This is a genomic window from Acinetobacter sp. YH12043, assembly GCF_013419915.1.
Taxonomy (GTDB): Bacteria; Pseudomonadota; Gammaproteobacteria; order Pseudomonadales; family Moraxellaceae; genus Acinetobacter.
Genome location: NZ_VOZD01000005.1, coordinates 57,672 through 112,694 on the forward strand (window position 1 = coordinate 57,672; position 55,023 = coordinate 112,694).

73 protein-coding genes (2 of these 73 running past the window's edge) are annotated in these 55,023 nt (G+C 40.3%); 40 read left to right on the forward strand and 33 right to left on the reverse strand.

All coding sequences use genetic code 11. The annotated features are described in order from the left end of the window. Positions 1-710 carry the beginning of a threonine ammonia-lyase, biosynthetic gene (gene ilvA / locus FTU01_RS03895; protein WP_180053839.1) on the reverse strand. The gene continues 829 nt to the left of window position 1, outside the view, so the window shows 710 of its 1,539 coding nt (coding positions 1-710); the start codon lies at positions 708-710; its stop codon lies beyond the left edge, outside the window. Between the two features lie 104 nt (positions 711-814). On the opposite strand from ilvA, the gene rpiA reads away from it, so the two are divergent. From rpiA to FTU01_RS03930, 7 genes are all read left to right on the forward strand, one after another. After that, complete coding sequence (rpiA, locus tag FTU01_RS03900; RefSeq protein WP_159122734.1) at positions 815-1,486, forward strand: ribose-5-phosphate isomerase RpiA; 672 nt, start codon at positions 815-817, stop codon at positions 1,484-1,486. 144 nt (positions 1,487-1,630) lie between these two features. Next, positions 1,631-2,311 carry a M48 family metallopeptidase gene (locus tag FTU01_RS03905; protein WP_180138211.1) on the forward strand — a complete coding sequence of 227 codons (681 nt, stop codon included), beginning with the start codon at positions 1,631-1,633 and terminating at the stop codon, positions 2,309-2,311. A 199-nt stretch (positions 2,312-2,510) separates the two neighbouring features. Further along, positions 2,511-3,566 carry an N-acetyl-gamma-glutamyl-phosphate reductase gene (gene argC / locus FTU01_RS03910; protein ID WP_180003247.1) on the forward strand — a complete coding sequence of 352 codons (1,056 nt, stop codon included), beginning with the start codon at positions 2,511-2,513 and terminating at the stop codon, positions 3,564-3,566. A gap of 76 nt (positions 3,567-3,642) precedes the next feature. Continuing rightward, the gene (locus FTU01_RS03915) at positions 3,643-4,389 is read left to right on the forward strand and encodes a DUF6776 family protein (protein WP_180138213.1); all 747 of its coding nucleotides are present in this window, start codon (positions 3,643-3,645) and stop codon (positions 4,387-4,389) included. Between the two features lie 18 nt (positions 4,390-4,407). After that, positions 4,408-4,821 (forward strand): ATP-dependent Clp protease adapter ClpS, encoded by a 414-nt coding sequence (gene clpS, locus FTU01_RS03920; protein ID WP_034170359.1) that lies wholly within the window; start codon positions 4,408-4,410, stop codon positions 4,819-4,821. A 9-nt stretch (positions 4,822-4,830) separates the two neighbouring features. Continuing rightward, positions 4,831-7,107, forward strand: coding sequence for an ATP-dependent Clp protease ATP-binding subunit ClpA (clpA, locus tag FTU01_RS03925; protein ID WP_180138216.1), 2,277 nt, complete (start codon positions 4,831-4,833; stop codon positions 7,105-7,107). A 107-nt stretch (positions 7,108-7,214) separates the two neighbouring features. Then, positions 7,215-7,568 carry a YnfA family protein gene (locus FTU01_RS03930; protein ID WP_180015523.1) on the forward strand — a complete coding sequence of 118 codons (354 nt, stop codon included), beginning with the start codon at positions 7,215-7,217 and terminating at the stop codon, positions 7,566-7,568. Positions 7,569-7,649: 81 nt separating this feature from the next. Here FTU01_RS03930 and FTU01_RS03935 read toward each other — a convergent pair whose 3' ends face one another. The 3 genes from FTU01_RS03935 to FTU01_RS03945 all read right to left on the reverse strand — a co-directional run bounded on the left by FTU01_RS03935 (position 7,650) and on the right by FTU01_RS03945 (position 9,912). Beyond that, on the reverse strand, positions 7,650-8,123 hold the full coding sequence (locus FTU01_RS03935; protein WP_179992341.1) for a hypothetical protein: 474 nt from the start codon (positions 8,121-8,123) through the stop codon (positions 7,650-7,652). A gap of 103 nt (positions 8,124-8,226) precedes the next feature. Continuing rightward, positions 8,227-9,147, reverse strand: coding sequence for an ornithine carbamoyltransferase (argF, locus tag FTU01_RS03940; RefSeq protein ID WP_004786004.1), 921 nt, complete (start codon positions 9,145-9,147; stop codon positions 8,227-8,229). Positions 9,148-9,261: 114 nt separating this feature from the next. Beyond that, entirely contained in the window at positions 9,262-9,912 is a 651-nt protein-coding gene (locus FTU01_RS03945; protein WP_034702501.1) for a TetR/AcrR family transcriptional regulator, read from the reverse strand. 229 nt (positions 9,913-10,141) lie between these two features. Here FTU01_RS03945 and prpB point away from each other — a divergent pair, with 229 nt between their 5' ends. Continuing rightward, entirely contained in the window at positions 10,142-11,026 is an 885-nt protein-coding gene (prpB, locus tag FTU01_RS03950; protein ID WP_004785998.1) for a methylisocitrate lyase, read from the forward strand. Between the two features lie 4 nt (positions 11,027-11,030). After that, the gene (gene prpC, locus FTU01_RS03955) at positions 11,031-12,170 is read left to right on the forward strand and encodes a 2-methylcitrate synthase (RefSeq protein WP_034702497.1); all 1,140 of its coding nucleotides are present in this window, start codon (positions 11,031-11,033) and stop codon (positions 12,168-12,170) included. Positions 12,171-12,247: 77 nt separating this feature from the next. Here prpC and FTU01_RS03960 read toward each other — a convergent pair whose 3' ends face one another. Next, entirely contained in the window at positions 12,248-12,862 is a 615-nt protein-coding gene (locus FTU01_RS03960; RefSeq protein WP_034702494.1) for a hypothetical protein, read from the reverse strand. Between the two features lie 106 nt (positions 12,863-12,968). Further along, the gene (locus tag FTU01_RS03965; protein ID WP_180138218.1) at positions 12,969-13,442 is read right to left on the reverse strand and encodes a CinA family protein; all 474 of its coding nucleotides are present in this window, start codon (positions 13,440-13,442) and stop codon (positions 12,969-12,971) included. A 254-nt stretch (positions 13,443-13,696) separates the two neighbouring features. Here FTU01_RS03965 and FTU01_RS03970 point away from each other — a divergent pair, with 254 nt between their 5' ends. Next, a complete protein-coding gene (locus FTU01_RS03970; protein ID WP_034702487.1) occupies positions 13,697-13,927 on the forward strand; it encodes a hypothetical protein in 231 nt (76 codons plus the stop codon). A 644-nt stretch (positions 13,928-14,571) separates the two neighbouring features. Then, positions 14,572-14,814, forward strand: a complete 243-nt coding sequence (locus FTU01_RS03975) for a hypothetical protein (protein WP_034705379.1) — start codon at positions 14,572-14,574, stop codon at positions 14,812-14,814. Between the two features lie 94 nt (positions 14,815-14,908). Here FTU01_RS03975 and FTU01_RS03980 read toward each other — a convergent pair whose 3' ends face one another. Next, a complete protein-coding gene (locus FTU01_RS03980) occupies positions 14,909-15,250 on the reverse strand; it encodes a hypothetical protein (protein WP_159122951.1) in 342 nt (113 codons plus the stop codon). Positions 15,251-15,831: 581 nt separating this feature from the next. Between FTU01_RS03980 and FTU01_RS03985 the strand changes: the two genes are divergently transcribed. From FTU01_RS03985 to FTU01_RS04000, 4 genes are all read left to right on the forward strand, one after another. Next, on the forward strand, positions 15,832-15,978 hold the full coding sequence (locus FTU01_RS03985; protein WP_004785985.1) for a hypothetical protein: 147 nt from the start codon (positions 15,832-15,834) through the stop codon (positions 15,976-15,978). A gap of 551 nt (positions 15,979-16,529) precedes the next feature. Further along, positions 16,530-16,820, forward strand: coding sequence for a type II toxin-antitoxin system HigB family toxin (locus FTU01_RS03990; protein WP_125279810.1), 291 nt, complete (start codon positions 16,530-16,532; stop codon positions 16,818-16,820). A gap of 1 nt (position 16,821) precedes the next feature. Beyond that, complete coding sequence (locus FTU01_RS03995; protein ID WP_004785978.1) at positions 16,822-17,223, forward strand: type II toxin-antitoxin system HigA family antitoxin; 402 nt, start codon at positions 16,822-16,824, stop codon at positions 17,221-17,223. Between the two features lie 214 nt (positions 17,224-17,437). Then, complete coding sequence (locus FTU01_RS04000; protein ID WP_004785976.1) at positions 17,438-17,590, forward strand: hypothetical protein; 153 nt, start codon at positions 17,438-17,440, stop codon at positions 17,588-17,590. 97 nt (positions 17,591-17,687) lie between these two features. Here FTU01_RS04000 and FTU01_RS04005 read toward each other — a convergent pair whose 3' ends face one another. The 3 genes from FTU01_RS04005 to FTU01_RS04015 all read right to left on the reverse strand — a co-directional run bounded on the left by FTU01_RS04005 (position 17,688) and on the right by FTU01_RS04015 (position 20,295). Continuing rightward, positions 17,688-18,986, reverse strand: a complete 1,299-nt coding sequence (locus FTU01_RS04005) for a Y-family DNA polymerase (protein ID WP_180138220.1) — start codon at positions 18,984-18,986, stop codon at positions 17,688-17,690. Beyond that, positions 18,983-19,540, reverse strand: a complete 558-nt coding sequence (locus FTU01_RS04010) for a LexA family transcriptional regulator (RefSeq protein WP_180138222.1) — start codon at positions 19,538-19,540, stop codon at positions 18,983-18,985. Before FTU01_RS04010 ends, FTU01_RS04005 begins: the two co-directional genes overlap by 4 nt. A 119-nt stretch (positions 19,541-19,659) precedes the next feature. Continuing rightward, on the reverse strand, positions 19,660-20,295 hold the full coding sequence (locus FTU01_RS04015) for an SOS response-associated peptidase (RefSeq protein WP_180104332.1): 636 nt from the start codon (positions 20,293-20,295) through the stop codon (positions 19,660-19,662). A gap of 320 nt (positions 20,296-20,615) precedes the next feature. Between FTU01_RS04015 and FTU01_RS04020 the strand changes: the two genes are divergently transcribed. From FTU01_RS04020 to FTU01_RS04030, 3 genes are all read left to right on the forward strand, one after another. Further along, on the forward strand, positions 20,616-20,756 hold the full coding sequence (locus tag FTU01_RS04020) for a hypothetical protein (RefSeq protein WP_162835331.1): 141 nt from the start codon (positions 20,616-20,618) through the stop codon (positions 20,754-20,756). Between the two features lie 270 nt (positions 20,757-21,026). Continuing rightward, positions 21,027-21,368 carry a hypothetical protein gene (locus tag FTU01_RS04025; RefSeq protein WP_034170370.1) on the forward strand — a complete coding sequence of 114 codons (342 nt, stop codon included), beginning with the start codon at positions 21,027-21,029 and terminating at the stop codon, positions 21,366-21,368. 2,864 nt (positions 21,369-24,232) lie between these two features. Then, positions 24,233-25,399, forward strand: coding sequence for an MFS transporter (locus FTU01_RS04030; protein WP_180138224.1), 1,167 nt, complete (start codon positions 24,233-24,235; stop codon positions 25,397-25,399). 15 nt (positions 25,400-25,414) lie between these two features. Here FTU01_RS04030 and FTU01_RS04035 read toward each other — a convergent pair whose 3' ends face one another. Next, positions 25,415-26,905 (reverse strand): amidase, encoded by a 1,491-nt coding sequence (locus tag FTU01_RS04035; protein ID WP_180017983.1) that lies wholly within the window; start codon positions 26,903-26,905, stop codon positions 25,415-25,417. A 49-nt stretch (positions 26,906-26,954) separates the two neighbouring features. Beyond that, entirely contained in the window at positions 26,955-28,385 is a 1,431-nt protein-coding gene (locus tag FTU01_RS04040; protein WP_179992476.1) for a diguanylate cyclase, read from the reverse strand. A 343-nt stretch (positions 28,386-28,728) separates the two neighbouring features. Here FTU01_RS04040 and FTU01_RS04045 point away from each other — a divergent pair, with 343 nt between their 5' ends. Continuing rightward, complete coding sequence (locus FTU01_RS04045) at positions 28,729-29,157, forward strand: hypothetical protein (RefSeq protein WP_373686364.1); 429 nt, start codon at positions 28,729-28,731, stop codon at positions 29,155-29,157. A gap of 62 nt (positions 29,158-29,219) precedes the next feature. Here the strand turns inward: FTU01_RS04045 and accC are convergent, their stop codons facing one another. From accC to aroQ, 3 genes are read right to left on the reverse strand one after another with little or no spacing between them, the layout of a single operon-like run. Further along, positions 29,220-30,590, reverse strand: a complete 1,371-nt coding sequence (gene accC / locus FTU01_RS04050) for an acetyl-CoA carboxylase biotin carboxylase subunit (RefSeq protein ID WP_180053626.1) — start codon at positions 30,588-30,590, stop codon at positions 29,220-29,222. A gap of 18 nt (positions 30,591-30,608) precedes the next feature. Further along, positions 30,609-31,025 (reverse strand): acetyl-CoA carboxylase biotin carboxyl carrier protein, encoded by a 417-nt coding sequence (gene accB, locus FTU01_RS04055; protein WP_004785952.1) that lies wholly within the window; start codon positions 31,023-31,025, stop codon positions 30,609-30,611. Positions 31,026-31,041: 16 nt separating this feature from the next. Further along, positions 31,042-31,497: a type II 3-dehydroquinate dehydratase gene (gene aroQ, locus FTU01_RS04060; protein ID WP_004785950.1), complete on the reverse strand. Its 456-nt coding sequence runs from the start codon at positions 31,495-31,497 to the stop codon at positions 31,042-31,044. Positions 31,498-32,530: 1,033 nt separating this feature from the next. On the opposite strand from aroQ, the gene ybaK reads away from it, so the two are divergent. The 4 genes from ybaK to FTU01_RS15500 all read left to right on the forward strand — a co-directional run bounded on the left by ybaK (position 32,531) and on the right by FTU01_RS15500 (position 35,008). Next, positions 32,531-32,998: a Cys-tRNA(Pro) deacylase gene (gene ybaK, locus FTU01_RS04065; protein ID WP_159122961.1), complete on the forward strand. Its 468-nt coding sequence runs from the start codon at positions 32,531-32,533 to the stop codon at positions 32,996-32,998. Positions 32,999-33,207: 209 nt separating this feature from the next. Next, on the forward strand, positions 33,208-34,461 hold the full coding sequence (locus FTU01_RS04070) for a YncE family protein (RefSeq protein ID WP_180138228.1): 1,254 nt from the start codon (positions 33,208-33,210) through the stop codon (positions 34,459-34,461). A 64-nt stretch (positions 34,462-34,525) separates the two neighbouring features. Then, positions 34,526-34,843: a hypothetical protein gene (locus FTU01_RS04075; RefSeq protein ID WP_257233479.1), complete on the forward strand. Its 318-nt coding sequence runs from the start codon at positions 34,526-34,528 to the stop codon at positions 34,841-34,843. A gap of 15 nt (positions 34,844-34,858) precedes the next feature. Further along, entirely contained in the window at positions 34,859-35,008 is a 150-nt protein-coding gene (locus FTU01_RS15500; RefSeq protein WP_257233480.1) for a hypothetical protein, read from the forward strand. A gap of 109 nt (positions 35,009-35,117) precedes the next feature. Here FTU01_RS15500 and FTU01_RS04080 read toward each other — a convergent pair whose 3' ends face one another. The 4 genes from FTU01_RS04080 to tusD are packed head-to-tail and all read right to left on the reverse strand — an operon-like array spanning position 35,118 to position 36,509. After that, a complete protein-coding gene (locus tag FTU01_RS04080) occupies positions 35,118-35,429 on the reverse strand; it encodes a TusE/DsrC/DsvC family sulfur relay protein (protein ID WP_034705617.1) in 312 nt (103 codons plus the stop codon). 14 nt (positions 35,430-35,443) lie between these two features. Then, positions 35,444-35,728 carry a DsrH/TusB family sulfur metabolism protein gene (locus tag FTU01_RS04085; protein ID WP_004785940.1) on the reverse strand — a complete coding sequence of 95 codons (285 nt, stop codon included), beginning with the start codon at positions 35,726-35,728 and terminating at the stop codon, positions 35,444-35,446. Positions 35,729-35,745: 17 nt separating this feature from the next. Next, a complete protein-coding gene (locus tag FTU01_RS04090) occupies positions 35,746-36,096 on the reverse strand; it encodes a hypothetical protein (RefSeq protein ID WP_005235449.1) in 351 nt (116 codons plus the stop codon). A gap of 44 nt (positions 36,097-36,140) precedes the next feature. Next, positions 36,141-36,509 carry a sulfurtransferase complex subunit TusD gene (tusD, locus tag FTU01_RS04095; RefSeq protein ID WP_004785936.1) on the reverse strand — a complete coding sequence of 123 codons (369 nt, stop codon included), beginning with the start codon at positions 36,507-36,509 and terminating at the stop codon, positions 36,141-36,143. Between the two features lie 280 nt (positions 36,510-36,789). Between tusD and FTU01_RS04100 the strand changes: the two genes are divergently transcribed. Further along, complete coding sequence (locus FTU01_RS04100) at positions 36,790-37,809, forward strand: site-specific integrase (protein ID WP_034171182.1); 1,020 nt, start codon at positions 36,790-36,792, stop codon at positions 37,807-37,809. Here the strand turns inward: FTU01_RS04100 and FTU01_RS04105 are convergent. The 14 genes from FTU01_RS04105 to FTU01_RS04170 all read right to left on the reverse strand — a co-directional run bounded on the left by FTU01_RS04105 (position 37,806) and on the right by FTU01_RS04170 (position 45,871). After that, positions 37,806-38,084, reverse strand: coding sequence for a hypothetical protein (locus FTU01_RS04105; protein ID WP_034171181.1), 279 nt, complete (start codon positions 38,082-38,084; stop codon positions 37,806-37,808). The two genes, FTU01_RS04100 and FTU01_RS04105, sit on opposite strands and share 4 nt — an antisense overlap. Next, a complete protein-coding gene (locus FTU01_RS04110) occupies positions 38,084-38,236 on the reverse strand; it encodes a hypothetical protein (RefSeq protein ID WP_180138230.1) in 153 nt (50 codons plus the stop codon). The genes FTU01_RS04105 and FTU01_RS04110 overlap by 1 nt, the downstream gene beginning before the upstream one ends. Further along, a complete protein-coding gene (locus tag FTU01_RS04115; RefSeq protein WP_180138232.1) occupies positions 38,229-38,393 on the reverse strand; it encodes a hypothetical protein in 165 nt (54 codons plus the stop codon). The genes FTU01_RS04110 and FTU01_RS04115 overlap by 8 nt, the downstream gene beginning before the upstream one ends. After that, positions 38,393-38,677: a hypothetical protein gene (locus FTU01_RS04120; protein ID WP_228761266.1), complete on the reverse strand. Its 285-nt coding sequence runs from the start codon at positions 38,675-38,677 to the stop codon at positions 38,393-38,395. Before FTU01_RS04120 ends, FTU01_RS04115 begins: the two co-directional genes overlap by 1 nt. Beyond that, positions 38,674-39,354, reverse strand: a complete 681-nt coding sequence (locus FTU01_RS04125) for a putative quorum-sensing-regulated virulence factor (RefSeq protein ID WP_180138234.1) — start codon at positions 39,352-39,354, stop codon at positions 38,674-38,676. The genes FTU01_RS04120 and FTU01_RS04125 overlap by 4 nt, the downstream gene beginning before the upstream one ends. After that, positions 39,351-40,472: an ATP-binding protein gene (locus tag FTU01_RS04130; protein ID WP_180033913.1), complete on the reverse strand. Its 1,122-nt coding sequence runs from the start codon at positions 40,470-40,472 to the stop codon at positions 39,351-39,353. The genes FTU01_RS04125 and FTU01_RS04130 overlap by 4 nt, the downstream gene beginning before the upstream one ends. Position 40,473: 1 nt before the next feature. Continuing rightward, complete coding sequence (locus tag FTU01_RS04135) at positions 40,474-41,010, reverse strand: hypothetical protein (RefSeq protein WP_180138236.1); 537 nt, start codon at positions 41,008-41,010, stop codon at positions 40,474-40,476. Next, positions 41,007-41,441, reverse strand: a complete 435-nt coding sequence (locus FTU01_RS04140; protein WP_180138238.1) for a hypothetical protein — start codon at positions 41,439-41,441, stop codon at positions 41,007-41,009. Before FTU01_RS04140 ends, FTU01_RS04135 begins: the two co-directional genes overlap by 4 nt. Before the next feature lie 347 nt (positions 41,442-41,788). Next, complete coding sequence (locus tag FTU01_RS04145) at positions 41,789-42,028, reverse strand: hypothetical protein (protein ID WP_034171176.1); 240 nt, start codon at positions 42,026-42,028, stop codon at positions 41,789-41,791. Between the two features lie 46 nt (positions 42,029-42,074). Next, positions 42,075-43,022: a sensor domain-containing diguanylate cyclase gene (locus tag FTU01_RS04150; RefSeq protein WP_034171175.1), complete on the reverse strand. Its 948-nt coding sequence runs from the start codon at positions 43,020-43,022 to the stop codon at positions 42,075-42,077. Positions 43,023-43,244: 222 nt separating this feature from the next. Then, entirely contained in the window at positions 43,245-43,598 is a 354-nt protein-coding gene (locus tag FTU01_RS04155) for an NADH-ubiquinone oxidoreductase subunit 6 (protein WP_034171174.1), read from the reverse strand. 134 nt (positions 43,599-43,732) lie between these two features. Then, positions 43,733-44,173 carry a hypothetical protein gene (locus FTU01_RS04160; RefSeq protein ID WP_180018011.1) on the reverse strand — a complete coding sequence of 147 codons (441 nt, stop codon included), beginning with the start codon at positions 44,171-44,173 and terminating at the stop codon, positions 43,733-43,735. Then, positions 44,145-45,026, reverse strand: a complete 882-nt coding sequence (locus tag FTU01_RS04165; RefSeq protein WP_180018013.1) for a DUF6731 family protein — start codon at positions 45,024-45,026, stop codon at positions 44,145-44,147. Before FTU01_RS04165 ends, FTU01_RS04160 begins: the two co-directional genes overlap by 29 nt. Positions 45,027-45,169: 143 nt before the next feature. Further along, entirely contained in the window at positions 45,170-45,871 is a 702-nt protein-coding gene (locus FTU01_RS04170) for a LexA family transcriptional regulator (RefSeq protein ID WP_180018015.1), read from the reverse strand. A gap of 92 nt (positions 45,872-45,963) precedes the next feature. Between FTU01_RS04170 and FTU01_RS04175 the strand changes: the two genes are divergently transcribed. The 16 genes from FTU01_RS04175 to FTU01_RS04250 all read left to right on the forward strand — a co-directional run. Beyond that, on the forward strand, positions 45,964-46,152 hold the full coding sequence (locus tag FTU01_RS04175) for a hypothetical protein (RefSeq protein ID WP_180018017.1): 189 nt from the start codon (positions 45,964-45,966) through the stop codon (positions 46,150-46,152). A 57-nt stretch (positions 46,153-46,209) separates the two neighbouring features. Then, entirely contained in the window at positions 46,210-46,701 is a 492-nt protein-coding gene (locus tag FTU01_RS04180; protein ID WP_180011271.1) for a phage regulatory CII family protein, read from the forward strand. Between the two features lie 52 nt (positions 46,702-46,753). Next, positions 46,754-47,518 carry a phage antirepressor KilAC domain-containing protein gene (locus FTU01_RS04185; protein ID WP_180138240.1) on the forward strand — a complete coding sequence of 255 codons (765 nt, stop codon included), beginning with the start codon at positions 46,754-46,756 and terminating at the stop codon, positions 47,516-47,518. A 60-nt stretch (positions 47,519-47,578) separates the two neighbouring features. After that, positions 47,579-48,487, forward strand: a complete 909-nt coding sequence (locus tag FTU01_RS04190; protein WP_180138242.1) for a hypothetical protein — start codon at positions 47,579-47,581, stop codon at positions 48,485-48,487. Then, positions 48,480-49,193 (forward strand): hypothetical protein, encoded by a 714-nt coding sequence (locus FTU01_RS04195; protein ID WP_180138244.1) that lies wholly within the window; start codon positions 48,480-48,482, stop codon positions 49,191-49,193. Before FTU01_RS04190 ends, FTU01_RS04195 begins: the two co-directional genes overlap by 8 nt. 2 nt (positions 49,194-49,195) lie before the next feature. Then, positions 49,196-50,023, forward strand: coding sequence for a DNA adenine methylase (locus FTU01_RS04200; protein ID WP_180138331.1), 828 nt, complete (start codon positions 49,196-49,198; stop codon positions 50,021-50,023). Further along, positions 50,020-51,234, forward strand: a complete 1,215-nt coding sequence (locus FTU01_RS04205; RefSeq protein WP_180138247.1) for a hypothetical protein — start codon at positions 50,020-50,022, stop codon at positions 51,232-51,234. Before FTU01_RS04200 ends, FTU01_RS04205 begins: the two co-directional genes overlap by 4 nt. After that, positions 51,231-51,395 carry a hypothetical protein gene (locus FTU01_RS04210; protein WP_180012965.1) on the forward strand — a complete coding sequence of 55 codons (165 nt, stop codon included), beginning with the start codon at positions 51,231-51,233 and terminating at the stop codon, positions 51,393-51,395. The genes FTU01_RS04205 and FTU01_RS04210 overlap by 4 nt, the downstream gene beginning before the upstream one ends. Next, on the forward strand, positions 51,388-51,744 hold the full coding sequence (locus FTU01_RS04215) for a dATP/dGTP diphosphohydrolase domain-containing protein (RefSeq protein ID WP_180138249.1): 357 nt from the start codon (positions 51,388-51,390) through the stop codon (positions 51,742-51,744). The genes FTU01_RS04210 and FTU01_RS04215 overlap by 8 nt, the downstream gene beginning before the upstream one ends. Next, complete coding sequence (locus FTU01_RS04220) at positions 51,737-52,072, forward strand: hypothetical protein (protein ID WP_180138173.1); 336 nt, start codon at positions 51,737-51,739, stop codon at positions 52,070-52,072. Before FTU01_RS04215 ends, FTU01_RS04220 begins: the two co-directional genes overlap by 8 nt. Further along, on the forward strand, positions 52,065-52,577 hold the full coding sequence (locus FTU01_RS04225; protein WP_180003372.1) for a RusA family crossover junction endodeoxyribonuclease: 513 nt from the start codon (positions 52,065-52,067) through the stop codon (positions 52,575-52,577). The genes FTU01_RS04220 and FTU01_RS04225 overlap by 8 nt, the downstream gene beginning before the upstream one ends. 12 nt (positions 52,578-52,589) lie before the next feature. Next, complete coding sequence (locus FTU01_RS04230; RefSeq protein WP_180138251.1) at positions 52,590-53,030, forward strand: hypothetical protein; 441 nt, start codon at positions 52,590-52,592, stop codon at positions 53,028-53,030. Positions 53,031-53,444: 414 nt separating this feature from the next. Further along, entirely contained in the window at positions 53,445-53,765 is a 321-nt protein-coding gene (locus FTU01_RS04235) for a hypothetical protein (RefSeq protein ID WP_180138253.1), read from the forward strand. Positions 53,766-53,969: 204 nt separating this feature from the next. Further along, positions 53,970-54,143 (forward strand): hypothetical protein, encoded by a 174-nt coding sequence (locus FTU01_RS04240; protein WP_180138255.1) that lies wholly within the window; start codon positions 53,970-53,972, stop codon positions 54,141-54,143. A gap of 120 nt (positions 54,144-54,263) precedes the next feature. Beyond that, complete coding sequence (locus FTU01_RS04245) at positions 54,264-54,893, forward strand: putative metallopeptidase (protein WP_180138333.1); 630 nt, start codon at positions 54,264-54,266, stop codon at positions 54,891-54,893. Between the two features lie 45 nt (positions 54,894-54,938). After that, on the forward strand, positions 54,939-55,023 hold the 5' portion of the coding sequence (locus tag FTU01_RS04250) for a DUF2280 domain-containing protein (protein WP_180138257.1). Its footprint extends 383 nt past the window's final position; 85 of the gene's 468 nt are visible here — the first part of the coding sequence; its start codon is at positions 54,939-54,941; its stop codon lies beyond the right edge, outside the window.

Below are 55,023 nucleotides of genomic sequence, written 5' to 3' on the forward strand. Positions count from 1 at the left end.
CCAATTTGTGCCACTGCAGTACCATCGGCAAATAAACCGACTGATGGCAGAATCACACGTTCATTGGCTTCTAAGGCCGCTTTTAAGCACGCGGATTCATCATATTCCACAGGAATAACTTTGACATGCGGAGCCACATCTCCCAAGTACGCTGCAACACCGGCAATCAGGCCACCACCACCAACAGCAACGAAGACATATTCCACATCACGCCATTGACGCAAAATTTCATTGGCAATGGTGCCTTGACCGGCCATCACCAGTTCATCGTCATAAGGCGGAATGAAAGTCATGCCATCTTCTTCGGCACGTTGAATGGCATATTTGTTGGCAACGTCAAATGAATCACCATGTAATACTACTTCACCCCCTAAACGTTTTACTGCTTGGACTTTAATGTCGGGCGTGGTCTTTGGCATCACAATAATCGCGCGAATACCCAGCTTTTTCCCTGACAGTGCCACGCCTTGTGCATGGTTGCCTGCTGAAGCTGTGATAACGCCACGTTCGAGTTGTGATTTCGGTAATTGACTAATACGGTTATAGGCACCGCGTAGTTTAAATGAAAAGACCGGTTGTAAATCTTCACGTTTAAAGCGAATGTTATTATTTAAGCGTTCGCTAATTCGTGGCGCTGCTTCGAGTGGGGTTTCGATTGCAACATCGTAGACCGTTGCTTGTAAAATTTGTCGAACCAAACGAGACAGCATGTTAATTTTCCATCTAACAGTTTAAAATAAGACTCTATTGTAACAAACCACACGGCTTTGCGGTTTAAAATTACTGCAAAAGTCCAAATTAGTTGAGTGATGTCATGAGTCTATATGCAACCCAAGATGAGAAAAAACAAGCTGCAGCCAAAGCGGCTTTAAAACACTTACCAAAAGGGGGCATTTTAGGCGTAGGTACAGGTAGTACCGTTAACTTTTTAATTGACCTTTTACCAGAACTGCAATTGGAAGCTGCTGTTGCAAGTTCTGAAGCGACTGCACAGCGTCTGAAAAAATTAGGCATTGAAGTGGTTGATATGAATAGCGTGGGCGGTTTAGATGCCTATGTCGATGGTGCTGATGAAATTGACCGTCATATGCACATGATCAAAGGTGGTGGTGCTGCGCTTACACGTGAAAAAATCGTGGCGTCGATTGCGAAAAAATTCGTATGTATCGTCGATGATTCGAAATGGGTAGAGCAGTTGGGTCGTGATTTCCCATTACCTGTTGAAGTGATTCCAATGGCACGTTCAGCAGTCGCACGTAAGTTGGTGGCATTAGGTGGTGATCCTGCTTACCGTGAAGGTGTAGTGACTGATAATGGAAATGTTATTTTGGATGTGCATAACCTGAATATTCTGAATGCGCTTGAGCTGGAAAAAACGATTAATGACATTCCAGGCGTCGTATGTAACGGTATTTTCGCGATCAATAAAGCGGATATTGCGATTGTTGCGACCAATAATGGTATTGAAGAGCGTACAGCGATTTAAGAAATCCTCCCTGACCCTCCTTTTTCAAAGGAGGGAAAAGTCTTTAATTTGATAAAGCTCCTCGAAACTTCTATAAGTTTGAACTTCCCCCTTTATTAAAGGGGGATCGAGGGGGATTAGTAAAATAACGATTAAATATAAAAAATGACCCTAAACGACCTGCCCGAAATTCAAATCACCCGAAATGTTCGCTCAACACGTCTCAGACTGCGTGTAGAGGGTGATCAAATCCGTTTAACTGCACCGATATTTTGTAGCAAAAAACAGATTCAAAATTTTATTGACCAAGCGGAAAGCTGGCTACTCAAAACCTGGAAATTGCAGCAGGAAAAAAATCAAAGTATTGATAGATCTTTACCAGCAGAATTGCAGCTTTTTAATCAGACTTCACCCATTCAGATTGTTTATCAAAGTCAGAAGCAGAACTTCCTTTTTGATGCTGAAATATTACAGTTGTCGATTAGTGATCGAAATCCTGAAGGATATTTAAAAGCTTTTATTATTTCTTATGCCAAAGAGCAGCTGCCTGTTTATCTGAACAAAGTAAGTCAAGAAACAAGATTATCATTTAACATTTGTAATGTTCGCCAGCCGAAAACACGATGGGGCAGTTGTTCGGCCAAACATGACATTATGCTAAATAGCGGCATCATTTTATTTTCTGAAAAAATCGTGCGTTATTTATGTGTGCATGAACTGGCCCATACCCGGCATTTTGACCATAGTCCTCGTTTTTGGACGGAAGTGGCCAAGCATGATCCAAATTATTTAATTCACCGTAAAATTCTGAAAAATACTGTCATGCCATATTGGTGGACAGCTTAAGAAGATCTATAGAGAAGTTGAAATAGTATTGATTTACTTCTAAATAGCTTAAGCAATTGACATAATTCTCTTAAAGTTCTTAAAATCTCTCAAAATAAAAGGGGTAAATAAAAAACCATCAATCCCTAGTGAAACAGTTTAGAAAACCTCAAGTTCCTGTCATACTACAGCCCATAAAGGAAACATCTAGTTTGAGGTAATCATCGTGATTTCAGTGGGTATTGTGGGTGGTACAGGTTATACAGGCGTTGAACTTTTACGTCTATTACTGCGACATCCGAATGTAGAGGTTAAAGCACTGACATCACGTACTGAAGCAGGCCGCCGTGTCGATGACATGTTCCCGAGTCTGCGTGGACATACGGATCTTCAGTTTTCTGACCTCAGCCTTGATCTTTTAAAAGCATGTGATGTGGTATTTTTCGCGACACCACATGGGGTTGCCATGAAACATGCTGAAGAACTTGTCGCAGCCAATACCAAGGTAATTGACCTTGCAGCTGATTTCCGTTTGCAAAATCTGGCACAGTTCGAAAAATGGTATGGCATGGAACATGCTTGCCCAGAAGTGTTAAAAGATTCTGTTTATGGTCTGTCTGAACTTAACCGTGACCAGATCAAACAGGCGAGTGTGATTGGTAATCCGGGTTGTTATCCAACGACGGTTCAGCTTGGTCTGGCACCAGTATTAAAATCAAGTGAGGCCTTGGTAAAACCAGAAAGCATTATTATCGATGCAAAATCTGGGGTATCAGGTGCGGGCCGTAAAGCCAGCCTGGGCATGATCTATTCTGAAAATGCTGATAACTTTAAGGCTTATGGCGTTGCGGGCCACCGTCACCATCCTGAAATCGTAGAAGCATTAGAAAACATTTCAGGTCAAAAAGGCGTGTTTGACCATATCCTGTTTGTGCCGCATCTAGTGCCGATGATTCGTGGGATGTTATCAACGATTTATATCGATTTGACTGAAGCAGGTCAGGCAGCTGACTTGCAGTCACTGTACGAGCAGTTCTATGCCAATGAACAGTTTGTTGATGTAATGCCAGCAGGCAGTTCGCCAGAAACCCGTTCGGTGCGTGGTGCTAACCAGTTGCGTATTGCACTATACAAACCACAACCAACCAAGCTGGTGATTCTGGTGGCTCAGGACAATCTAGTCAAAGGTGCAGCTGGTCAGGCAGTACAGAACATGAACCTGATGTTTGGCTTTGCAGAAAATGCAGGCTTGAATAATATTGGTTTATTACCATAAAAAACGTATTAGAACTTCACACACATTTAGATTTGGATTTAAATGTGTGTCTTGAACAAAGTATACAGAGATCAAAATGCCGAATAATGAGTCAAACATGAAGATCCAGGAACCATCTACAAAGAAACCATTGATGAAAGGCAATACACCTTTGGTAATCGGTGCTGCTGTGTTGATTCTGGGTAGTGGCTTGCTGGGCTATACGGTCGGGCATCGGCAAGGTTTGACTGCGGTGGGCTTTGAGGCGGATGCAGAACAATTGGTTGAAGTAGTACAAAAACAGAAAACCAGTCTGGAAACACTGAATAAATCTCTGAATACAGCGGTACAGGAACGTGATTTGGCCGTTAGTAATGCCAATGATCTTTATCTGGCTGCAAATAAGGCGCGTGATGCTCAAGAGCAGGCTGAAAGCGTTGGTACGATCTATCGTGAGATCTTGCGTCAACGCGGTGGTCTGGCGCTGACAGTTCAACATCTGGGGATTAAAGCCTTGCCTGATAATGCCTTCGAATACCAGATTGATCTGATTCAGGTCAGCCCGGGCAAAAATCGCGCCTCTGGTACAGTGGAGCTACGTTTGATTAAGGGTACTGAAATTCTGGTCGTGCCGCTTGAAGATAAAAACTTTAATTTCGACAATTATGAACGTTTGACTGGTCGCTGGACCATGCCTAAAGGCTTCAAACCAGAATTTATTGAAGTGCGTCTCTCAGGGGCTAAGCCTGTGATTCGCCGTTTTAGCTGGGATCAGGGGAAAGCTGTTGAAAGCCAGTCAACAGTCCTGTCAGAGATTCCAAAAACTGAAGCAAATGCAAATTAAGTGTGAAATAGAAATCGTATGCCAAGCAATAAACGTCCAAAATGTTTAAGTGAGATCAAAAATTCTTTTTACGAGTCCGGCATGGTTGATTGGCATATTAGCCCGCGTTTAACAGACGAGCCTTTTCACGATGATGACGCTGATCTTGCAGTCCAGACTGCACCTCCTGAACTGAAGCGTCCACCGATGTATGCAGTGGTGTTATTGAATGACGACTATACTCCAATGGAGTTTGTAATTGAAATTTTACAACAATACTTTGCAATGAATCTTGACCAAGCTACACAAGTGATGCTAACTGTACATTATGAAGGAAAAGGTGTAGCTGGGGTCTATCCTCGAGACATTGCGGAAACCAAAGCGAACCAAGTCAATAATTACGCTCGATCTCAAGGTCATCCTTTACTTTGCCAGATTGAGCCGAAAGATTAAGGGGGTTGCATGCTCAGTCGTCAATTAGAAGTATCACTACGTTTGGCTGTCAGCATGGCTCGTCAAAAGAGACATGAGTTCCTGACCGTAGAACATTTATTATTAGCTTTACTCGACAATGATTCTGCCGTGAATGCCTTAAAAGCATGTGGTGCAGATATTATCGTTTTGCGTAAAGAATTAGAAGAGTACGTAGAACAACATACCCCTAAACTCGGTGAAAATAGTGATCAGGCACCTCATCCTACAGAAAGTTTTGACCGGATTTTGCAACGTGCAATTTTCCATGTTCAATCCAGTGGCGGTGATCGTATTGTAGAAGGCGCCGATATTCTGGTTGCGATGTATTCTGAGCGTGATTCTTTTGCGGTTTATCTGCTTAAACGTCATCAGATTAACCGTCTGACTTTAACCCAGTATCTTTCTCATGGTACACGTAAAGACGAAGTGCAGTCTGAAGAAGAAATTGAAGAGCTAGATGGTGAATCGGCTTCTTCCAATAATTCTGGCCCACTAGAGCTGTATACGACCAATTTGAATCTGGAAGCTCAACGCGGCAAGACAGATCCATTGATTGGCCGTGAAAAAGAAATTGAGCGGGCAGCGCAAATTTTATGCCGTCGCCGTAAAAATAACCCATTGCTAGTCGGTGATCCAGGTGTAGGTAAAACTTCAATTGCTGAAGGTCTGGCTTGGTTAATTGTGAATGGCAAGGCACCTAAGCCACTGGAAAATGCTGAAATCTATAGCCTAGACATCGGCGCACTGGTGGCGGGAACTAAATACCGTGGTGATTTCGAAAAGCGTTTAAAACAACTATTAAATGCCTTGAAGAAAAAACCAGATGCAGTACTGTTCATTGATGAAATTCATATGATCATCGGTGCAGGTTCAAGCATGGGCAGCACCATGGATGCATCGAATCTAATCAAGCCTGCATTGGCAAATGGTTCATTGCGTTGCATCGGTTCAACCACATTCCAGGAATACCGTCAGGTCTTTGAAAAAGATCATGCCTTGTCACGTCGGTTCCAAAAAATAGATGTGAATGAGCCTTCGATTACAGAAACAATTGATATCTTGCGTGGCCTGAAATCTAAATTTGAAGATTTCCACCATGTACAGTATGACGATCAGGCACTGGTTTCTGCGGTTGAGCTGTCAGCGAAATTTATTAATGACCGTTTCTTGCCAGATAAAGCGATTGACGTGATTGATGAAGCCGGTGCACAACGCCGTTTGAAAGCTGAGCAAGACGACAGCCTGATTACGGTTGAAAATATCGAAGACATTGTGTCCAAGATTGCTCGTATTCCACCGAAAACAGTTTCTAAAGATGATAAGTCTGTACTGGAGAACCTTGAGCGTGATCTGAAACGTGTAGTCTTCGGCCAGGATGAAGCAATTGAAGCTTTGGCTTCTGCGATCAAACTGTCACGTGCGGGTCTGAAATCGCCTGATAAGCCAGTGGGTAGCTTTGTATTCGCAGGTCCAACGGGTGTAGGTAAAACTGAAGTCACCAAGCAATTGGCGAAAATTCTGGGTGTAGAGCTGGTACGTTTTGACATGTCCGAATACATGGAACGTCACGCAGTCTCTCGTCTGATCGGTGCGCCTCCAGGTTATGTCGGTTTTGACCAAGGCGGTTTACTGACCGATGCGATTCACAAAAATCCGCATTGTGTATTACTTCTAGATGAGATCGAAAAAGCGCATCCGGATGTATTTAATCTGTTATTACAAATCATGGATCATGGTTCATTAACGGATAATAATGGTCGCAAATCCGATTTCCGTAATGTGGTGCTGGTTCTAACGACTAATATTGGTGCGGAAAGTATTTCCCGTGTCAGCATTGGTTTCATGGAACAGGACAACAGTAATGATAACCAGGAAGCGATGAAGAAAGCGTTCTCGCCAGAATTCCGTAACCGTCTGGACGGCGTGATTCAGTTCAAGGCATTGCCGAATACTATTATTGAAAATGTCGTGGATAAATTCCTGACTGAACTTCAGGCACAACTGGATGAGAAGAAAGTGGTACTGGAGGTGGATCAAAGCGCACGTGAGTGGATGGCTGAAAATGGCTATGATCGTTTGATGGGTGCTCGTCCAATGCAGCGTCTGATTCAGGAACATCTGAAAAAACCACTGGCTGAAATGATCCTATTTGGTGAGCTGGCTGAAAATGGTGGTAACGTTTCAGTTTCTGTGAAGAAAGAAAATGGTAAGTCTGTCGGTCTGAAACTTGAAGTCTTCGAAGATCAGACTGCTGAACCAGCTTAATCATTGAATAGATCATCATCAGACCCGTGTTCGCACGGGTTTTGTTGTTTTATTTGCCCTTAATTTATGTGCTCTTGGTTTAAAGAGTTTCTGATTTAGCGAAATATATGGATATCCAGATTAGCAAGCTTTTAACCACGTTTTTTCTGTTTTTATTAACGGCATTGATGGAAATTTTAGGCTGTTATTTTCCCTACCTGATTCTAAATCAGGCGAAGAGCAAGTGGTTATGGGTTCCGACGGCATTAGCCTTAGCTGCGTTCGTCTGGCTTTTGACTTTGCATCCGGCGGCTTCTGGACGTATTTATGCTGCCTATGGGGGCATCTATATTTTCTCAGCATTGATGTGGCTGAGATTCGTTGATCAGGTCAGCCTTTCACGTTGGGACCTGCTTGGGGGAATCGTGGTCATTCTAGGTGCATTAATTATTATTTTACAGCCGCAAGGTTTGATCCGTTGACCGTCTGTTTATATTTACCAAAATAGAATTTATCAAAATATAAAAGGCAGCCAAAGCTGCCTTTATTGATTCTAGACAAGATTATTTTACATTACAGTCTTTCTGGGAGAGGTCAACATTATAAGTGTGTGTTTGGGAGCTGAGACTAAGTTCGATTTTATAAGGATTGACGATCTGATAGCGATGTTCAAAAAAGATCTGGCAGTTATTTAGAAGATTATTACGAATCACTTTAAGAACTTCTTTACGGCCTAAGTCTTTCTCAAACTGGCTAAAGTCGGGTGTCGTGATCATGCCTTTAAGCGTGGTTTTATTGGCTGTAAGTTGTAACTGCTCTATGATTGTATTCTGATCGATCTGTAGCGGTAAAGTCTTGGAATCTTCCGCACTTAGCACGGTAAGCAGCTCGTTCAGCTCAGCTTTTTTCTCAATTTTAAACTTGCTGTCCAGAATGCCTTTTCCTTGGAGATACTGGTCGAATTCAGAAGCATACACCGGTAAAGCAGCACTACTAAAACCTGCCAGGAGTGCCAAAGTCCAATATTTTTTTTGCATTGTATCGCATCACTTTTTATGTCATTTCAATTCTGATTATAAGAGCTGAAACAAAAAAAGCACCAGAGATTGGTGCTTAATTTGTGAAGATTTTTTGAAGGAATCAGTCTTTTTTCAGGTTTTCATTCAACAGGAATTCAACCAGTGCTTTTTGTGCATGAAGGCGGTTTTCTGCTTCATCCCAAACCACAGCATTTTTGTGGTCCAGCATGTTTTCAGAAATTTCTTCACCACGATGCGCAGGTAAGCAATGCATGAACAGGCAGTCTGGGTGTGCAAGATCCATTAGGCGTTCATTCACCTGATAATCTGCAAAAGCTTTTTCACGGATTTTCTGTTCTTCTTCCTGGCCCATACTTGCCCAAACGTCAGTGACGATCAGGTCGGCATTGACTGCTGCATCTTCAGCAGTATCGACCAGTTCTACACAGTGTGCGAATTCAGACAGGAACTGTTCTTGAGGCTCATAGCCTTTCGGTGCTGCAACTTTTAGCTTGAAGCCCCACATGTGCGCTGCTTCGATATAAGAGTTACACATATTATTGCCATCGCCGATCCAGGCAACAGTTTTACCTTCGATCGAACCGCGATGTTCCAGATAAGTCTGCATGTCAGCAAGTAACTGGCAAGGGTGATGATCATCAGTCAAAGCGTTGATCACTGGAACTTTTGAATAAGAAGCAAAACGTTCTACGATATCGTGACCGAAAGTGCGGATCATCACAATATCCAGCATGCTGGAAATCACACGTGCAGAATCTTCAATTGGCTCACCGCGACCCAGTTGGGTATCGCGTGAAGACAGGAAAATTGCGCTACCACCAAATTGGCTCATGCCAGCTTCAAACGAAACACGCGTACGGGTGCTCGATTTTTCAAAAATCATGCCCATCACTTTACCAACAAATGGTTGGAACACTTCATTGTTATGCTGTTTGCGCTTAAGCTCAATTGCGCGTTGCAAAATCTGGTTAAGTTCTAAAGTTGATAAATCGCGTAAGGTGAGAAAGTGACGGAGAGCCATTCGTTACTCCACAATAATTGCCGAAAAACTCGATCAACAATCAGTTGTTGGTTAGTTTAAGAAAAAATACGGAATCGGCTAATATACTATAAGCAATGAAAAATGCAAAAAAAACTAGACTTTTTGATGACCGTCTAAAAATCGATCCACACAATAACTGATGTATTTGTCGATTTCCTGATCATCTTCCTGTACCGGAATTCCCATCAGAATCCGCCATTCCAGATTACGCAAGATGCCAAAATATAACTGGGCCGAATATTGCGGATTCTCGCAATGCAATAAACCTTGCGCATCTGCTTGTTCTAAAGCCGTGGCAATCGCACTTTGTACATGTACTGGGCCTCGTTCATGAATATGCTGCGCGAGTTCCGGATTACGCTGACTCTGTTCCAGCACCAGACGCATAAAGGCTGAATTTTCCGGTTGCATGATCTGATGATAAAAATTAAGCAGCGTATGTACCAGATAACTACGAAAATCCAGAGCCATCAGCTCGATCGGAATACTGATATCTTCAAAAAACTTGATACGACGATAATCGCAAATGGCCTTAAACAAGCCTTCTTTGTTGCCAAAGTACTTGTAAATAGAAGCCTTGGAACCGCCTGCATGCTGGACAATATCATCAAGAGAAACTGCATCATAACCATGTTCCAGAAACAGTTCGGTCGCAGAGACCAGCAGCGCAACGCAGCGCTCATGACCACGTTTGGTTTGTGGCAGATCTTTGGCGAGTGGTTCCAGATGAACAAGGTTTTGCATAGAGGATGGTATATCAACAGGTTATATAAACTTGGTAGTTCATCATAACAAATATATCCGCAGATTTCACAATCGGACCGGATGAAGGCGGAATTTATTCAATGAATCAAGTAAAACTTAAAAGTTTGACTAAAGTTTTAGAGTTTTTATTCTATTGGCTTATAGCATCATGGTTTCAAATCGGTATACTCAAATCTCAATAATTATAGCCAAGACTGTGGAAGGGAAGATGACAGAACAAATGTCTGCAGGTTTAAAGTTTAGACAAGCGCTTGAAGTCGAAAAACCATTACAAATTATGGGCACAGTGAATGCCTATGCTGCCATGATGGCCAAACAGGTCGGTTATAAAGCCATTTATCTCTCTGGTGCCGGTGTTGCCAACTATTCTTACGGTCTACCTGATCTAGGCATGACCAGTCTGGATAATGTTCTGGAAGATGTGCGTCGCATTACTGAACGTGTAGATACACCCTTACTGGTTGATATTGATACAGGCTGGGGCGGTGCATTTAACATCGCACGTAGCATCAAGCAAATGATTGCTGCTGGCGCTGCAGCTGTGCATATCGAAGACCAGGTTGCGCAAAAGCGTTGTGGTCATCGTCCGAATAAGGAAATTGTGACCCAACAGGAAATGGTTGACCGGATCAAGGCGGCAGTCGATGCTAAAACCGATTCAAACTTTGTGGTGATGGCACGTACCGATGCATTACAGAAAGAAGGTCTGCAGGCAGTGATTGACCGTGCTTGTGCCTGTGTCGAAGCAGGTGCAGATGCCATTTTTGCTGAGGCAATGACGGATATTACGATGTATCGCACCGTATGTGATGCAGTTGGTGTCCCAGTATTGGCCAATATTACCGAATTTGGTGATACCCCATATTACACCACTGAAGAACTGGCTGAGCAGGGTATTCGCATGGTACTTTACCCGCTATCAGCCACTCGTGCGATGCAAAAAGCGGCACTGGAAGTGATGCGCTCAGTGCGTGAAAATGGTACACAGGTGCATGTTCTGGATAAAATGCAACCGCGTAAAGAATTATACGAATTTTTAGATTATCACAGCTTCGAAAACACATTAGATAAACTGTTCAAGCAGGAGAATTAAAACAATGGCTGAAGGAAAAGTACTCACTGGCGCAGGATTGCGCGGACAAGTCGCAGGCAAAACTGCACTTTCAACAGTAGGCAAAAGTGGTGCAGGCCTGACCTATCGCGGCTATGACGTACAGGATCTGGCAGAAAACTGTCAGTTTGAAGAAGTCGCTTACCTGATTTTCTTTGGTGAATTACCAACTTCAGAACAGTTGGCAGCCTATAAAGCAAAACTGAAATCTTTGCGTGTACTGCCACAAGCATTGAAAGAAGTACTTGAGCGCATTCCAGCGGACTCACATCCAATGGATGTGATGCGTACTGGCGTATCGATGCTGGGCAACCTTGAAACTGAACAGTCTTTTGATCAGCAACAGGATGTTGCAGACCGTATTCTGGCGACGCTACCAGCAATTATCTGCTATTGGTATCGCTATAGCCATGACGGCGTACGCATTGATGAAAATACCGATGATGATTCAATCGGTGCTCAGTTCCTTCATTTGCTACATGGCAAGAAGCCAAATCAGCTGCATGAACAGGTGATGAATGTATCCCTGATTCTGTATGCAGAGCATGAATTTAATGCTTCAACCTTCACAGCGCGTGTTTGTGCATCAACTTTGTCTGACCTGCATTCATGTATTACCGGCGCAATTGGTTCACTACGGGGTCCATTACACGGCGGTGCCAACGAAGCGGCAATGGACATGATTGAAAACTGGAAATCTCCAGAAGAAGCCGAGCGCAAAATGCTGGGCATGCTGGAGCGTAAAGAAAAAATCATGGGCTTTGGTCATGCGATCTATAAAGACAATGATCCGCGTAATGGCATTATCAAGCAGTGGTCTGAAAAACTGGCAAAAGACGTGGGCGATACTGTACTGTATCCAGTTTCAGTGCGTTGTGAAGAAGTCATGTGGCGCGAGAAAAAACTGTTCTGTAATGCAGACTTTTTCCATGCTTCTGCTTATCACTTTATGGGTATTCCAACCAAACTGTTTACACCAATCTTCGTGATGTCACGCGTCACAGGTTGGGCCGCGCATGTGATGGAACAACGTGCAGATAACCGGATTATCCGTCCGAGCGCGGATTATACCGGTCCAGAATTACGTAAAGTGGTTCCAATTGCTGAACGCACTTCTGCTGCGTAAGCCAGAGATATTCTAAATATAAAAAATAAGGTCTCCACGAGACCTTATTTTTTTTCTGATTATTTATTGACGTTGGTTTAACGACTTAATAATGCTGGATCTTCAATATGATAACCGGTTTCGAATGGGAGGCCTAAGTATTTTACCGTCACCAGTATTTTATTCTGTTTCGGTACTTTATAAGTCTGGTTTAATCTTAAATCTGCTTTATAGCTGACTGCTTGTTGAACAGGACTTTTATACTGGCCAGATTGCACTCGATATTGATAAGTCCATTTTGGGACTTTCTGTTTAGGGTCATGCCATGCAGGGGCGGTACCTTTGCTGGTCTTTAATAGCTTAAGCTGGATGGCTTGCTTTCTCAGTGGTACCAGCGGAATTAGTCGCTTTTTAATTTTGGCAATTTCCTGGTTAAACTTACGGCTGTCCTGATCGTAGTCAATCTGCTTGGTTTTTGGATTGATATACAGGGAGTTCACCTGAATTAACTGATTCGGAGTTTTGGATTTAAAATTATAATAATACAGTTGAGGTAGGCGTCCGCGACCATCGAGATAATGCCGCAACAGATAAAGTTTCTGGTCTTTGACTTCATAACCCAAAACCTCAATATTCTGTGGGCCACCGACAGTGGCGAAAGCGGATACAGGAATGCCAAGAGCGAGCAAAAGAGCTGCAATTCTTATTTTCATCACTGATCAGGCCTCATTAAAAACGTGCTTTTATGGAAGTAATTTAACTATAAATACAGTAGAAATAATGAAGTTTGATCAGCACTCAATATAAACAGTTTTAGCTTTAGGTGCTGAGTAGATTAATCATGTCATGTGCGATGACGGCTGCCAGTTTATTGAGACGTTCCTGTGGAGTACCTTTAATATAATACTGGAACTGGTGAGTTTGAAGACCATCATAAACAGCGGCAAAGAAAGTACCTTCCGGCTTATCTGGGGTCGCGCTACCGCCTGGTTTAAGCAAGCCTGTACAAGCAATAATCCAGTCAGCTTCCTGAAACATTTTTTTGCCTGCCTCAGCCAGAGCAACCGTTACAGGCATGGATTCAGCTGAATGGGTACTAATCAGATTCGGAGAAATTCCCAAGACATTAATCTTCACAGACGGATCGTAGCACACTAGACCACCCAGCAAGATTTCAGCACCTTCATTTTTGCAAATTGAAAACTGACTGGTTAAATAGCCAGAACTTGCACTTTCAATAAAAGCAATCTTGATGTTTCTTTGTTCCAGCAGGCCACAACATGTTTTAATCATAATGTCTATTTTGTCTTAGAAAGTAATCTTTATTCCAATGTAGTCCCATTTTGCTTTTGTATCAACTGTGAGATTATTTCTTTATTATGATGAAAGGTAAAATATTTTTGTAATTTTAGTATTCCAAACGTAAGTTTGGCAGTTATTGAATTGATTGCTTAATGCTTGGACAATATTTGAAATTAATGGTTTTAACTTGCTCTAATCAGTGGTAAAAATAAAAATAAAGTGCGTAAGGAAAGTAGGTTGTAAGAATGAAAACCACAGTAAAGTATTCCGTATTAAAAAGTCTAGATTATCAACTGGGTACTCCTTTATTTCAGGAAGAAATTGAGGCAGATGGTCAATATTTTGATCAGATCCCAAGCATCATTCATTACCAGAATTTAAAGTTTAAAGTTAAAAGCAAAGAATTAAAGCGTTTATATCTAGCCGAAGAGCAAGAAGAAAGCCAAACCATTATTGTAAAAGTGGTCGCAATCTAAAAATAACTTATTAAAAATAAGCCTCTTAAAATAAGAGGCTTATTTATTGGATAAAGGTTGTTAAAATAAAATTTGATTAGATTTTATAAAAAAATCTAATAATAATTTTAAAAATATAAAGTCAAGGTAAATTGGCAACTGAAAAGGCCTTATTTGTGATTCTATGTAATATATTCTGCTATTTAAAAATGGTTTTTTTCGTTTTTATATTTAATGATCTAATTTTTAGAAAATTAGGTTAAACATGTATAAGAAATTATAATTTTAAATAATCAATAAAATTCAATATTTTATAAATATAATCATATTTTATAAATATAATCATATTTTATATAAGTAGCAAAATGTATTTCTAAATTTTATTTTAAATTTAAGTTTATATACAATTTTTTGATTAAGTTATGACTTTAATTGAAAAATAAAATTTATAAAAGATAGAAAGCTTTCAATATGTGTTCATTCTATTATTAAAAGTAATTTATGTTTCTTATAAATCCAGACTTCAATTACTTAACTTACCTTTTTTTACATTGAATTAATATGTAACAGGTAATAACTTGGCGAATTTTTAAAAATAGGTAGAGTAAATATTAAGTCGAAACCTAATCATCGGCGATTTAAAGCAAATAGTAAGGAGTTACACCATGGCTAATAATCAACAGCAAAATCAGCAAGACCAACAGAACCAACAACAACAGCAACAGCAAGACCAACAACGTCAGCAAAACCAGAATCAAAATCAGCAACAGCCGAACCAGCAGCAACAACAGCCGCAGGGACAGCAAAACCAACAGCGTCAGCAGGGCCAACAGGACCAGCAACGCAATCAGCAACAACAGCAACAGCCACAACAAGATAACCAGCAGCAAAATTTGCGTAATCAATAAGATTAGTCAAAGCTGCAGCGTTCATATCTAAGCTGTGTAATCTCTACAAAAAACCGCCTTTTTTAAGGCGGTTTTTTTTATTGTTCAAAATAAATCAGCATTGAATATTGGCTTTTACTTTATAAAAGTCGAGCGCATTTTTCAGATCTTTCAGTAATTCCTGCTCATCATATTCTTGTGGCATCAGTTTTATTAGGGCCGGCATATAATGAGTTTTATATTCTTTAGGATAATCCTCACATAAAATATGTGTTCTTTCCTCAAGGCTAATAGTAGAAGAATCTAATTTATCTAAATAAGCACTCAATCGGGCATCTGATTGTTCAAACTGAGCTTTCACTGCTGGATCAGGTTCAGCTGATACATCTGCCTGTTGTTTCTGGCAGCCTGTGATCGCCAATGCCAATAGGGTAATTATGAATAGTGATATTTTCATGGCAACAATATATTGTTATCAGTCGTTGGAAAAATTATAAAGAGAAATGAGTGAAAGAGCACCTGCCTTTAAACTCATTGACAGCTGAGATAATAAAAAATGAAAAGGACTTTGATAAAATAAGTAAAATATCTACCAATATGTATAAGTTGCATATCTGCTTTTATGACTCACTTGATTGAATGAAAACTGAATGAATCAAAGTTTTTTGTATTTAATTGCATCTAAGTTGATGAAAAATAGCCAATAAAATATAAAACATAACCTATATTCAACATTTAGTAAAAAAGCCTCTATATTTCATATACATATTAGATGCATGACAAGTGGTACTTTATCACCACTATAACAACTCAGATAAAATAATTTAAAATCAGCAAGTTAAAAAGCCTTGTTTAATCTAGACAGTTAAACAGGGCCCATTTTTTAGATCATAAATATGTCTAAAACAGATGATTCTCCGATATTTATCCTTCACATAAGTTTTCATATACAACATAAAACCTGAAAATACGTTCAAGTGTGAAACATGAATAGATGTTATTTATATATCTCTTTTCATGAAAAGACAGGGTAGAGCTATGATGAGATGTATCTGTGCATTTGGTATGGGTGTCATGGTGGGATGTTGCTTTAAATCTTGCAAAGAAAAAATGTGCCGGATGATGAGCAAGGATCACGGTACCAAAGACCAAGCGCCAAAACATGAAGAGAGTGTACAAATTTAGAGGCTATAGCTTGCCTGTACGATCGCAGTACAGGTGAGTGATTCAATCGTTTCAAGGTAAATAAATCGTGGAGCTGTAAGCCATTATCTTTAAAGCAACAAAGCTCGATCCATGATCGAGCTGTTCACAGTCAGGAGAAACACATGTTCCAATTTATATGTTGTTTATTTGGTCTTCATGGTGCGACTGAAATTGATTATACAGTCGATGATTTCGAAGTCAAAAAGTGTCGTGATTGCTTGAAAGATTTAAATTAACTCTCTAGACCTTCGCGGTATAGATGGATGTTGAATCCCCGTTTGATATAGCTCGACGGGGTTTTCATTTTTTTATCATTGCTATTTGAACATAGAACCAACATATCAGCGCTATATTTTTATAAATTATTGACAGTTAATTAATAAAGATTATTAAAAATAAGAATTTACTTATTTTTAGCTTATTATTTGATCCTACTAATATCCATCTCAACTAAATTCATGCTTTAAGTGTTATTGCAATATGCGATATTTAGATTATACTTTGAATATAGCAAAATGCGATAAATAATTATGCATGTGATCACTCACGCTCGGATTCTGGAAGCAATACAAAAGTGGCCACACGCTGAAACTGCATTAGATGGTTGGTATCGAATTATCAAGGCCAATGATCCTAAGGATTTTGCCGACATGAAGCGATTATTTCCCGCAGTCGATAAAGTCGGGAAATTTCATGTCTTTGATATTGGTGGCAACAAGATCAGGTTGATCGCAGTTGTGATGTATCAAGCAAAACGTGTCTATATTCGCCATGTCTTATCCCATCAGGAATATGATAAAGGTCATTGGAAGGAGGCTTAATATGAATGCAATGATTAAACAGGCCGTTGATCACTGGCGTTATGTTGCACCATTGCTCAGCAAGCCAGAAACTGAAGAAGACTTTAATACCCTTACTGAAGCTTTAGATGAACTTCTAGATATTGTAGGTGATGATGAATCGCATCCTTTAATGGGGCTGATTCTTCAATTGGGTGACTTAGTCTCAGCTTATGAACATGAACATTTGCCGATGCCAGAAGGAGATGGACGTACTGCATTGGCTTTCCTGATGGAACAGCATGGCCTAAGCCAATCAGACTTATCTGATATAGCTACCCAGTCGGTCATTTCTGAAATCCTGAATGGTAAACGTCAGCTCAATATCCGCCATATTAAAGCTTTGTCTGAACGTTTTAACGTTTCTGCAGATACTTTCTTTTAAGTAATAAGAAACCAAATTTTAAATTGATCTATGAGCTGTGCTTTCTGGAAGCAGGTTGCACAGCCAGGCAGATTTAGATTAAACAAGAAGTCTATATAAGCTCTGATTAGAAGAATATATGTTTATTAAAATGTATGGAAAACATAAATATTATTGATGTTTAACCTTATATGTCCTAATAATTTTCTAAGCATCTAGAGGAAAGGGAATATATATGACAACTCATGCAGACCACCAAACAGAGCAAGAAGATAATCCGCAAAAAGAATCTAATGATGATAAAGGCAATCAAGCAACCTATAAGGGTGTAAAACCTGAGAAAAAGCCTAATGCCGAGCCAGAGCATCCACTGAGGGAGCAAAAGTAAGATATTAATATCAGAAAGCCCTAATTAAATTTAGGGCTTTTTAGATTTTGATTTAAGTTTCGGAAAATTTCTGCTTCACTTTACTGGGAAGATGAAATTACCGATCAATTTTTAACAATCCATCCCAACTAAAATAATTCTGACTGAGATGATGTTGAGACATGGTCCAAGTCCGGTCAGGAATTTTAGCTGCTCCAATCGCCAGCTTTTGATCCCCAAATCTTTCTTTTACTTTTTCTAGCGCTTGTTGAAGCTTCTCATTTTTCTCGATCTGAGCCTGATCCGAGAGCAAATCATAGACATAGGCTGATTTAGGTTCAAGCGCCGTTAAAATAACTCCACATTTTTTAAACTCAACACCTTCTGAAAACAGTTCATGCATCTGTTGCATCAATGCCCGGTTCATGACAACAGCGGAATCAGTGGGTTCAGGAAAAGCGATATTGATAGATTGATGATAAAAGGGTCTGTTCTTGTCAAAAGGATTGGATTGAGCGAAAGCAATAATGCAGCCACATAAGGATTGATCCTCTCTTAGGCGTTTGACGGCATTTTGCAGGTAATCACTCATAGCTTCCGTTAAAGCTTCAAGATCTGTTACTCGGGAACCAAATGAGCGTGAAGAAATAATCTGCTTCTTGGGCTGGCAAGTCTGTTCCAGTTCAATACAGGAAATTCCCTGTAATTCCATCACAGTTCTTTGCATAAGAACTGAAAATAATTTTCCGATTCGATGGCAATCAGCCTGAGCTAAATCAAGAACGGTATGTATGCCTAAGTTCTTTAACTTTTTACTCTGCTGGCGCCCAACCCCCCAGACTTCAGCAACATCAATCAAGCTACAGAAGTAATCTCTATGTTGTGGATGCATAGAAGAAAGATCGCAAACCCCATTAAAGCGTTTGGCTTTCTTGGCCATATAGTTGGCTAATTTGGCCTCGGTTTTGGAACGACCAATACCGACACAGACGGGTAGGCCAATCCATTGCAAAATACGCCGTCGCATATCCTGACCATATTCTGTTAAATCATGATCTTTTGCATAAGCTGTAATTTTCAGAAAGCATTCATCTATGGAATAAACTTCCTGTTCATCAGGGGCTACATATTCAGACAGAATAGAATGAAAACGTTTGGACATTTCTGCATATAGGGCATAGTTGCTGGATAGCACTTGAACTTGATGCTGTTCGACAATATTGCGTATCTGGAAGAATGGAACAGCCATTTTAATGCCGAGATCTTTTGCTTCCTGCGAACGTGAAACTACACAGCCATCGTTATTTGACAGCACGATCACAGGTACCTGATTCAGTTTCGGATTGAATAGGCGCTCACAACTGACATAGCAGTTATTGACATCAATCAGCGCATAGATTTCCTGCTGATATTTCATCTGAATTTTTTAATGACGTTGGTGACCACACCCCAGATTTCAAATTGCTGACCTTCTACAGGATGAATATCGGGATAGTCGTCATTCTCGGCTTTTAGCCAGCAACCCTTTACATCGATAATCAGCCGTTTGACAGTAAATTCGTTATCTACACAGGCAATCACAATATCTCGATGTTGCGCTTCAATGCTACGATCCACAATCAGGGCGTCATTGATATCAATACCTGCATTCAACATTGACAGCGAATTGGCTCGAACAATAAAAGTAGCATTAGCGTTATTAATCAGGAATTCATTCAGGTCGAGTTTTTTATCAATATAATCTTGTGCAGGTGAGGGAAAACCAGCCTGAACGCGTTCAGTAACTAAAGGAATTTCCATTTGGGTAATAGGATCAAACTGGCGAATATCACTGATTTCATTTTCTTTTTTAAGTGATTTTAAGTATGCTTTGATATCCAGGACTTTGGATTCAGGTACACGAATTACTTTGGTTTCTTCGGCCTTTTTTCTGCCTGCACCAATTCTAAAGCCCCCATGCGAATTTGTCATAAACCTGCTACTTCTTGATTGTTGTTACATTAATCAAGATTGTAATGATTGCTTTATTTTTATACAAATAAATTAAATGCTTTAAAATCAGATACTAATAATTAAATTGCTTTTATATTTCAGTTTTCCGACAAACGGGAATCTCGTAGCTTTGCAATAAATTCATCCCGCATTTCGAAGAAAAACTCACTTGCTTCCTCATGATTGCAGTGCAGCCAGTCCTGTCTTGACTCTTTCGGTATCACAATAATCGAGCGTTTTTCATCATTCGGATTATGAAACTGTTTCATAAAGGGATGCTGATTTGCATTAATCGTGAGCATTGAAAAAGATCGAACTTTTTCACCTTCAATGATTGCATCATCATAAATGGCTGCAACAGTAACAGGGTCTCCGTCTTCGCGAGAAATAGCATACCAATGAGATTTGCCATCAATGTATTTGGGTTCATAGAACGTATCTACAGGTACCAAAGCAAACTGATTGTTTTTCCAGGCATGCCGAAAACTTGCTTTTGAGGCAACCGTTTCAGTCCGGGCATTATAAGTATGCCGACCAAATTTTAATTCTTTGGCCCAGGAAGGGATAAGCCCAAACCGTGCGATATCCAGTTCAAACTCGTCAGCACCGCGCATAATGATGGGAGCGGGAGCCAAGGGATATACATGCGTTTTCATATCCAGTTCAAGTTGCTCTTCATGAATATCTAATAAAGAGAGACGGCTTTTTGAGGGGAATTCATAGTTTGAACACATGGGCGAACGCTCTCATGATGATCTATCATGAGAATTAAAATATAAGAGAGATAAGTGCAAAACAATTTGAATATCGTAAGTTGGATTTTGACCAGCAAGCAGGATTTTTATTTTATAAGTATATATTTAGAGCCTAAAAATATTTAACTCAATAATATTTTAAGTAAATTTAATATTATGAAAAGATTAAACTTTTATTTAATCTATACAGATATACATAATTTAACTTTTTATTTAAAAAAACACTCCAAATGGCTTTGGAAAGCTACAAATATAGATGTTAGTTATATAGGCTTGCATTTATGAGCATGAGGTGAAAGATGAAGTTATTAACGTTAATTGGTGCAGGTGTACTTGCGAGTTATTGTTATAAGAAAATGAAATACAAAAAGGACGGTTCAAACAATCCTACTCCTCAGAATGAACAGGTAGACAGTCAAGCAGCAAACCCTGTTGAATAATGCCTTTAAAGGGCCTCACAACTAGCAAGAAAAGGTTGTGAGGTCTCCCATTCTTTCAGTAGAGTCATCTCTGACAAGTCTTATATAATATTCAGAACTTTGATATTTTCAGAGAAACAGCAAGCTCTTTTTAGCTATTATACCTTTTCATCTGTTCTAAATTTTCCTGATTAAATTTATTGATAAAGTTGAATGGTTTACAAAACTATTCATTTTAATAATAGCCATACTTTAAAAATAATGTGATCCTCTTTCTCAGGAGGACAGCTTATGAAAAAACTAATTATCTTGCCTCTTGTAGCTTTAATACTTCTGGGGTGTAGTCAACCAAATACACAGCAAGAAGCTGACTCTAAGATCCTACAGGATGAGGATTTAAAAAAATTTAGGGAGATGGTAAGGAATGCTTTACCGAATTCAGACCTGGTTCAATTTCATCAACAAGAGGGAGAATGTGGTGAGGTTAGTTTCAGAGATAAATCTACGAATGAAATGAAGCATCGGAGGTTTATTGTAGTGAATAAAAATATTGTGCTGATTGAAAGACGGCAGGTCGATCAGGAATATTTTGACCTTTCATGGAGGAATGCATGTCGTGATTATTTTGGGTAAAGAAAGAATATTTATTAAAATTCTTATTTGAAAATAGTGACCGCTATAATTGAATATCAATAAAAACATTTGATCATTGAGCCACTTTTTAGAGTGGCTTTTTAATGTCTGGATTTCTGAATTTTGTTCGAAATATGGTTACTGAATAGATCTGTATTTCATATTCTAGCTTCGTACTAATAGATGGAATGTTGATCAATTTATATAGATGATAAATATAAAAATTATTTAAAAAAGGAACAAATATTGCTTCTTGAAAGTATAGTTTTTGCTTTAGGTTCTGGATATGTATCTCTTTAAAATATGCGGCATTATTTTCCTTGTCATCCTTGCTGTTTCTCTCATGGTTTTGGGTCTTATTTATCAGGATCCTTTATTTGCTTTGATCGGGCTCTTGTTTGCTGTTTGCGCAGTATTATTATTTTCCATGATGAAGGAAAGTCTTGCTGACTTTTAGATCACTCATTTCGTTTAAAAGCTTAAAGATTTGGACTAGAGATCAAGGTGAATAGCAGGATGATAGTCATCAATATTATGCACCGAGATGGAATCAACAATTTAGAAAAATAATTGTGTTGAAAAGTCTTTGGATTAATCAGTGTAATAAGGAAGACTTATACGGGCAACCAGTCATGTGGATTAGATTGATAAGATGATCTGATAATACACTCATTGCTGGGTGCTATTTTGCAGAAGTTCATCGAAAGATGGGCTTTTTTGTTACCTAAAATAAAGCTTTATCAAGTTCATACTAGAAATTATTGACTCCAAAGATCACAATTTAGACTTTTTATATATGGATAGATATTTAATTTCTATATATATTTATATTTGTCATGAATTGGCTATTGTTTGACCGTTGTACATTTCGTCAACAATCCTGAATCAGCGCAAAATGATAAAGGGGAAGAGCCCACAGCAATGTGGGCTTTGTTCTGTGAAGAGGCTATTTTTACATCAATAGGTATGATAGATTAGGGTTCTGGCGGTAACTGCCTATACGGATCAGTCCAGCAAGTTCATCTTGTGACACTCCCGTCGTTTGAAGTGTTACTATGAAGAAGCTCATCGAAAGATGGGCTTTTTTGTTGGTTTATTAAACAAAAGGGTTCATACTAAGGCTCATGCTTAAATTAAGTTGAATCTTTTGAAAAACAAAAGAGTTGTAATTTTAGGCGGAGTATTTTTGGCATTTATATTCTTTCTGTGTTTCCATTTATATAATCTTTCTAGCGAACAAGAAAGAGCAAAGAGTTTAGAAAAATTGTCTGATGAGCTTAAAGCTTCTGAATAGATAAGTTTAAAAGATAAAACGAAAGCCCATCATAAGTGGTTTTTTTTACAGGTATATACATTTTTATTTCTTAAAAATAATATTTATTCAATTAAATGAAATGTTATAAAGAATCTTCACAGTCTTTTAAATAGATTGATGCACCTTATGAATAAAAATATAAAGCGATAGATCTAAGTTTTCTTAATTGGGTATATGATGAAATTTTAGCGACTTTCGAGCCCACAAAATCTAGAACAATAAATAAATCACGATTTCTATCAGAAAATCTAAAGTTAATTGCTGAACATCTCGGTGAAGATGCGTCAGTGACAACTAAGGTATCAGCAGTAAGATTTAAATATAGATCACAAACTAAAACTTTATGGGTATTTGACGTACCCGATATTAATGACAGGTTCACATTCATTAAATATTTATTCGATTTCTTTCCGAGTTTTTAAAGTCCATAGAAATAAGAGCTTTTTTGTTGCCTGATAAACTTTATACGGCGACCAGAACACAAAAATAATTAAATAGTGTAATTCATGTCTAACAAATAACCAAATTTAACCCAAAGCCAACCAGCACCCACCATTCAGTAATGCTTCTTATACTATTGCTGCACTATATAAGTGCTACTTTAAAGGTGCTCCATGAATAATGATGAACTAGCTAAAAACTATAACGACGTGTTAAAGAAGCCTACCCGCTTAACTTCCCCAGGTTAAGCGGGTTATTTTTTGTCTGGAAAAAAGTATGCTCCGATTACTATTCTGCTTATTCTGCCTACATGGTGCGACTGAGATTAGCGACGGCAAGAAAGAATGCCGGGATTGTTTGAAAAAAGTTTAATTTAGAATGATAAATTTTTTTTATTATCAATGAGTTAAGTATTCTGTACTATTTGATTTTTCAATAATAATAGGCTAATAATTGGTTTGAATTTTGACTTAACGGGCTGGTTATGAGCACACGTACAATGTATTCACACAACTGATTACTTAATATCAGTTATCAATTCTAATGTTATTAATTTTAATAACCCATATTTTGAATTCAAAGAGGCGCGAAAGGAGATGAGCGCTAAAACTCTTGTTGAGGTGGAGCGCTACTATCAATACTCAGCTATCGACCTAACTATCACCCAAGTCAATGGATGGGTTGAGTTTAAAGCAAAGTTAAAATCATAGCCGAACGTATTACGGCAAACTAAACCTCTTACATTCTAAATGTTGAGGGGTTTTTCTTTTCTTATTGGTGAGCCCATGATAGACAAAGTACAAGCTAAATAAGGCTCAGATTTTGTAACGTTAAGCTGTCTAAATGTCAGAACCTCAGTCATTTTAATTCTTAGAACCATCAAATGATTACGATTGATAAGCTCATGATTGAACTAAAAGAATAAATTAAGAATTTAGGTAATGTATTAAGTTAAAATCTAACTTTTCTAAAATTAGTTAAAGAGCTTTGAAGAATCTATAGATGATTAGCTTATAGATTAACTAGACTCAACCGAGACCCATTCAATGCAACTCAGCGCAACTTATATTTATTTTAAGTTATCAGAAATGAAAGAGTATCTAGTTTGATGCAATCTCTAGCTATTCATTACAGACTCAGTTTTTTCTACTTTTTTTATTATGCGATTGTGGGCGCATTCATGCCTTTCTGGAGTCTGTATCTGGAAGATCAAGGCTTTAATTATCAGGAAATTGGGATTTTATCTTCGATTGCGATTGTCACCCGATTTTTTGCGCCATTTATTTGGGGTTGGATTGCAGACAAATCCGGGAAACGCATGTTGCTGGTGCGTATAGCTACCTGGATGGAAGCCTGTATCTGGTTCATGATTTTTATCATTCCAAATAGCTTCCAGTCAGTCGCTTTGCTTATGCTGATTTTTAGTTTCTTTCAGAATGCAATTTTGGCTCAGTTTGAAGGCGTGACTTTATTCTGGTTAGGTGAGAAAAGGGCAGAGCTCTATGGCAAAGTGCGTAAGTGGGGATCTATTGGATTTATTATTGGCGTATTTGGTTTAGGGGCAATTTTTGAAATTATCAGCATCAGTATGCTACCAATCTTATTGCTCTGTATTTCATTTCTGGCTTTTCTCTGGTCATTTACCATCAAAGAACCTACAGCAGCACCGACAGCTCAGAAAAAACTTGAAGCCTTATGGCCGATCTTCAAGCGTCCAGTGGTATACAGTTTTTTCCTGATTGAATTGATCATGCTGTTTTCGCATGCACCGTTTTATAGTTTTTATAGTAACTATCTCAGCCAGAATGGATTCAGTACCAGTCAGATCGGATTGCTTTGGTCGGTTGGAGTCATTGCTGAAATCATTATGTTTGCCTACGCTACATTCTTTCTGACACGCTGGTCATGGCGTCATCTGGCAATGCTATGCCTGTTAATGACTGGTTTAAGATGGTTGACTGTCGGCATATTTCCATCGTCATTTCTGGCACAGTTTTTTGCCCAGACCATTCATGCCCTGAGTTTTGGTTTATTCCATATGATTGCCATGCGGGTTATTTTTCAGAACTTCTCGGCTGGACAGCAAGGCCGTGGACAGGCACTATATAGCACCATGTGGGGCTTAGGCGTGGCGAGTGGCAGCATTCTAGCCGGTCGTTATTGGGATCAGGTCGGTGGAACATCAATCTTTATTGCTGCTGCGCTGTCGACCTTGCTGGGCCTATTGCTGGTATTTGGCTTACCCAACAAGGTCGAATTACAAAAGCAGATTTAAAATACCATCGAACAATTAAACGCGGATTTTGGAATATTGATTAAACCAGGGCTGAGCCTGTTCTAATTGAGCGGCCAGTTGCAACAGTAAATCTTCACGGGCAAATGGTGCAATAAATTGTGAACCCAAAGGTAAGTTATCTTCATTCCAGTAAAGCGGTACGGACATTGCTGGAAGGCCGGTAATATTGGCTAACTGAGTGAATGGCACCCATTTCAGGTTTTCTTTTACAATCTGATCGACCAGCTTACCTTGTGCCAATAAATGTGCCTTATTCATTTTTAATAAAGCTTTAAGAATCGGCTTCTGCCAGTTTGGTGTCTTGACTTCGCCATTTTTGGGTGCAACAGTGGCCGTGGCTGGTGTCAGGTAGAGATCATAATCATCAAAGAAATGATTCATCTGGGTCACATATTGTCCCCAGTTGGTCAGATTTTGGATATATTCAATTGCCGTCGTTTTGGCACCAAAAGCAGCTAGCGCCAGAGAATCCAGTTCAAAATCGCCTGATCTGGATGGATAGCCTTTCTGGATTTCGTCCAGCATATAAGAAAACTGGCTAAACCACGTCGTAATAAAATCTTTAGCCAGTTGCATACCATCAATCTGTGGTTGATCCTCAACGACTTCATGACCTAAAGATTCCAGTAATCGGGCAGTTTGTTCTACCGCTTTAATAGCATCTTGAGAAACAGGCGTATCAATGCTGGAACGCGTATTAAATGCGATTTTTAATTTTTTTGGTGGTTGCTGAATCACTTCCAGATAATGTGTATGCGGACGTTGAATCGTAAACAGTGAACTGCGATCTTCACCATGGGTGGCATCCAGCATTGCCGCACTATCCCGAACAGTTTTGGTGAGTACATGTTGAATGGCAGCACCGTGCATTGCCTCACTCATTTGTGGTCCCCACGGCGTACGTCCACGGCTTGGTTTTAAACCAAACAGACCACAGTAGGAAGCCGGAATACGAATTGAGCCACCACCATCACCTGCACCGGCAATTGGCACAATGCCGGCTGCCACAGCAGAAGCAGAACCGCCTGACGAGCCACCACTGTTATGTCTTAAATTCCACGGGTTTTTACAGCTTCCCCAGGCATCTGGCTCTGTAATGCCTTTAATTCCGAATTCAGGGGTGTTGGTACGGCCAAAGGTCACAATACCTGCCTGTTCCCAACGATTAACAATCTCGGCATTGGTTTCAGCGATATAACCGATGCGCTTTAAACCCTGACATCCATAAGACGTCGGATAACCTGCATATTCCTGAAACAGGTCTTTGACCAGAAATGGAACACCGGCAAAGGGACCAGACAGATCTTGCTGGGTACGCTGCAAGGCATGCTCATGCATGGGAATAATAATGGCATTGATTTCAGGATTAATATTTGCACTGCGTTCTAAGGCAACTGATAAAAGTTCACTTGAATGTACCTGTTTATTTTTAACCAGTTCAGCCAGTCCTAATCCATCGTATTGTAAGTATTCTTCAAATTTCATCTGCACTCCCTAGCGTTGATATTGTTATAAGGTTGTAGAGGGTTTCAATTCAGGATGCAAGCACCACCTGATTACGGCCCAAGTGTTTGGCTTGATACAAGGCCTGATCCGCGGTATTGATCAGTTGCTGTAAATCCTGAGAAAGCGGGGCGTGTTGATGCGTAATCCCGAGACTCACGGTAATTGATAAAGGTGATCCATCAGGTTGATACATTGGCGTTTTAGCTACCAGTTCACGAATACGCTCAGCAATAAACTGGGCCTTAGATGGTTTGGTATCCCAAAGCAAAATCACAAATTCCTCACCACCAATACGCGCAAACAGATCCTGAGAACGTAAATTGGAACGGATGATTTCAGCAAAGTGTTGCAGTACTTTATCGCCCACATGATGGCCAAAATGATCATTTAAACGTTTGAAATGGTCGATATCCAGCATAATCAGGGAAAACTGCACGCTTTTGGAATGTTGCAGTAAATATTCGCCTTTCTGAAAGAAAAAATGCCGGTTCATGGTCCGTGTCAGACTATCATGATTGGCCAAATACAATACCCGTTTAAACAGATCATTGCGGTTCTGACTGATGATACACAGGATCAGCGGCGATAATGCCAGCATAAACAGTCCGATCCTTAATGAGATATAAATGGTTGAGTCTGCCAGCGTATCATGTGTAGTGGCATAAAACTGGGTCAGGCTGTAATACATCAGAATGATTACAAAGGCATTAATAATTGCAATCGTAAAGATGCGATAGGTCAGTGCTGCCCAGATTAAAGCTGCCAACGGATAAAGCAGGGCACCAGGACCGACAAAGATATTACTCAGGATAATACACAGGATTACTGTGCCTGCTGGCAGCAGATAACTAAAAGAGTTCTGCTTCTTTCTGCGATTTTTAAATAAATACTTGAGATCTTTGGTTCTAGGAAAGGCTAGAAAAAGCGGCAGGACAATAATGTAATTCACCATTTCGCCTGTCCACCACAGCCCGAAATCAATCCATAAATTTTCCTTGGTCATAAAGGAATGGGGAAGATTGGGTAAGGTCGCAACGGCAAACACTGCACTGGCCAGGCATCCTGCGAATGCACAAATGCCGAACATATGCACGAAAGTGAAGCCAGTATTGTAGTACTTATAATTGATCTGGAAATATCGGATAAAAAATAGCGATACAATCGTACTGATCAGGTTAGCAAGCGTTAGAAACAGACTCTGTAAAAGATTATTACCTGTTGCCAGATCGGCAAACATGAACGCACAGAAAGCACCTAGCCACCCGCCCATATTGTTTAAATGGGGGAAGCGTAAAAACATGGCCAGTAAGGCAGCATTGGCAGGCCAGAGTATGGCTAAGTAATCCTGTGTTCTGGTCATAATGCCAATCAAACAAGTCACTAAAATAATGAAAAGAATGACCAAGTAGGCATATGTTTCAGGATTCAAGTTCTGGTCTGTGATTCGAGGTATTCGCAAATCTAAGTCCTGTATCTAATTTTTATTTGTGAAATATCACTTTGTTTGGGAAATGCTTTTTACCCAAAAGTACAACTTTATTCTTGGAATAATCTGTTTTTACTTACGTTATCAATATACGTTTGTATACGAAATATATACAAAAAAATTAAAAAAGGAAATCCATGTTTTTAAACTATAATGATAAAAATTTGTTTTATTTCGGTATTTAAACTGATGCAGAGCAGAATATGATCCCGAAAAATATGATAAGTTAAAATTAATTATTAGGATTGAAACGAAGCCTGTGAATATGAAAAAAACCTGTCTTAGCCTTGTCTTGCTCACGAGCTCATCTTGGCTAATGGCAACAGAAAATAATAATCAAGCTGCAAATAGTATTGCGAAACCTATCGAAGTTCCGAATACCTTTACCATTAATACCCGTCCTGAAATTGTCGGGCTATGGGGAATGGAAATTCCAGATAATAAGAAATGTGTTGAATACTATAATTTTAAAGGCAATAACAACGTAGTGATTAAAAGCGGTTCAGAATGGACCACAGGGCTGTATGACTATCAGCCTTCACAAGATCCTGCTGCACAGATTCCAGCGCTGATTATGCAGGTTAAATACGACAATAATGAAAAAGACTGTTCCGGTAATCAGGTGGATCAGTCAGGCGAGATTTCGCAGTATTTTGTGAAGTGGCAGAACTCAAATACCATTAATTTCTGTGCCAATGAAAAAGCAGAACAATGTTTTGCTGTGCTTCGACGCATTTTGCCTTGATTGAAGGCTAGATATAAAAAACCGCTGAATTCAGCGGTTTTTTTATTAGATCAATTACTGGATCAAGCTTTTTCTTTGTCTTCAGCACCTTCAAGCTGCTTCAACAAATGTTTTTCCAGATAGTGAATATCCATCGCCTGTTCACAGAAATTTTCATCCTGAAGAATCAGATCTTTGTGTAATGGGATATTGGTTTTCACACCTGTCAGAATCATTTCATCCAAGGCCTGTTTCATACGTGCAATTGCAGTTTCACGGTCTTTACCATGGGCAATTAGCTTGGCAATCATTGAATCATAATACGGTGGGATGCTGTAACCTGGATAGATATGAGAGTCTAAACGGATACCTGCACCACCTGGCGCATAGAAAGTCTCGATTTTGCCTGGAGATGGCATAAAGTTCGATGGATCTTCTGCATTGATACGGCATTCGATCGCATGACCTTGAACACGTACATCTTCTTGCTGGATATCCAGACCTAAGCCAGCCGCAATACGTAACTGCTGTTCAATGATGTCGATACCGGTGACCATTTCAGTCACAGGGTGTTCTACCTGAACACGGGTGTTCATTTCGATAAAGAAGAATTCGCCTTCTTCAAACAGGAACTCAAATGTACCGGCACCACGATATTGCATCAATTTACAAGCATTGACACAGGCCTCAAGAATGTCAGTACGAGCCTGTTCTGGCAGGTTAGGCGCTGGCGCTTCTTCAAGTACTTTCTGGTGACGACGCTGTAAAGAACAGTCACGGTCATACAGGTGGATCGCATGACCATTACCGTCGCCTAGAACCTGTACTTCGACGTGACGCGGTTTTTGCAGGAAACGTTCCATATAAACCGTGTCATCGCCAAACCACATTTCAGCATCACGCTGCGCAGCTTGTACTGATTCAAGCAGGGTATCCACACGTTCTACGATACGCATACCACGACCACCACCACCGGAAGCCGCTTTCACGATGAGCGGGAAACCAATTTCTTTGGCTTCAGCAAGCGCATTGTGAATCGTCACCGCATGATCACAGCCAGGTACAGTTGGTACACCCGCTTTTTTCATGGCAATAATCGCAGAAACCTTGTTCCCCATCAGGCGAATATGTTCTGGACGTGGACCAATGAAGATAAAACCAGAGCTTTCTACGATTTCAGCAAATTCAGCATTTTCAGACAGGAAGCCATAACCAGGGTGGATGGCATCTGCGCTGGTGATTTCAGCAGCTGTAATCAGGGCTGGAATATTCAGGTAACTGTCGCTACTTGCGCCAGGACCAATACACACGGCTTCGTCACAGAAGCGTAAGTGCATCAGGTCTTTGTCAGCGTCTGAATAGACACCGACTGTTTTAATTCCTAAAGTTTTGCAAGCTCGGGCGATGCGCAAGGCGATCTCACCTCGGTTTGCAATTAAAACTTTTTGCAACATTATGAATCCCCGAAGTGATTAGGCGCGGTAACGGAAAAGTGGCTGACCAAACTGAATCACTTCACCATTTTTCACCAGAATTTCTTCAATCACGCCGCTTTGAGTTGCTTCAATCGGGTTCATGATTTTCATTGCTTCAATGATACCCAGTGTTTCGCCAGCAGAAACAGTTTGGCCAATTTTTACAAAAGGTGCTTCGCCTGGGCTTGGAGCCGCATAGAACACGCCAACCATTGGAGATTTTTCAACTGCACCACGAGGAGATTTAGCTGCAGGGACGTCAGCTGCAGGTGCAGGCATTGCAGGAACAGCTGCTGCAACTACTGGATTACGACGAGTCAGAGCAATCGACTGATCACCTTCCTTAACTTCAATCGCCTGTAAGTCAGATTCAATCATCAAATCGATGAGCTTCTTGATTTTACGGATATCCATGAGACAGTATTCCTAATTAAGATTGTTTAGAAGATTGTATTTTTTCAATGACATAGTCGAGTGCGGCAGCATAGCCTTTTGCACCTAGACCACAGATCACGCCAATAGCTTTATCGGATAGATATGAATGATGTCGGAATGCCTCACGTGCATGGACGTTAGACAGGTGGACTTCAATAAACGGGATTGCCACGCCAAGAAGTGCATCACGAACTGCAACTGAGGTATGTGTCAGGGCAGCAGGATTAATAATGATATATTGCACGCCGTCTTGTTGGGCTTGATGAATTCGGTCAACAATTGCGCCTTCCCAGTTGCTCTGGAAAGTGTCAAGTTGTAAAGTAGCTTTTTCAGCCTGAGCAGTGAGCTGCTGATTAATATCTTCTAGAGTTAAATAACCATAAACTTCGGGTTCGCGCTTTCCTAGCAAATTTAAATTCGGTCCATGAATAACCAAAATGGTCGAAGTCATCTATGGTGCTCCAGTTAAAAAGTTTCAGGATAGGTTTGCAAGATGTCTACAAACTTCGCCTATTATGGCATGAATTCCTACATTATTTTTATAATTTCTTTGAATTGACATAGAAAAGCATGTACCACGCAGTGGCCATATAATGAAAACTTTGCAAGCATTTAGCAATGTTCAAAACTACCAAATCTTCGTCTTTTACATCATTTTTATATTTTAGATGAATTGGCTGAATTGTTACATTTATGCTGTGTAAGTTAGACCTCAATGTTTATTCATAATTCTTTTAAATTGAGTGTTTATTCGGCAATGGCTGGTCAAAAATAAAAATTATTACTCGAAGTCTCTGCTCATATCAAAAATTGTGGTGATCGGTAAAAGACCGGATTTTCATTAGATTTTTGAATGAATCAAATGTTTATTCTATTCATTATTCTGTAAACTAAAATATCAAACTTGGAATAAAAATCAAAAAGTTATTTGATAAATGGAATGAAGTGAAGTTTAGTATTAAATGGGTTTTATGTCGCTAGTAAAGCAAGTCACACATTATTTTTCTGCAAAAAGAGATAGGCTCATTGCTACTGAACATTGGATAAATGATACTGGCCGTAAAAGTAAAATTAAAAACTTATGATTCTTCATTAATCTTTTACTGGCCTCATCTAATATTGACGAATGTGCTCAATTTTCTAAAGCTTACCTTTATTTGTAATTCTTTATGTTCGCTCAATAACATTGGCAAAATGGCACTTCATGTATAGGCGTTGTTATTCATCTGAATGTTGCCTATGTTTTTAAATGATGAATTTTTAAGCTTAAGAACAAGGTGGTATGCGGAATTACAATGATAAATGGGATAGTTAAGTTCAGTTAAAGTGCAATATGAATAGATATTCTGGATTAAAAGCTAATGGTATCTGATTGTATTTTGAACACATATTGATTATATAAGCTATTCAGAATCACAGAATAAAACCCAAGCAGACTTGATAAGCTATAATGAAGATCCCGTCAAAATACTATCGAAGCTGTTATGACACCTGCATGCAAATTATTAAAATCTCAAAAAATTGAATATAGCATTCACGAATATGAACATGATGCCAATGCCAAAAGCTTTGGTTTGGAAGCAGCAGAAAAGTTAGGGCTGGCAGTAGAAGAAGTATTTAAAACCTTATTGGTCACAGATGAGAAGCAGTATTTTGTAGCAGTTCTTCCAGTCAACCATCAGTTAAACCTGAAAAAAGTAGCATCAGCCTTTGGTTGTAAAAAGCTACAAATGGCTGATCCCAAACAGGCAGAACGTCTAACCGGTTATCTTGTCGGTGGGATTAGTCCGGTTGGGCAGAAAAAACGCCTGAAAACTGTCATTGATGCATCTGCAGAACAGCTGAATAAAATCTATGTCAGTGGGGGTAAACGCGGTCTGGATATTGGTTTAAAACCTGCGGACCTAGCTAAGGTTCTAGATGCTCAATTCGTTGATGTATTGGATGTCTAAAGTTCAAAGCATTTTTCAATAAAACTATCTTACTGAGAAGCGTCCATATCAATGGACGCTTCAACTTTTCTGGATTCTTATCTTTCTATTCTGTCGGAAAATTCAGCATGGTTTTTTCTTCATTGTATAGTGGATGATTGAGATCCACGGCCTGACTGTGGATTGAACAAAGATAAAAACAATAAAATAGAAAATATGGAGAATACCGCATGGAAATCCAGAAAAAACGATTATCACGGTTCTGTATGAGCTTGTCCGCGATGGCCATGCTCTCAGTCTTTTCAACTGCACAGGCAGATTCGTCTACCTTGCCTCAACCGCCCAATTCCCAGCAAGTTTTCTTTGTGGGTAATAACTGGGATGGAACAGTTACAGTGATTCGATCTTCAGGTGACTTTGGCAAGGTTGGTGTGATCAACATTATTCCTGATCGTAAGGAGCGTCTGAAAGAGATTCACCTCAATCCCATTAAACTGATTGCCTATACCTATATTCAAGCTACTGCGGGTGAAGGTAATGATCAGCTGGTCGACGATATGTATTCCACGCCAGATGGACAGTCAGTGGTCGCATCCCGTCCAAGTTTTGCCGATGTGGTCTCTATCAACATCAAGACAGGCAAAATTAACTGGCGTACTCCAGTTGAAGGCTTCCGCGCGGATCATATGGCAGTTTCACCAGATGGCCAGCGTGTCGCGGTTTCCGCATCTTCCGGAAATGTGGTGCATGTACTGGATATTCATACTGGTAAGGAACTTGGTCGATTTGCGACGGGTGATAAACCGCATGAAAATATCTACTTTGATAATGGCAGAAAAATTCTGAACTCGGCCATTGGTAATGTAGAAACCTCTCTTGATGCGCAGTGGCAGGATTTCACCAAGGGTAAACGCTATATCACCATTGCAGATGCCAATACCCATCAGGTGCTTAAGAAAATTGACTTTAGACCGGCATTGGATGCGTTTGGTCGAAAAGATTTATCTAATTCAGTGCGGCCGATGGTCTTTAGCAAGGATGAAAGTAAACTCTATGCTCAGGTATCATTTTTTAATGGTTTGATTGAGTATGACTTAAACCAGAATAAAGTGACCCGTATTGGGCAGTTGCCAGGTAGCGATAGCATTCCCAAAGATCGTACCAAATGGGTGAATGATTCCCGCCATCATGGTTTATCGATCAGTGCTGATGGTGAGAAGCTCTGTGTTGCGGGCACGATGGATAATTACGCCACCATTGTCGACCGTCAGAGTCTGACTGCCGGAAAATTGATTCCTGCAGGTAAGCCATACTGGGCTACCCGAAGTCCGGATGGCCGTAGCTGTATCATTTCAGAAAGTGAAACGGATGTGGTGACCGTAATTGATTTCGCGACAGGCAATAAAGTGACCAGTGTACCTGTAGGCAATCATCCACAGCGTGTCCGGATCGGTTATGCCCCAGCAGACTGGTCTACACCGTAGCAAATAATGGCTTAAAAAGAGCAATGTGTTATGAACGTTGCTCTAAGCATTGTAGGTGGCATATATGAGGAACAAAACACTTACTTTATATCTGCTGGCGGGAATGTTATTGACCGGTATTCTGGTTGGGATTGCTTATCAGGTTCATAAGGATATCTATAAGGCAGAGTTCAATATACTGAAACCTGATGATCAGATGACTTTTCCAGCAAAGTCACTGATTACTTCGAATTTAAATCCTAAAACAGCTGTACCGGCAAGAACGGCTAGACACTCGGAAGTGGATTCTGAACAGCAGGTCTTATTACAACAGAGAGACCAGCTTTATCTGGATTTTACCCAAATGATGAATGGCTTAAGTCAAGGTGAAAAGCCAGACTAGCGCCAGCTAGATCATTTGCTGGTACAGCAGCAGAATCTGGTGAATGCCCGGGTCGTTGCTCCGGAAGAGGCGAGAGCTCAAATAGAATTTTTGCAGAAAGTTCTGCCTGAAATCTCTCCACAGCTTGATCAAGCCTTAAATGCATTGGATCAGAAAAGTTTTTAATCTTCCGGTTTAAAGCTTTATTTAGTTGTGAATACAGATCATAGATAAGCTTAATAAGAAAAAGCCCGTAGAAACGGACTTCTTCTTCATTCATTTTTTAGATTAAAACTTATAAGCAGTTCGCCGGTTTCGGGATACCAGCCAGTCGGCTTAAATGGCGTGCCACCAGACCTGTATTAAACTTTTCCTGTAATAAGGCATTGTTAATTTCCGGGTTGACTGTCTTCATCAAAAACTTAATCAACGGACGGGTTGCAGGAGAATGCCCAAACTGCTGATAAAATTGACGGACTGCCTGTAGCACTTCAAAATGCCAAGGAGTAAGTTGAAGTTCCAGTGTATCTGCCAGTACTTGGGCAACGTCTTCATTCCAGATGGTGTAATCGACTAAATGACCATCTTGGTCCAGTTCTAGATTCATATTTGACTCATGGATTATTTCATTGAGATGCAGCGACTAAATTTCAGACATAGATCTGCAAATTCGGAGTAGTCGAGTAAAGCAACATTTTCCGATAAAGGTGAGATCAGAATTTCTGCATCATTTCTTAGGATATAAACTTGCGGCAGTTGCTGTACGAAAGCATGGTCCAGATACAGCACAGATTCTCCCATCAGGACCACCTGATCATCTGAAGCATGGAGCTGTGCTAACTGATCAAGGACTGACGCCGTCGCTGCATAATCTGACTGGATCAGGTAAAGGGTTTGATCTGACATTTATTTATCCTTCATCCTTACCAATACAATACGTGATCAAATTTTTGAACGAATTCTGAATTGAGTTCAATCAGCTCAATCTCCTGTTCGCTTTGCTTTACAAAAGGAGAGTCCTGATTTTTCTGTTCAACCAGAATAGGTGTCAGGTCATAAAATTCGAAACTATCCACCAGATTTGAAGCCAGTTTAAAGGCATGTTTCAGCTGGTCAAACTGAAGCTCAGAACGTAAAAGACTCAAGGCTGCGCCTTGGAGTAATACTTTAACTTCAGCGCCGAAGGTCGCCAGTACCATCGTGGCAGACAGACTTTCATGCACCTGTAAGCTGTTTAGGTTGGCTTGGGTTAATATAACAAGTACAGATTTCACACAAGATTCCTTTTAAAAGCAACACATCCTGAAAAATGAAGCATCTAGAATTGAATTAGACGTTGTGAGGACTGAACAGCATCAGCAAGCTCGCCTAGACCGACCAATTCAAAACCATCAGCAAGATTATGTTGCTGAATATTGTGACGTTGAGCATTTTCCTGATCTGTAATCCCACGCGCTAAGGCTGCACTGACACAAACAGGTAAGCGGATATTCAGATCCTGCCAGGAACGTGTGAGATGACGCTGGTCGTCGGGCACCCATTGCAATGCATTTGCGACCGACACGCCATCTTGATAGAAAAATACACGGAAAGCTTCCTGTTTATGTTGTAAAGCTTGGGCGAGTCCAAGCGCATGCCAGGCATAAATAGAAGTCGGTGCGGAGGTAACAAGAATTAAGGTGCTCATCGAAATTCACTACAGGCTTGATCAACGCGGGATGATGATCTTGGCTACAAAGAAAGTAGGTAGTATACAATGATTTTAGATGATCTTTTCTGATAAAAAGACAAAAAATAAAATATAAAAAGATTTAATTTTAATAAAAACAATAATTTAAGATAGTCTATTAATCCTATCCCGTCACTAAACCATACCCAAAACTGCACAAAATCCCTTCTATATCCTTTCATTTTTTTACTTTACCGATAAAATGCAAAGTAATCTGCACCAAATCTGCACCAATAAAATGAAAATACCCAAACCCATCCAGCGAGGGTCCAGCTGGCGCATCATTGTCACTTTCGACAAGCAAAGATATTCAGCCACCCGAGACACAGCGAAGGAATGTGAACAGTGGGCCTATAATAAATTGCTTGAACTTCGATCTGGTAAAAAGGCAATAGAACAAGGCGAAAAGCCGAATTATCCATTTAGGGAACTTTGTGCTAGATACTATCAAGAGCATGGTCGTCACATGCGATCTGCACGGACTATCAATTTTAAAATTAAAAACCTTGACCGGATTGCACCAAATTTAGCTGACAAGTCTATTTATGATTTCAAGCCTGCTGACATTGCAGAATGGCGAAATAACCGTAAAAAAGAAGTGAAGATAGCAACACTCAGGAATGAACACGCCATTTATTCAGCCGTGTTTACCTATGCCATGAAAGAACTGTTTTTGATTGATTCTAACGTCTGGCATGCGGTCACCATGCCGAGCAAGGAAAAATCCAGAAGCCAGCGTATTACAGAAGAAGATCAAGAATTGTTGCTAAAGGCGTTAAGTTGGGATGGATCCACAACACCAGAAACATCACGCCACTATGTAGCATGGGCATTTCGATTTGCTCTGGAGACCGCCATGCGTCAGGGTGAAATACTGGCAATGCGTAGGAAGGATATTAAAGAAGGCTTTGTGCATTTACCGATGACAAAAAATGGTGAATCCAGAAACGTGCCTTTATCTGGTGAAGCCAAAAGACTGCTTTCTTTATTACCTAAAGGAACAGATAAACTTCTGCCCATTGATAAGCAGATATGCTGTGCTACATGGATGAGAGCAAAAAAAAGAGCAGGGCTTACACATATTAATTTCCATGATTCACGACATGAAGCCATCACTAGAATGGTGAAGGTGAGAAAATTACCGGTTGAAGTGTTAGCCAAAATTACAGGCCACAAAACTATCTCAATGCTGGTGAATACTTATTACAATCCAGATGCTCAGGATTTGGTAGAAATGTTTAACGACAGTGAGAGCTAATTAGCTCTCGGTCTGCCTACTTTAACTTTGGTTGTCAGCAGGTCATGGGCCAACTTTGGATTGTATAGCGCCTTGCCTTGTGTACCTTGATTGATCGAAACTAATTTTTCTCGAATCGTGGTCACTGACAGATTGTATTTTTGAGCCAGATAAGAAGCTGAAACCAGTTCGACTTCAACCTCTTTAAGCTCCTTTACCGTTGCACCACCGATAGTCTGACCCAGCATAATTTGAGGCGGTCTTTCGGCTTCAACGGTGATGGTGTATCGAGCCATTAAGTTACCTCTTTTAAACTTTGTTGTACTGATTCCGGTAAACCAAACACATCCTTAAATGCCTGATCAAAACCACCGTCAGCAATAAATCTATCAATAACGTTTTCTTCCTGACCTTCGGATACAGCAATGTTTTCTTGAACTTCAGTCACTGTTTTTCTCCTGCAGTTTTAAATATTCAAATTTCGCATCAGCCCAGTTTTTAGCATCGTATGGGCTTAAACCTTTTTCTTCACACCATTTGGTGCACCAGAACCACTGAGCGTCATCAAAAGGAACTGGATTAACTACTTGATTAGTACTATCCATCACGCCGCCTTCATAATCCGATTAGCCACAATCTTTGCTAAGTTTTCGCTGGTTTCACTCGAAACATTTGGGCAGCGCAGATGCATTTCATATTCACCAAATAGCATCTGGCATGCTGCATTGCCTGTTAAATCGTTCTTTAAAAACACATAGCTCAGTGCTTTACGTGTGCCTTTGCCTGAAAAAGTAGAGCTACCATCTGCAAGTTCTTTCTTTGCATAACCCAGCTTTTCCAGCCAAAGTTTGAAACCAGCTTCATGTTTCTTTTTAATTTTGAAAATCATGCCGCAGCCTCCAGTGCTTTACGTAAATAAGGGTCAATATCAGTGGTAAGCATCCATTTCACATAGTCCTTTGGAACCTCTTTTAATGGAGTACCTTTATGTTTGCCATAAGGCATTACATTTGGAGTGCGTACCTGTTCAGATAGGACATGCAATGAATTCATGTCTTTGATACCCAACTTTAAACAGATGTTTTTCAGGATGATGTATGTGAACCAGATGTCATACTTCGCACTGTGAGCATTACGCAGGTAATTACGTGCTTTTTCCTTGTCTGAGCTCACAAAATAGAACAGGGCGCTCAGGGTGTGAGTTTCCAGTTCTGGCCATGTGAAACGAGCCAGAGCTAAAATACAGATCGATTTTTCAGGAACATCCGTACCACATTTACGGATCGCCTCAATGTCGTAATTGATGTTATGGCCAATCAAGCAATCCACATCTTCAGGTAAGTGGAAAGTATCAAAGCTTGGCTTGCCCTCGATGTCAGCTTCCAGGATGTGATGCACTGCCATTGCACCGTAAGCGATTGGCTCAGGACATGAGTAGAACTCATCAAATATCTGGCTTTGATCAAACCCCAAGTTACCTTGCTCAAAAGAGCAAGGTGCGTATGCGATTTCAATAGGGAAACCATTAATCGTATGAGTTTCCGTGTCCAAAATTATTGCTTTCATGCGTTAATAGTTTCCTTTGCCAATTTTTCAATTTCTTGTTGTACAGTCGCCAGTTTGCTGGCTTCGATTTGGTTAAGTGCATCAATACCGAGATGCTCACATACGGTTTTGGCATCAAGGCCGCGCTCATCAATGAAGGCTTGGAGGTCAGCCAGTTGCTGATCATTAATGCCAAAGAACTCGACAGGATCTACCCATGCATTACGCTGCATATCAAAGGTGCACTTCATTTCGTCAGCTCTGGTCTTAAGAGCAACACGCATATTTTTGTAATACGTATGGTTCTTATCGATAGACTCAGTAAGTTGGTTTAGATCGCTGGCATACTGAGCTTCAGCACAGCTCTGGATCCAGTTATCTAAATCTTCCTGAGCCTTCATTGATGCCAATTGTTCAGGTGTCATCGTATTGATGTGGTCTTTGGCCTGCTTAATCAGATCAGCCAAGAAAGACGGATTAGCTTTTAAGTCAGGCACCCATACCTCACCAGTTTCACCACCCAAACCGCCTGCATTTTTGGCATGGTGAGTAGGGCAAGGCCTAAAGCTGATCACACGTTCATGCTTGCCTTCACCTGTTTGCACAGTGGTCAGGTAACCCATCACATCTGCAATGCGGTACAGCTCATTACGGTTCTTACCACCAAGATCTGGTCGGTAAATTACCTGGTCACCGTTTTGGTCTTCAGAAGCATGGGCAATGAAAACGACGTCTTTACCTGAAGCAATTAGCGTATTCACGTATTGCTTGAAGATGTTATTGGCCAAACCTTGGGCTTTAAGTTTTAAAGAGCCATCTTTTTGCTTGTTCGTGCTGTTAAGCAATAGGTGAGTCTTAATGCTTTCAAGCATCGCACCAACGGTATCAATCACAATCGTTTTAAATGGTTCCAAATCCTGCATAGTCAGGTTAGCCACATCAGCCCATTGATTGACCTGGACTACAGCACCGCGACGTAGTTCACCAGTACGGTGAGAACCTTTATCAAAGTCGAATGAAATTGCTTTTTCACCAGTGAAGCCAATTGATGTTTTACCCAAGCCCGGATCTGCGTACAGATAAACGATAATGGCTTGAACCAATAGCGGTTGATCCGCTGGAATAATATTAATGGCCATCTCAACGTACTCCTAGCTGACGGTTTTTGCGTTTAAAGTTCTTATAGTCCTCAGACCCAAAGAAGCCGGTACTTTCTAAAACTTGATGTCGTTTATTTTTACGCATGGCGACTCGCGCATTTTCCAAAGCATCTAGAATCCACTGTGGAGCTGTAGACCTATCCATTTTCTTCAGAGAGCCGTCAGGTTGGATGGAGTAAATCAGCGTATTGCAGAAATAGTCAGCAATAGTTCCTGAGCTTTTGACACGTAAAGCGAAGTAGCTCACCCGATTTTTACCAACCCTGTAAATCTCAAGTCCTTCAAACGTCTTGATGTATTCAGAGAAGTAGCGATGAGTTGAGCCAAACTCTACTGGCATTGGAATGACAGGTAGTTCATCTGCTTTGAATTGCAGGAAACCAGTGTAAAGATCAGCAAAATTAACTTGTGCTTGGTCATTAAGCGGGGACCAATCATCAGAGCCATATTCACACCAGTAAACCAGCTGGCCATTCAAAAGTGCTTCAAAGATTTGGTCGGCAGATTTAAGAATCATGACTGCACCTCCACCAGACGATGCTTCATGATGTGACCAGCGATCATTGCATTGATTTCGCGGTGATCCTGATAATCAGTGAAGTCGTTGTATGGATTGCCATTGGCATCGAATACCTTGATTTCACCCAGTTCTATCACTTCTACATTAGTGAACTCGGAACCTGGTACACCGTAGCCATCTGGATGTGCTGCAACTTCAAACGAAGTGATTTCCAAACGGAAGCCATCAAGATTCAAGATTGCTTCACCGCGTACGCCATCAAGCATTTTTAAAGATACGATGCCGTATTCAGATTGAATGTTTTGAGCTGGAGCTGCTTGGCTAGTACCAAAGTCAGCACACCATCCAAACGCCAATGCGCTTACAGTTAAGGCAGTAGCAACAAGAGTCACCTTGAAGCTATTGTGTGGAGTCAATTTTGCATTCATAATTTCTTTACTCACTGAGAGAGAGTGGGTCACGCTCCAGGTAGTTGTCGTAGGCTACGCTGGGGCTTTTTGTTGTCTACGGAATTTAGTTTACCAAAGGAAACTTTATAGTCAAGAGAAAAGTTTATTAAAAGAAACTTTTTATTCTTTATGGAAACTTTTATGTTTTAATAGACAAAAGAAAACCCACCGCTGGGGTGGGTTGTTTGGAGTCATTAGAATGATTGGTATTACAAAAGAAGGTCAGTTAATAGAGGTAATGGATTCATCTCCACTAACTGGGGTGAAACTTATCGGTGTTTTAATTACTAATCCTAATGATTTAAGCGAAAACCATTTAAATATCGCTAATCACTTTTACCACAAAGATTCCCAACAACTTCATAAGTTAGTCCTAGAGGCTTTACGTATAAATCTGAATCACCACCATTTGTCGAGTGAGCAACCTTAACAACTTCATATAAAACCCCTTCGTCATTTTCATCTATTTCAATCCATTCACCTACGCGAGGATGGGTTTTGAATTGTCTAGCATAGAGTGATTTTGGTTTAGTTTCAGATATATCAATAACAATTAATTCAAGCATAAGTTCTCCACCCGCTCCAAGAGCCGCGTCGGGTTCGCGTTTTTTATTAATTAGTCTCAGGTGATTTGCTTAGGGCTTTATCCTGATACATTTTTTCATCTGCCTCTATGATAGCTGCTGATAGACCGTATGTGGGATTTCGCATTGCAAAACCAATTGCAGCACTAATGCCAGCTTTTGCAATAGCAGTTTGAATTCTGGTTGCAAGTTTATCCGCATTTTCTCGGTTGGTTTCAATACTGAGTACAGCAAACTCATCACCACCTAGACGAGCGACAATATCATTATTGCGTACAGTGTTTTTGAGGGTTAAAGCCATTTTTTGAATGAGTTCATCACCTGCAGCATGCCCCAAAGTATCATTGGTGATTTTGAGGTCATTAAGATCAATCATGAGAATAGCAACAGGGTGACCATATCGCTTGCAGCGCTTTTCTTCTAATACAATTAACTGGTCCCAAGCACGACGGTTAAAAAGGCCAGTCATGGGATCGGACAATGCCTCCATTTCAAACCGTTCAGCTTTACGTATGTACTCAGCGGCTTTTAATTCAGCTTGAATATTATAGCTAAGCACTTGTGCTAGCAGCTCAAATAATGGAGCTTCCTCGACCAGATTTTTAGATTGAGGTTCAGGATCGATTGCACAGAGAGTGCCAAAAAGGGACCCATCTTCTTTATACAGAGGTTGGCCGATATAGGCTTTAATTGGGACTAAGTGATTTATAGGTGCGTCTACGTAAACTTGAACATCGGGCGAGTAAGGGGCAATGCGGGGCGCATTATTTTGTACCATGTGTGAGCAGAACGAATCTGCCCATCGAAATACTTGTCCTGGCTTAACGTTATAGCCATTATCTTCACTTAGTAACACGATCCAGTCATCACCTTCAGTACGGGTAATCATCCATAGCTTAAATCCAAATCGTTGAGATAAGAATTTTAAAATGGCTTGGCCAGCTTCTTCGAAATTCTTAAAGTTAATATTATTCATTAAGTTAGTCCGTATTTGTACTAAGAGAGATATGGAAAAACAATTTTTAGACTACAGCGTCATATATTATAATTTTAAACTGATTAGCTCACTAATTATTCAAAAACTTAATTCACTTTACTTAAATTTTCTAGAAATTCCATCGGTTAATAAATAGGAATATTACTTCATATAATAAAAAGACAACCCACCAATGGGGTGGGTTGTCCTAGAGCAATAATCTTATTTTTTGTATTCAGTAATACTGATAGGTTTGTCTTTCATAAACTCTACAATACCTTCACCAGCTTTGAAGTGAATTGAAACACCATCATTATTGGCTAAACGCACACCACTTCCTGAAATAGCTCGTTTAAGGTGATAGACCTTGCCAGAGTTATCAGTCATTAAAGCTGTTTCAAAATTATCCGAAGATTTCAATTCAACTGTAAGATCCATTGGGCCAGTAAAGTTAATTACCTGAGTTTCAGCTGGAGTATTGCTCACAACTTTTTCTTGAACCACTTCGTTTTTTGGATTTGAAGTACAGCCAGTAATTGCTAATCCTAACAATGCTGCACCTAACAAATATTTCATTGAGACTTACCTTTCTATTTATGAATCATAGGTATCTTTATACTAATTGTTATAATGTAGCGTTTAAAGACAAGGTTACACTTACCTTACATAAAGAAAAAACCACCGCTGGGGTGGGTTGAATTCAAGATTAATTATATTTTAGTAAAGATTAAAATGAACCGTCTTCCTTGCTCTATTAACATAAGAATTGCAGCGCAGATAAAAAAAAGAATACCGTATAGAATATAGCTCAAATAAGGATTGACGAGAAAGAGACAAATAATCCCTAAGCTGATAACAACAAGAAATAAAAAAATATTTATAAAGCAATCAATAATGAAGACTCTATAATGTCCAGTTTTTCTCATGTTTTCAACAAGCTTCCTATCCATAACAGCTGTAAGCATCGCTACTGCTGTTAATAAGAAGCCTAAAATAGTGCCGCTAATACCTGTAATCAGTTTTGCAATTTCATACGGTGAGTTTTGAGCACCATCTTCAAACTTTATGATTAGACCAAAATTTCTATATAGTAGAAAACAAACGATAAAAGAAGCAGCAAAACTAATCAAGAGTGGCGTGTGGCGTTCCAAGAATTTCATCCAACACCTCTCGTTTTTCATCATATGCTGATTTTATCATATCAATCATTGTTATAAATGGTATAGATTTTTTGTCAGCCTCAACTTGTCGCGATGTTTTAACTCTATCAGTTATCAAATCAAGCCATTCTCTTTTACCTTCATCTAATACTAAAACCTTGGCTGTCCTTGCCGCGCCAGACGATACTAATGTTTCCAAGCCGCGTTTTATAATCCCGCTATTAAGATAACCTGCATCCTTGGATCTCAAGTCAACTCCGCCAATCAAATTAAATAAATCAGCTCCAGAATTATTCATTAGAGAAAACAAGCTCTCTGTAAATTTATTCTCGTTATACATACTAGGTGCGGTAGGGCGAGCTACTGAAATCTGAAACTTCAAAGCCTCAGTCTGGCTAGCCATTAATCGTAATAGAGCTGATTTTGTTAAAATCGGAGCTGCTTCAACTTTATCGCCACTAGTGGTACTAAGAAAATCTGCAAATCTTTCAGGATGGTTGGCATGTGAATCATGCTGCCATACCAAAATGTTTCTATCTGGGAAGAAAATGAAACAATTCCTTTCAATTATCCCTTGATCTTCATCCAGTGTAATTTCAGTTTCATCCTCTCCAAATCTTGCGTAGGCGGGTAACTGGTCAATTCGATATTTACGAAACTGCCCAAACCAAAAACCATCTTTACTTTTATCAAGTCGATATAATTCTCTGGTATATCCTCTGACTTCAACAAAACTATTTGTTAAGCCATTTTTTATAGCTTCAAAGAAGTCTTGTAAAGTATTGTTATTATTAGAAGAAATAACAAGTTGATAGAAGTCAAAGTTAATTTCTTTTTTTGCCATTTTTACCCCTCAAGCCCGATTCACAGCAAAAAAAGCTGCACTGGGTTTTCAATTCTATAGATACCTAAACTAGTACCAACTAACTTTTTAGATATTTCGATACAACCTAATGATTTTGTTTAAGCCGCATATAGCGGCTTTTATTATTTTCTAAATTCCCTGTGATGCTGAACAACTACACCAATAATTGAAATAGGATGCTTCTGTGAGTTATGAATAGGGAAATCTGGATTTAGCGGAACCAATTCAAATACTTCACGGCCGTGCTCATCAAAACCTACAACTCTGTACTTCTTAAAGGTAACCTCGTAATCACCATTCTGAGCTACCACATAATCACCAGGCTGAGGAGTAATTGAGGCATCAATAACAATATCATCACCAGGTTGAAACTCGGGGTACATGCTCATACCTTCGACAGTCACACTAAAAATAGTGCTTGGATCTTTATTTTCATAAGTAGTAAGGGTATATCCTTTTGGCTCACTACCATCGTACGCGACCTCTCGCCACATACCAGCTTGTACAAAATCTAACACTGGAATCCTTGTAAGTTTCTTTCCATTAAAACGAACGTTATTAAATCCTTTATCGTCCTCTTTTTTTACAGGGCCGCCAAGATTTTTAAGGCCCTCACCATCTAAAATCCATTCAGGTGATGTTTTTAAGGCTTTTGCAAGAGATGTGATGCTTTTTCCACTAGGGACATTCACACCCGAGATCCATTTGGAGACCGTGCCTTTACTAAGGCCTGTGGCTTCAATCAGATCAACTTGCTGAAGGTTAAGTTCCTTCATTCTCATCAAGATACGCTCAGAAACGCTGCTCATTGCAAAAATACCCATAACAATTGTTTCCAATGGTAAACACTATTATTGACCTAAAAAGAAACTTATGGTTTACTTAGGGAAACTAAAAGTTTATCAAGGTAAACATTATGACTGTCGATGACGTAAAGGAGCATTACAGAGCTGAAACTGATGCTGACCTAGCGCGAATCTTAAAAAAGACACGCGGAGCTATTAGCAAATGGCGCTCATATGGAATTCCAGCTTCAACCCAGGCAATTCTCCAAATTCAAAGTAAAGGCAAGTTAAAGGCAAATTTAGAAACCTTAATTGCTTAAATCAATTATCAACAACTTAGCGTTTTTAATAAACGTGAAAGTAAACAAGGTGTTCACATGGATATATCGAAAGAGTCTAAAACCGCGCTACACAAGATGATTCACCAATCAAACGGGATTACACCTAAAGAGATTGCTGATGTTGTTGGTGTGTCTCACAACACGATTTTGAACTATGCCAATCCAAACATGGAAAACCATTTGCCGAGCCTAAAGGCATTTGAAGCAATGCTGACCTATACACAAAACCCGGCTTCTTTAAAAGTGTGGGCGCACAAATTAGGTTTTGCATTAATGCCGGTAGAGCAAGCGGAAGGAAAAGATCATCAACTAGGTGTTCTTGAATCACTGCTTGGTATGAATGTTGGGAATGGTGCAGCAAATAAGCAAGTTTTATCTGCTCTGGAAGATGGTGTGGTGACACCTACTGAAATGGATGAGACAGATCGCATCCTGGAAGAAATTGAACACAAAATTCAATCTTTGCGTAAAGCCATGAAAGGCGAGTGTGCAAAGTATTTATCAGCTCTACAAATGGAAAAAGCCTGATGGTCTAGATCAGGCTTTTTCGATTGTTCACTAACGGTCGAGGAAAGTAAACATGAATATGTTAGCACAAGGAAATTTTAACATAAACGAAGTAACGATGTCATCACTTGAGATTGTTGATTTCATTAATGAATATCGCGCAAAAAGTGAAACCAATCCGGCGCAACTTCGCCATGATCACTTTATGGCAAAAGTGCCGAAGGTTTTGGGTTTAGAGGGTCTCCCAAAATTTAGGGATACCTACATTAACCAACAAAATGGACAAACCTATCCATGCTATCGCTTCCCAAAACGTGAAGCTTGTCTCATGGCTATGTCTTATAGCTACGAATTACAAGCACAAATTTTTGACCGTATGACTGCAATGGAAGAAGCGCTCAAGGCTAAAAATAGCTTTGACATCACCAACCCAGCACACCTGCTTCAAGCAATCGAAATTCAAGCCAAGCTCAATATTGAGTTAAGTGAAAAAGTAGCGGTACTCACACCTAAGGCTGAGGCACTGGAAACCATTGCTGATACTTCTAACACTTATTGCTTACGTGAATGTGCCAAAACAATCGGCATTAAAGAATCTGAATTAATCCAGCTACTGATTAATAAGAAATGGATCTACCGTGATTCAGATCGCAAGCTCCAGCCACATGCCCAATATGTCTTGAACAAGGTTTTCACCAATCGTACATCACCAGTAATTGTTAATCGCAATGATGGCAAAGAACGAGTGTTCCTGCATATGCGTGTCACTGCATTTGGCCTGACTCGTATCACTGGCTTGGTAAACAAAGTACGTAATACAAAGCAGGTGGCGGCATGAATACAACACTTGAAGATGTAATTGGTTTTATTGGGGTGTACTTAAAGTGGGGCGTAAATAATGGCTAGAGCACGAAATATTAAGCCTTCATTCTTTATTAATGAGGATCTGGTAGAGCTTTCATTTGAAACTCGTCTTTTGTTCATCGGCTTATGGACTTTAGCTGATCGTGAAGGCTACCTGGAAGACAAACCAAAGAAAATCAAGATGGCACTTTTCCCTGCTGACGACGTAAATGTTGATCAGATGCTGAATGAACTTCAAGACCAAAAATTCTTGATTCGCTATTTAGTAAATAATCGCAAATGCATTTTTCTGCCTAAATTCACTAAGCACCAGAACCCACACCACAAAGAAAGTGTGAATGATGTGCCGAGATACAACCCTGTACAAGACCTAGGCAAACCCGAGGCAAACCTAGGGCAAGCACAAGTTCAGAATGTTATTAATGTGAATGCTGATGAAAATCAGGATTATATAAGTGAATTAAATTCAATAACTTATGGTGATGATGATCAATACCTAGGTCAAGCCCTAGGCAAGCCTCAGTCTGACCCTGCTGATATATTGATTCCTGATTCCCTTAACCTGATTCCTGATTCCTTAAACCTGAATACAGAAAACCGAGATCCACGTTTTGATCTCTCTCTTTCTGATGTGAACACTCGTTTATCAATGGCAGGTTTAAAAAATATCTCTCAACACGATTTGAATGTTTTGTTGATTCAACTTCAGGACGCTTATTCACATAAAAAGCAAATGGTGAAAAACCAGATTCTTGGTAAAGCATTTGAGTGGATTAAACGTCAACAAGAAACACCACTGAAAACACCAGGTCAATCTATCACTAAAACCACAGCTCAGATTCTCGCTGAACAACGTGCAGCTATGGATCGACAGCAAGGTCAGATCATTGATGTTGGTGAGCCAAAAAAGTCATTACTGATTGAGGGGGTGGGTCGTGCATAACGGGATCGCCTTAGACAAGGCACGCGAATACTACGACATCATGCAGGTGATGTATGGACACAAGTTTATTAGCCAATTTAACGGCATGACTGACCTGAATCGCATTTTGACCATCATTAACAGTGCTTTGATGATGCTAACTGATGAGCAGTTTCAAAAGGGTATGGCCCAGCTGAATGCAAAAGCTGGATCAGGTGATTTCTGCCCAACACTCTCAGACTTTAAATCATGGTGCATGTCTGGCAGCTGGTGGACAGCAACAGAAGCTTGGCAACGTGCATGCGATTACTCAAATATGAGTTCTCATCGTGTGGCTGAATTGTCTCGCATGGAGCTGAAGGAATTCCTGAAGCAAAAAGACAAGATTACTATCTTGACTAAAAAAGCATGGGATTCGGTTTACTGGTTGGTCGAGCAGGGAAGCATGAAAGAGGCTTTCAAGCAGTTCAAATCGATCTATGACACGTACCTGGCTAAAGCCCAGATGCAAGGTCGTCAGCAAGAGTGGTATGTGCCACCGAAGATGATTGGTACATCCAAGGCAGCACCTAAGCCTAAATCATGGCTACCTGAACCGACCCCGGAGGAGAAATCTTGGGTGGAAAGCAAGGTAAAAGAATTTCAAGAAGCGGGCATGTCTTTGCCGATGGCGATGATGAATGCGATGAAGTTGAAGCATGGGCAAAGCGCAGGGGGTGGGGTGTGAAGATGAATCATCCATTAATCCGGTACCACGGTGGAAAGTTCCGTTTAGCTGATTGGATTATTAGCCACTTTCCAAAACATGAAACCTATGTAGAGCCTTTTGGTGGTGGTGCTTCGATCTTGCTTAGTAAAATACCGAGCGGTACCGAAATTTACAACGACCTTGATTCTGATGTCGTCAACTTCTTCAAAGTACTGCGCAATGAAACAAAACGCATGAAGCTTGTTGAGCAACTTGAATTAACTCCATATGCGCGAAATGAGTTTGTCGAAGCTTATGGCCACACTGAATGTGAAATTGAAAAAGCTAGAAGATTAGTAATTCGTGCACAGATGGGCTTTGGATCTGCGGGAGCTACTAAGGGTAAAACAGGCTTTAGGGCAACTGGCGGTAGAGACAAACCCTATGAGTCTAAGCTTTGGGATGAATACCCATTAAGACTTATTCAGGCAGCTAAAAGACTTAAATCTGTATATATCGAAAATGATGATGCATTGCGAATTATCCAGCAATACGACTCACCAGAAACTTTATTTTTTATAGATCCACCATACCTATGCAGTACTCGTGATTCTGGTACCAAGGCATATCGCCATGATTTAACAGATGAGCAGCATATTCAGCTATTGGATCTCATTCTCTCATTAAAGGGCAAGGTGATTTTATGTGGGTACCACAGCGATCTATATGACTTGAAATTAAAAAGCTGGAAAAAGCTTACCAAGTTTACACAGGCCTCAGGTGCTAATGGTGGTGTGACACGTGAGGAAATACTTTGGATCAATCCTCAGGCAGAAAAACAAGGTGATTTATTCGGTGGTGCGGCATGAGTATTTATCAAAAACAAATCGAATCTGAAAAATTAAATAACGATGTTGAAGCTTGGCTGACTAAAAACCAAATCACTCAGTTGCCAATGGGCTTCACAAAGTTTCCTGATGGGAATATTCCAAAAGAACGTGCAAAGGTGGTAGCTCCTGAATCTGAACGTAATGCAAAAATTGAAGCTACTAACACAGAAGCTCGCCAGGCAAGAGAGGTTACAAAACGCCAGCAACGTGCTGAAGCTAAACAGCGCAAGCAAGAGGAACGAAAAAGACGTGAGCGCGAACTTGAGTCAGCTAAACAGCAACGTGCTTTAGAGCGTGAGAAAAAGGCCGAGCAAATCAAAAAAGAGCGTCAAAAAAGCGTAGCTCTTAAAAAAGCTGAAAAGGAGGCGGAAAAGCATGATCGACAATTACGCCTCCAGAAACAAAAAACACTGCTTGAAGGATTTAAAGCGAGAGCGCGTTTTGGTGACACAAACAAACTAGCAAAACAGTTTGGTGTGGTATGGAACCGAATCAATGATGCAATTATCGGTAGATATGCGCTGACATGGGAAAGGATCCATGAGCTAGAAGAAATTATTAAACACTTCGAATACGCGGATGGTCCGACGCTTATGGCAATGGATAAAAAATCATTTATCCGTATTCATAACATGGCTCGTAAAAAAGACGCTGTGCAACGAGGCGAAAGAACATTCCTGGCTTACTGCATCAAAGAGGAAAAAGAAACCTGTTTTGGAATCTACAACTCAGGAACGACTTATTGCATAAGTTGTAGAAGCGCAAAGGTGAAGCAGTACAACAATCAAAAATTATCCAATAACCGAATGCTGGCAAATGACGCACGTATCCGTGGAGAGAAACGTTTTTATGGTGAATGCAAAAAGCATGGCCCGGTTGAGTACGTAGTTCATGCAAAAGTGCATCGCTGCACAAAATGCGAGTCTGATAGAGCCAAGAAGTCATACGGACCAATCACGGAAAAATGGAAACGTATAAATCGCAACCTGGAAGCAATGAAACAAGCTATGGAAAGAGGTGAAACGCATTTTGAGGGCGAGTGCGAGAAGCATGGGATGGCACTTCATAAGCGAGTGATGTCACATGGAGCTTATGGAACTAAGTGTGTTCTTTGCAAGCGTGAAGCAAACCGAGCTTATCACAAACGCAAGCGTGAACAGGCTCAAAAGATTGGGGAGCAAGCAGCATGACAGGATTTACAGAATTAAGAGACCAGATCAACCGGACGACTGATCTACAGGAAAAGGAATTACTTCAGCAACAATTTGAAATGATGCATCAAGTGGCAGATGAAGAAAGTAAGCAGTTTGAGGATTTGATTCGGGGTGATTGGAGTGATTGGGATGAGTGAGCAGGGTCAAAAGTTTGACAAAAATAAGCCGCGTATGTCGCTGCTTCCAAAAGGCGCTCTAAATGCCGTAATTCGCGTTCTAGAGTTTGGGGCTAGTAAGTATCAGGTAGATAACTGGAAGCATGTCCCTGAATCTAAGACGCGATATTACGATGCAATGCAACGCCATATTGATGCTTGGTGGCAGGGTGAGCAAAAAGACCCCGAAACTGGAGAGCATCATTTAGCTCATGCGATTTGTTGCGGGATGTTCCTGTGGTGGTTTGATAATCAGCAATCTGGTGTACCTGAAGCGATTCTAGATGCTGAGAAATATCAACCAAATTATGCTGGAGCGGTTCATGACTAAACATCAATGCCTAGATCATGGCGAGGTAGCTTTTTGCGATGGTTGCTTGGTGGATAGCTTGCACCATGAAATAAGTCAACTAAAAGCCCAGCTCAACAACATGGAGGCTTGTTATATCGAGATTAAGAAAATCAACGATGAGCAGTCTGCAATTATTCAGGGTCACTTTGCTGCGCGTCAGGATATGCAAAAGCGAATTGATGAATACAAGAAACTTACCGTCAGCATAAGAAATGAATTTGATTTGTGGTCTGACGATAGTGAGTTTGCGGATGTTATCGAGGCTCAAATTGAGAATTTAGAAGCCCTGCGAGGTGCCAATGACTAATCTCCGTATCACCGCAGCTCAGGCGCGAAAAGCCGGTATTGGTCCTCGATTTGGTGTAACAACCAAGTCGGGGAAAAAGAAATCCAATCCAGATCCAATGCCAAAGGTTCCAGCACATCTGGTCGAAGGGAAAGGATTTGGTGTGATGAATGATGAACTGCTCTGGTGTGAAGTTTTAATCACACCTCCCTCGGTGAATCATTACTGGATTCGTGGGGCGAACAAGACTAATCGATTAAGTAAGCGTGCAATCCACTTTATTGACGTTATGAAGCGTTTTATTGAGCCGGCAGGGTATCAGGGCAGAGTTCGCGTAAAGATCGAATACGCGCCACCTGACGCGAAAATACGCGACATCGATAACATCGTAAAACCATGCTTTGACGCTTTGTCGAAAGGTGGGTTGATTTTGGATGATTCCCAGGTGGATGAATTGCTTGTGAAGCGGTTGCCATCAGAAAAAGGCGGGAAGCTGATTATTCAAGTTGAAAAGTTAAGGGTTTGAGAGGAAATAGGGATGAATGCGATGGTTAAAGCGGAAGTGATGAATTGGGATCGTTTCAGTATTGAAGATTGGCTTAAGCAGTATGGGGCATACATCCAGATTTCACGTATGAAGTCAGGACATCAGCCGGACTCACTTGGGGTAAATCAGATTTACTGGCTGATTCTTGAAAATAACAAAGGGGTGGCACCGCGTAAGGATCAGATCATTTGCCAGATTAATGATTTTGAAGCTGAGCAGGTGCGGAAGTTGATTATGGATTTTAATAAGTCGACGGTAGTTTGTGCTTCGGCAAAGGTAGCTGTTGAGATCTTTATTGATAAATGCGTACGTGGGATGTCGTTGCGTCAGCTAGCACATGAGCGCGGTATGGGTAAGACTTCGATTGAGGGAATGGTATATGCTGGAAAATTCTATTTAGCAGGCCATGATAAGCGCTTGAAATTAGATTGATTGAGTATTTGACTGTCCGGACAAGATATGGCATATTTCTGATATAGTGCGCTTGAGTAGTCAGGCTCACTAGCGATTAAGGCTCATCGAAAGGTGGGCTTTTTTGTTGCCTGTAAAAAGGCAATCCATTCCTGCTGGAGTGCTGACCAGTGGAACATGCCATCGAGTAAACTTCCTTCGGGAATCTAGACTAGGGAGTAGCGTCCCGACCTAAAGAGGATTGAAAGCAAGTAAAGCAGACCGTGCATGTTAGGTGTGTGTGATTGTGAGTAGCGGTAGATTAGTTGCCGAGCTGGTCAATATCGTAATCTAAGGCAAGGATGTGGCAGATCGCCACATCCTTATTTAATGCCCTGAGAAATGTTGGTGTAAGCAATATCAGGGCACCAGATTCTAAAAATAACCGAGCCAACCATGAAAACAATCAAACACCAAAACAATGAATTCCAGTTTAATGATGTGCATATTGCTAGAGCAGGTGATAAGGCATGGGATTATGCTTGGGGTATTGCTGACGAGTTTGGTTACTTGGCTCCGTGTGTCATTGAGTCGCTACCAGATGAAGATAATAACGAGCAGATTCTTGCTGTAGATCGTGAAGATAAATGCAAGGCTGAATGTATTGCCATTATCTGCTCAAAAGAGAAATCACCAATGTTCCCATCATTAACTGAAGATGAACGCTGTTTAGGTTTTCAGTTTGTGTATGAGGGAGATCAATTCGAGGTGTTGTGATGCTCCAATTCCTAAAACGCCTATTCTGCTTTCATCACTACGATTATCACTCTGATATTTTCGTTCAGGTTGAATGCCGTAAGTGTGGCAAATGGCTGGATGAATAAACCCTTGTCACTTCGGTGACATTCGCCGAACGGATTACGGCATATAACCCTGCTCAACTAAATTGAGTGGGGTTTTCTTTTCTTATTGGTGGCACCCATGACAGACAAAATACAAGCTAAAAAGGACTTAGAGTTTTGCAGTGCTGAGCTGTCTAAATATCAGAATCTCAGTCGATCCGGATTAACGCTTAGTGAGTTGCATGCGATTGACGGCATCATGATTAAGCTGAAAGAGCGTATTAAGAATTTGCGTACGGCGCTTTATTCGTAACGCCGTTCGATTTGTGGTGGGTTATGAAAGATTGGGATTGGATAAGTATCTTGATGACGTCAGCAATGTTGTTGGTGATTTTGGCTATGCTGAAACATGTTTATTGTCCGTGGTGAAACTATGAAACGTCCATATCCACCTGAACATTTGCTTGAGATTGATCCAGTTGATCCGATAGCCTTCGAGCCGGCACCAGAGTTAAAAGAATGGATATTGGAAACCTTCATTTCAGAAGATGGGGAACTACATAATCCAGATCATGTGCATATATCGCCGTGGGATGATGATCTATTTAAAGTACTGTGGGCTTCATCTGCATTCATTAAAGCTGAACAAGTGGTTTTAGGCCAGACAGAAAAGGTCATGTTTAATGCTGGCGGCTGGAAGAAGGCCCGGCAAGAAAAACAAATGATCGACTGGTTTGGCTGTGTGCCTACATACTTGATCACTATTGATGCTATCTATGCATCACAGGCGAGTGATGCTGATTTCTGCGCTCTGATTGAACATGAGCTTTATCACATTGGTGCCAAACGTGACGAAGATGGTAATTATCTGGTGAGTGCTTCAACTGGTGAATATAAGTATTTCCTGCGTGGCCATGATGTCGAAGAATTCCACGGCGTTGTACAGCGTTATGGTGCATCACCAGAAGTTCAGAAAATGGTAGAGCTTGCAAATGATGGTCCAACAATTAGAAAGGCAAATATTGCTCATGCATGTGGTACATGTTTATTGAAGTTGGCTTAAATTTTTTGCCTGCTTTGTTATACGTTGTTATACGAAGGGGTGTTTATGGCAACACTTAAAGAGCCTGTAAAAATCTTTATAGTTCAGTCTCTTGCTTGTCGTGATACGCCCCAAGAAGTTGCTGAGCTCG

Bases quoted from the DNA above. Each gene is read 5' to 3' on its own strand.
- FTU01_RS04210 (WP_180012965.1), top strand. From the start codon at position 51,231: ATGACAGGATTTACAGAATTAAGAGACCAGATCAACCGGACGACTGAT.
- FTU01_RS04205 (WP_180138247.1), top strand. From the start codon at position 50,020: ATGAGTATTTATCAAAAACAAATCGAATCTGAAAAATTAAATAACGAT.
- FTU01_RS04190 (WP_180138242.1), top strand. From the start codon at position 47,579: ATGGCTAGAGCACGAAATATTAAGCCTTCATTCTTTATTAATGAGGAT.
- FTU01_RS04225 (WP_180003372.1), top strand. From the start codon at position 52,065: ATGACTAATCTCCGTATCACCGCAGCTCAGGCGCGAAAAGCCGGTATT.
- FTU01_RS04120 (WP_228761266.1), bottom strand. From the start codon at position 38,677: ATGATTTTCAAAATTAAAAAGAAACATGAAGCTGGTTTCAAACTTTGG.
- FTU01_RS04125 (WP_180138234.1), bottom strand. From the start codon at position 39,354: ATGAAAGCAATAATTTTGGACACGGAAACTCATACGATTAATGGTTTC.
- FTU01_RS03975 (WP_034705379.1), top strand. From the start codon at position 14,572: ATGGCTAATAATCAACAGCAAAATCAGCAAGACCAACAGAACCAACAA.
- FTU01_RS04235 (WP_180138253.1), top strand. From the start codon at position 53,445: ATGAAAACAATCAAACACCAAAACAATGAATTCCAGTTTAATGATGTG.
- FTU01_RS03995 (WP_004785978.1), top strand. From the start codon at position 16,822: ATGAATGCAATGATTAAACAGGCCGTTGATCACTGGCGTTATGTTGCA.
- FTU01_RS04185 (WP_180138240.1), top strand. From the start codon at position 46,754: ATGAATATGTTAGCACAAGGAAATTTTAACATAAACGAAGTAACGATG.
- FTU01_RS04155 (WP_034171174.1), bottom strand. From the start codon at position 43,598: ATGAAATATTTGTTAGGTGCAGCATTGTTAGGATTAGCAATTACTGGC.
- FTU01_RS04025 (WP_034170370.1), top strand. From the start codon at position 21,027: ATGAAAAAACTAATTATCTTGCCTCTTGTAGCTTTAATACTTCTGGGG.
- FTU01_RS04215 (WP_180138249.1), top strand. From the start codon at position 51,388: ATGAGTGAGCAGGGTCAAAAGTTTGACAAAAATAAGCCGCGTATGTCG.
- FTU01_RS04175 (WP_180018017.1), top strand. From the start codon at position 45,964: ATGACTGTCGATGACGTAAAGGAGCATTACAGAGCTGAAACTGATGCT.
- FTU01_RS03945 (WP_034702501.1), bottom strand. From the start codon at position 9,912: ATGCAAAACCTTGTTCATCTGGAACCACTCGCCAAAGATCTGCCACAA.
- clpS (WP_034170359.1), top strand. From the start codon at position 4,408: ATGCCAAGCAATAAACGTCCAAAATGTTTAAGTGAGATCAAAAATTCT.
- FTU01_RS04100 (WP_034171182.1), top strand. From the start codon at position 36,790: ATGAAAATACCCAAACCCATCCAGCGAGGGTCCAGCTGGCGCATCATT.
- FTU01_RS04005 (WP_180138220.1), bottom strand. From the start codon at position 18,986: ATGAAATATCAGCAGGAAATCTATGCGCTGATTGATGTCAATAACTGC.
- rpiA (WP_159122734.1), top strand. From the start codon at position 815: ATGAGTCTATATGCAACCCAAGATGAGAAAAAACAAGCTGCAGCCAAA.
- FTU01_RS04230 (WP_180138251.1), top strand. From the start codon at position 52,590: ATGAATGCGATGGTTAAAGCGGAAGTGATGAATTGGGATCGTTTCAGT.
- FTU01_RS04045 (WP_373686364.1), top strand. From the start codon at position 28,729: ATGGCAACAGAAAATAATAATCAAGCTGCAAATAGTATTGCGAAACCT.
- FTU01_RS03935 (WP_179992341.1), bottom strand. From the start codon at position 8,123: ATGCAAAAAAAATATTGGACTTTGGCACTCCTGGCAGGTTTTAGTAGT.
- FTU01_RS04000 (WP_004785976.1), top strand. From the start codon at position 17,438: ATGACAACTCATGCAGACCACCAAACAGAGCAAGAAGATAATCCGCAA.
- argF (WP_004786004.1), bottom strand. From the start codon at position 9,147: ATGGCTCTCCGTCACTTTCTCACCTTACGCGATTTATCAACTTTAGAA.
- FTU01_RS04020 (WP_162835331.1), top strand. From the start codon at position 20,616: ATGAAGTTATTAACGTTAATTGGTGCAGGTGTACTTGCGAGTTATTGT.
- tusD (WP_004785936.1), bottom strand. From the start codon at position 36,509: ATGAGCACCTTAATTCTTGTTACCTCCGCACCGACTTCTATTTATGCC.
- FTU01_RS04085 (WP_004785940.1), bottom strand. From the start codon at position 35,728: ATGTCAGATCAAACCCTTTACCTGATCCAGTCAGATTATGCAGCGACG.
- FTU01_RS04135 (WP_180138236.1), bottom strand. From the start codon at position 41,010: ATGATTCTTAAATCTGCCGACCAAATCTTTGAAGCACTTTTGAATGGC.
- FTU01_RS04170 (WP_180018015.1), bottom strand. From the start codon at position 45,871: ATGGGTATTTTTGCAATGAGCAGCGTTTCTGAGCGTATCTTGATGAGA.
- FTU01_RS04105 (WP_034171181.1), bottom strand. From the start codon at position 38,084: ATGGCTCGATACACCATCACCGTTGAAGCCGAAAGACCGCCTCAAATT.
- FTU01_RS04080 (WP_034705617.1), bottom strand. From the start codon at position 35,429: ATGAATCTAGAACTGGACCAAGATGGTCATTTAGTCGATTACACCATC.
- prpB (WP_004785998.1), top strand. From the start codon at position 10,142: ATGACAGAACAAATGTCTGCAGGTTTAAAGTTTAGACAAGCGCTTGAA.
- aroQ (WP_004785950.1), bottom strand. From the start codon at position 31,497: ATGACTTCGACCATTTTGGTTATTCATGGACCGAATTTAAATTTGCTA.
- FTU01_RS03960 (WP_034702494.1), bottom strand. From the start codon at position 12,862: ATGAAAATAAGAATTGCAGCTCTTTTGCTCGCTCTTGGCATTCCTGTA.
- FTU01_RS04145 (WP_034171176.1), bottom strand. From the start codon at position 42,028: ATGCTTGAATTAATTGTTATTGATATATCTGAAACTAAACCAAAATCA.
- FTU01_RS04140 (WP_180138238.1), bottom strand. From the start codon at position 41,441: ATGAATGCAAAATTGACTCCACACAATAGCTTCAAGGTGACTCTTGTT.
- ybaK (WP_159122961.1), top strand. From the start codon at position 32,531: ATGACACCTGCATGCAAATTATTAAAATCTCAAAAAATTGAATATAGC.
- FTU01_RS03980 (WP_159122951.1), bottom strand. From the start codon at position 15,250: ATGAAAATATCACTATTCATAATTACCCTATTGGCATTGGCGATCACA.
- FTU01_RS03915 (WP_180138213.1), top strand. From the start codon at position 3,643: ATGCCGAATAATGAGTCAAACATGAAGATCCAGGAACCATCTACAAAG.
- FTU01_RS03985 (WP_004785985.1), top strand. From the start codon at position 15,832: ATGATGAGATGTATCTGTGCATTTGGTATGGGTGTCATGGTGGGATGT.
- FTU01_RS03990 (WP_125279810.1), top strand. From the start codon at position 16,530: ATGCATGTGATCACTCACGCTCGGATTCTGGAAGCAATACAAAAGTGG.
- FTU01_RS04015 (WP_180104332.1), bottom strand. From the start codon at position 20,295: ATGTGTTCAAACTATGAATTCCCCTCAAAAAGCCGTCTCTCTTTATTA.
- FTU01_RS04150 (WP_034171175.1), bottom strand. From the start codon at position 43,022: ATGAATAATATTAACTTTAAGAATTTCGAAGAAGCTGGCCAAGCCATT.
- FTU01_RS04245 (WP_180138333.1), top strand. From the start codon at position 54,264: ATGAAACGTCCATATCCACCTGAACATTTGCTTGAGATTGATCCAGTT.
- FTU01_RS04220 (WP_180138173.1), top strand. From the start codon at position 51,737: ATGACTAAACATCAATGCCTAGATCATGGCGAGGTAGCTTTTTGCGAT.
- accB (WP_004785952.1), bottom strand. From the start codon at position 31,025: ATGGATATCCGTAAAATCAAGAAGCTCATCGATTTGATGATTGAATCT.
- FTU01_RS03965 (WP_180138218.1), bottom strand. From the start codon at position 13,442: ATGATTAAAACATGTTGTGGCCTGCTGGAACAAAGAAACATCAAGATT.
- FTU01_RS04035 (WP_180017983.1), bottom strand. From the start codon at position 26,905: ATGAAATTTGAAGAATACTTACAATACGATGGATTAGGACTGGCTGAA.
- FTU01_RS04165 (WP_180018013.1), bottom strand. From the start codon at position 45,026: ATGGCAAAAAAAGAAATTAACTTTGACTTCTATCAACTTGTTATTTCT.
- FTU01_RS03970 (WP_034702487.1), top strand. From the start codon at position 13,697: ATGAAAACCACAGTAAAGTATTCCGTATTAAAAAGTCTAGATTATCAA.
- prpC (WP_034702497.1), top strand. From the start codon at position 11,031: ATGGCTGAAGGAAAAGTACTCACTGGCGCAGGATTGCGCGGACAAGTC.
- FTU01_RS04130 (WP_180033913.1), bottom strand. From the start codon at position 40,472: ATGGCCATTAATATTATTCCAGCGGATCAACCGCTATTGGTTCAAGCC.
- FTU01_RS03930 (WP_180015523.1), top strand. From the start codon at position 7,215: ATGGATATCCAGATTAGCAAGCTTTTAACCACGTTTTTTCTGTTTTTA.
- FTU01_RS04180 (WP_180011271.1), top strand. From the start codon at position 46,210: ATGGATATATCGAAAGAGTCTAAAACCGCGCTACACAAGATGATTCAC.
- FTU01_RS04075 (WP_257233479.1), top strand. From the start codon at position 34,526: ATGAGGAACAAAACACTTACTTTATATCTGCTGGCGGGAATGTTATTG.
- FTU01_RS04030 (WP_180138224.1), top strand. From the start codon at position 24,233: ATGCAATCTCTAGCTATTCATTACAGACTCAGTTTTTTCTACTTTTTT.
- FTU01_RS03905 (WP_180138211.1), top strand. From the start codon at position 1,631: ATGACCCTAAACGACCTGCCCGAAATTCAAATCACCCGAAATGTTCGC.
- FTU01_RS04115 (WP_180138232.1), bottom strand. From the start codon at position 38,393: ATGGATAGTACTAATCAAGTAGTTAATCCAGTTCCTTTTGATGACGCT.
- FTU01_RS04200 (WP_180138331.1), top strand. From the start codon at position 49,196: ATGAATCATCCATTAATCCGGTACCACGGTGGAAAGTTCCGTTTAGCT.
- accC (WP_180053626.1), bottom strand. From the start codon at position 30,590: ATGTTGCAAAAAGTTTTAATTGCAAACCGAGGTGAGATCGCCTTGCGC.
- FTU01_RS04240 (WP_180138255.1), top strand. From the start codon at position 53,970: ATGACAGACAAAATACAAGCTAAAAAGGACTTAGAGTTTTGCAGTGCT.
- FTU01_RS04010 (WP_180138222.1), bottom strand. From the start codon at position 19,540: ATGACAAATTCGCATGGGGGCTTTAGAATTGGTGCAGGCAGAAAAAAG.
- clpA (WP_180138216.1), top strand. From the start codon at position 4,831: ATGCTCAGTCGTCAATTAGAAGTATCACTACGTTTGGCTGTCAGCATG.
- FTU01_RS04070 (WP_180138228.1), top strand. From the start codon at position 33,208: ATGGAAATCCAGAAAAAACGATTATCACGGTTCTGTATGAGCTTGTCC.